Below are 57671 nucleotides of genomic sequence, written 5' to 3' on the forward strand. Positions count from 1 at the left end.
GGCGTTCGTCGCCCCGCTCGAAATCAACCCGCAGATCATCATGTGGGATCCCGAGACCTACCCGGCCGTCGAGACCATCGCCGACCTGAAGGCCGAAGGCGTCACGATCCGTTACTTCGAGACAGGCGCCTACATGCAGTTTCTGCTGTCTGACGGCCAAGTCGAAGAAAGCCAGCTCGACGGTTCGTACGATGGCGGCCCGTCGGTCTTCATCGCCGAGGGTGGCAAGATCGCTCAGCAGGGGTTCGCTTCCGCCGAACCGTACAACTACGAGAATGTCTTCGCCGATTGGGGCAAGCCCGTCAAGTTCGAGTTGATCCACGACGCCGGTTGGCAGACCTATGCCGCACCGCTCGCCGTGCTCGACTCCAAAAAGGACGAGTTGGCTGCTTGTATGGCAGCGTTCACACCGATCGTGCAGCAGTCCACGGTCGACTACATCAACGATCCGGCAACCACGAACATGCTGATCGTCAAGGCCGTCAACGAGTTCAACGACTTCTGGACCTACGACGAGGGGCTCGGCGCAGCGTCGGTCGAACTCCAGAAGGAACTCGGCCTCGTGGGCAACGGCCCCGACTCGACGCTCGGCAACTTCGACGAAGCTCGCCTCGCAGGCTTCATCGCCGTCGCTGGCCCGGTCTTCGGTAGCGAAGGGCTCACACCTGCGGACCTGATGACCAACGAGTACATCGACGAGTCCATCGGGCTCTGACCTGACTTGACCAAAGGCGGTCACACTGTGCCTGGCACAGTGTGACCGCCTTTGTCGCGTCTTACATCGGTAGCTGAAACGCTGCGATCTCGCCCAACGCATCACCGAACGCTTCGACGGCACCGTTGAACAGTCGTTCGCCCAATTCGGCGGTCGCCGGTGTCGGGTCGCCGATGTGGCCGTCCGGGCCGAAGTCGTTTGACAACCATCCGAAGGACACGGACCCCCCGAACTTGACGTGTTCATTGTCGGCCAGTTGATCCGGCACGTTCCGCGTGGCCACCGACATGTCGACGAGTTCCGGTGCGAGGTACAACATCAGCGACGTCTCATCGGTGCCACCGTGGATACCCATTCCGAGTTCGCCGACGGCAGAGTGACCGCCCTGATCCGGTGGAATCGACGGATGCGCCAGGAACGTCATGAGGCCATGGGCGAGCCGGAGCTCGCGGTTGGCAGCAGCAACGATTGCCGAGTTGCCGCCGTGGCCGTTCAGAAACACGAGCTTATGAGCCGGGGTCATGGCGATGCAGCGGCCGATGTCATCGAGTACCGACAGCAGCGTCGTCGCCGACAGCCAGATCGTTCCTGACGACCAGGCGTGCTCGTTCGACTTCGTGTACGCCAACGGCGGGAGCAACCAAACATCGTGTTCCTCGCCGACAGCCTCGACTGCAGCTGCAGAGACCCGATCAGCGATGACCAGGTCGGTGTTGAACGGCAGGTGAGGACCGTGCTGCTCCACGGCCCCGAGCGGTTGAACAATGATGCTGTTCTCGCTCAGTGCGTCGTTGAGTTGCGGTGCGCGAAGTTCGGCGAGTCGCCGTGAAACATATGCCACACCTCCAACGTTACGTCCCCAGCACCCATGTCAGGGAGAATGGCCGAATGGCTTCTGGGCAGTTCGATGCAATCGTCATCGGGGCAGGCCACAACGGCCTCGTCACCGCCGCCTACTTGCAACGTGGCGGGATGGAAACGCTGCTACTCGAAGCTCGACCCGCAGTTGGTGGCACGGCATCGAGTGAGGAGTTCGGCGGCGCGACCGTCAACATTTGCAACTGCGATCACCTCACCTTCCGCACCACGCCGGTCATCACGGAACTCGATCTCGCAGCCCACGGGCTCGACTACATCGACGTCGAGCCAGCGCAGCACAACATGGCCTGGACACCTGGCGGCACGTCGCCATCCTGGTCGCATCATCACGATCTCGACGAGACGCTTGAATCAATCGGTCGGAACTTCCCGAACGAGGTGGACGGTTACCGACGATATGTCGAGGCAGCGACGCCTGCCATTCAGATGATCTTCGAGGCAGCGACCGAACCACCGTCCGTCGTCGGGCTCACGAAACTCGCACTCCGCAAGAAGCTTGCCGGCTCGGCAACGCTGCTGCGGTGGTCGCGACGCAGCGCTGCCGATGTGTTGCGCTCGTTCTTTTCCGCCGATGCGATCACCGGCCCGGCCGCGCTGACCGGGCCGATGGTCTGGGGCATCTCACCAGAGTTCAAAGGGTCTGGGCTCGGTGCGCTCACTCACGCGATGCGTCACGTCGGAACGGTCGGGCGCCCGGTCGGCGGCAGTGGACGAGTGACCGAAACTCTGCGGATGTCGTTCGAGGCTGCCGGAGGAACACTGCAGACATCCAGCCCGGTTTCCGAGGTTCGGTGCTCAGGATCAGCAGCGGCTGGCGTCACCCTCGTCGACGGCACCGAGATCAACGCGCCGGTCGTGGTCTCGGCCTGCAACCCGCACGACACGTTCCTGAAGTGGCTCAAGAATCCACCGTCGGAAGCCGCTGACCTGATCCGTCGCTGGAAGGAAATCCCACACGACAAGGGATACGAGTCAAAGATCGACGCGATCCTCACTACTCCCCCGGTACTGAAGGATCACGACCGACAACTCGGCCCGACCACGGCCATCGGCCCGTCACTCGCCGATATCGACCGTGGCTACCAACTGATGCAGGACGGCAAGGTACTCGACCGACCCGGGATGCTGGTCAACGTCCCATCGCTGCTCGATCCGACCATGGCACCCGATGGCCGCCATGTGTTCAGTCTCGAAGCGCTCTTCACGCCGTACGACTTCAAGGACGCTGGGGGTAACGGATGGGCTCATCCCGAACGACGCGGACCGGAACCGCAGCGGTGGCTAGAGCTGTTCGCCGAACAGTGCGAGCCTGGCTTCCTCGATTCGATCGTCGACTGGCGAGCGATGACCCCAGCGATCTACGAGTCAGACTTCCACCTGCCGGCAGGTCACGCCACGAGTTTCGCAGGCGGTCCCCTGGCCGCGTTCCGCAATCCGAACCCTGAGCTCACCAAGTACGAAACTGCAATTTCCGGCCTCTACCTCACGGGTGCAGCAACCTTCCCTGGAGCCGGCGTCTGGGGAGCCAGCGGCCGCAACTGCGCCACCGTTGTCCTCAGCCAACACTCCTGACAGCCGTCACCTCTCTCCCCAACCCTTCCGAAATGTGGACTGTTTCTGCGCGCTGCGAAGGCGTTCTGATCCCAATTTCGGATTGCTCTGGCGGGACGTCCCAAATGGAGACCAAAATGCATCACTGAGTTGGTGAAATGGTCTCCATTTTGGGAGGTGGGTGACGGGACAGATTGATGGTGCACCGGGGAATAGGGGGAACGGGTGTACGGTTGGATTGACCATGAAGACATCCGGATCACTCAACTTGGGTCAGTATTTTGGGATTCCCGTCCGAGCCCACTGGAGCATGGCGTTGATCGCGGTGTTCTTTGGAGTCAACCTTGCGTCCTGGCTCGGTGTCATTTCTGGCATCACAGCGACCGCGGCCTTCTTCCTCTCGATCCTTCTCCACGAATTTGGCCATGCCCTCGTGGCCCGTCGCTTTGGCGTCAACACTGAATCGATCGACCTGTGGGCCCTTGGCGGCGTCGCACGGCTCGACCGCGAGTCGCCATCGCCGAAGGCCGATGGCCTCATCGCCGGCGCGGGCCCTGCAGTCAGCTTGGCGATCGGTGCGCTTGCGTTCGGCCTCGGCTACGTGTTGAGCTCAGACCTGCTGCTGTGGGTCGGCCTCGTCAACCTGGCGCTTGCTCTCTTCAACATGCTCCCGGGGGCGCCGCTTGACGGCGGCCGTGTACTGCGTGCATTCCGGTGGGCGCGCACCGGCAATAAGTATCTGGCAATGCGTGAAGCGGGCAATGCAGGCCGTGTGCTCGGATGGAGTATGGCCCTCATTGGGGTGGCGATGATGGTGCAGGGTCTGCCCGGCATATTCATCGCCGTCACTGGCGTGTTCATCGCCATGAACGCCAAGCAAGAGATCCTTGCCTCGTACATGGGCGAACAGCTGCAAGGTGTGAAGGTCCGCGACCTGACGTGGTTCGGCGTGGCACATGCCGGTTCGGACATGGATGCCGACTCGATGATCGACCAACGTCAGCGCCTCGGCGATGCCGGAGCAGTGGCGATCGACTCAAACGGCGACGGGCACCTCGACGGCCTCGTGCTCGAAGACCAATTGTGGGCCATCCCGACTGACCGCCGCGCAATGGTCATGCTCACGCAGTTGATGACGCCGTTCAGCACGCTGGCCAAGGCTGGCCCTGATGAGGAACTCAGTTCGGTACTCTCGCGCATCAACCCGCTCAGGCCGGTGGTGACCGTGTGGAGTGACGACAAATTGCTCGGCGTCGTGTCAGCCAAGAAATTGACTGAACGGCTCGCCATTGCTCAGCGGCAAGCCTTCGGAAACTAGGCGTCTTTGACGGACCAGTTGCGCTGAGCAACCGGGTCCTGCTCACTCCATGGGAAGTTGATCCACTCGTCGGTCCGCTTCCAGACGTAGTCGCATTTCACGACCGAGTGCGACTTTTCGTAAATGCAGGCGGTGCGGACTTCGCCAACCTTGCCTTCGCAGAACTCTTGGACCGACTTCAGCGTGTGGCCGGTGTCGGCGACGTCGTCAACCACGAGGATCTTGCCGTTCGACAGGTCGACGAAGTCAGGTGCCGGGGGAAGGATGCGGGGGACATCGAGGCGCTCGTCGACACCTGTGTAGAACTCGACGTTCATCGTGTAGACGTTCTTGATCGACAGTGCATATCCCATGGCACCCGCTGGCAGCAGCCCGCCACGAGCGATGCCCAGGATCATGTCGGGCTCGTACCCGTCGTCGGCAACCATCTGCGAGAGGGCTCGGGTGGCTACCCCGAGCATGTCCCAGGTCATGATTTCGCGTACTTCTGACATCAGCTCGCAAACTACACGCGGTGGCGCCGCTTGGCCTGATCTGTGACGATCAACCCGACGACGCCGGTCAAACCTTGGATATTGGCCGCAGAGAGAGAACCGGAATCAGGGCGTGCTGATCTGGATCGAGTCGGGCGCGATGAGGAACCACTCGGTCGCCTGCACTTCCGACTGACGACACGACGTACTGAACGTAGTCATCGAGTCGGGCTGGAAGATGTCGTCATAGGCCTCCGGGTTCCCGCCGAAGTTTTCACCGCCACCGCCGCCGGTGATGAGGTCACCATCGCGGATCTGTCGGCCGTCGGACAAGATGATGATGTCGAGGCCCGGATCGAACAATGTCCCGTCGGGCCAGGCAGCACGCTGCAGCCCTGCTGAGTTATCCGACCCGAGCGAGAGGAGGGGACAGTCGCCGTTGATCGACACGGTTTGCTCAAGGTAGGCGTCGAGAACTCCGATCGCCGGCTGTTGGAGAATCAGAGAGGTGATGCGGTCGTCGTCAGGCTCACGGGAACATCCGACGAGCACGATGCCGGCAACGACCGCCACAGCAGCCAACCGACGCATCACAGGCAGATATCGCCCGGGCGGACTGGCACTCGATTGAGTGGAGCGTCAATGCCGGCCTGTGCCAGAGCATCGCGAATTGCGGCGACAATCGCAGGCGTCGACGAAATACAGGGCGGCTCACCAACGCCCTTGGCGCCGAGTGGCGCGAGCGGGTCTGGTTGTTCAATCAGCGTGGCGACAACCGGCGGCATGTCGAGGAAGGTCGGTAGCAGGTAATCGGTGAAGTTGCCGTTGCGGATCACACCGTCGACTTGGATGATCTCTTCCATCACGGCCATGCCCAGGCCCTGGGCAATACCGCCTTCGATCTGGCCCATCACTGACAGCGGATTGAGTGCGACCCCGACGTCCTGCGCCGTGGCGATCTGGACGACCTTCACCAAACCCAGTTCCGGGTCGACGTCGACGACGGCACGGTGCGCGACGAATGCGAACGCCGTGTGGCAGTTGCCCTGGCCGTTCTCGTCGATCTCGCTGGTCTCGGGATGGCGATAAACGGCGGTCTCGTCGAACGACACGTCAGCGCAGGCCTCAGCGACATCGAATCGCCGACCGGTCGTCGGGTCAACAACGTCGGTGTGGTCGATGAACAGGTCCACCGCGGAGCAGCCATGAACAGCGGCAACGTGTTCGAAGATCAGCGAGCGTACGAGTTCGCAGGCAGCATTGACTGCGCCGCCGCTCATCCACGTCTGGCGAGACGCTGACGTTGAGCCGGCGGAACCGACCTGGGTGTCGATTTGATCAAGTTCGACTCGGTCGATGCCGAGTACTGAGCGAGCAATCTGCGGTGCCAATGTCACGAAGCCCTGACCGACCTCGGCCGTTGCGAACTTGAGGAACACCGTCGGTCCGTCGGGACCGCTTTCGATACGGCAGCGTGCGGTCGCATAGTCGTCAAACGATTCGGAGTACATCAGGTTCTTGATCGAAACGCCCCAACCAATCCCCCTGACGATGTCGCGGGCATCGGCAGTACGTCCGGCACCGCCAGGCAGTTTCATTGCGTCAACTGACCCGTCAGTGCGCGCGTGTCCACCGACGGGCTCGTCAGGGAGCGGCAACGCATCGGTCTCGCGCAGACACTCCTCGACAGGCGCCACGTTCAGCACAGGCTGACCGGTGATCAGAACGTCACCAGTGGTCATCGCGTTCAAAAGACGAATGTCGAGCGGACCGACACCGCAAGCTATGGCCAGCTTGTCCATCTGCGACTCGTAGGCGAAGCAGGCCTGTACGGCGCCGAAGCCACGCATTGCTCCACATGGCAAGTGGTTGGTTCGGACGGCCCAGCCGTCGACGACTGCGTTCGCACAGCGATACGGCCCCTGGGCCAGCGTTATCGCGTTGATCAGTACGGCCGACGAGGTCGAGGCGTAGGCGCCGCCGTCGAAGACCATCCGCGACTCGATCTTCACGATCGATCCGTCGGCATTGGCATGGTGGCGCATCCAGATCGTTGCAGGGTGCCGATGGACATGGCCGAGGAAGCTCTCGGCGCGGCTGTACGCCATGCGCACGGGCCGACCGAGACGGAGGGCGAGCAGGCTGCAGTGCACCTGCAGGCTGATGTCTTCGCGAGCACCAAACGCTCCCCCGACGCCACCGAGCACGAGCCGGACGTCTTCTTCTTTAAACCCGAGGCATGCCGCAATCTGCTTGCGATCTTCGTGCAGCCATTGAGTTGCTACGTGCATCTCAATGCCCTTACCGCCGGGATCGGGAATGGCCAAGGCGGCTTCGAGGCCGAGGAACGCCTGGTCTTGCATGCCGATCTCGTAGGTTCCTTCGACCACGATCTCACCGGTCGCATCAGTGTCGCCATGGACGATTCGTTGGTAGCGGATGACGTTGCCGTCAGGATGGATTGGATCGAACTGACCGTTGATCGCCAACTCTGGGTCGAGCAACGCTGGGAGGAGCTCGTACGTGACCTCGATGGCGTCGAGCGCCCGTCGAGCAACTTCTGGATCGTCGGCTGCAAGCGCTGCCACCGGCTCACCCACGTAGCGGACGACATCGCTTGCGAAGACCGGCTGGTCTTGAGAAATCAGCCCGTAGGTGAGCTGGCCGGGGACGTCCTCTGCCGTGACGATGGCCTGCACGCCGTCGATCTTCCAAGCGGCTGACAGGTCGATCGAGACGATGCGTGCGTGCGGATACGGCGAGCGCAGGGTTGCACCGAAAAGGCAACCGTCGGCTGAGATGTCCGACGAGAACTCGAAGGTCCCTTGCACCTTCGCAACGCCGTCCGGCCGCGTTGGCGACGTGCCGAGCGCGCCGTGACGAGGCCCCGTCGATGTGGGGCGATCAATAATGCTCATGAGCCGCTCCGGTCGGCCCGACGAGCGAGAGCAACTTGCTGGACAGCGTCGATGATCCGGCCGTAGCCGGTGCACCGGCAGATGTTGCCGGCCAACTCTTCGCGGATCTCCGTATCATCGGGGTCGGGTGTGCGTCCGAGGAGGTCGTGCACCGCCATGATCAAGCCCGGAGTGCAAAAGCCACACTGCACAGCACCAGCATCGACGAACGCCTGCTGCACGTCGCTGGGAGTCCCAACTGGCGCGACTCCTTCGATCGTGACGACCTGTTGGCCGACAGCACTCGCTGCCATGACGAGGCACGAACAGACCAGATGGCCGTCGACGAGGACGCTGCAGGAGCCACATTCGCCCTGCTCGCAGGCCCCTTTGGAACCCATGAGACCCAAGCGGTCGCGCAACACGTCCAGCAGGTTCTCGCCGAGCCAGGAGTCGCGCACCGGCCGTGCTTCTCCGTTGACGTGGAGGGTGAAGATCTCATTGCTCATGATGTTGCTCCTGCGCGGCGTGCGAGCCGTCGAGCGAGCACGCCCACGGCGTGTCGTCGGTAGTCGGCGGTCGATCGATGATCGGTGATTGGTTGGCTGGCCGCCGACACGAGGCGGCCGAACTCTGCTTGGTCGGCATCGGACGCGACCAAGGAATCCCAGTCGAGTCGCGCTGCAAGGAAGGACTCGGCCTCGGGGCATCGCAGGATCGTGGGTCCGACTGAACCAAGTGCAACTGCAACGGTGTGTCGTGCCCGATCGACCACGACACAGGTACTGGCCACCGCGATCACCATGGCGTTGCGCACCCCAACCTTGGCGTAACCCTGCCACCCGTCGACCACGGGAACGGTCACCCCGGTGATGATCTCGCCCGGCTCAAGTGCTGTTCGCTTGACGCCGACCATGAAGTCGTTGACGTCGACGTCGCGGGTCGAGCCGGCTGCCGCGAGGTGCACGACAGCGTTCAGTGCTGACAGCACAGGGAGTCCGTCGCCAGCCGGCGATGACGTTCCAAGATTGCCGCCCAAGGTCCCTGCATTGCGAATCTGAGGAGAACCCACGGTCCGTGATGCCTCGGCCAGCGCGGGAACGAGGGCTGCGATTGATGGATCCATCAGTTCCGTATACGTCACGCCCGCACCAACGGTCAGCGTGCCTGCGCCGGGGTCGTGTCGCCACGATCTCAGATCGGCGATGCGGTTGACCGAGATCACTGTTGCGCCCGGTCGATGGTGTCCGTCGTTGATTCCGACCATGGCATCGGTGCCACCGGCAAGGAGCATCGACTCGGGGTGGGCGGCGAGTGCAGTTGTTGCCTCGTCGACGGTGGTCGGGAAAAGGACCGGCATACAAAAGACTTTACAAACTGTTCAAACCAGATGTTGCGATGGCAGCCCCGGACTTCACCAGCCGTTCCCCGGGCGCAGCGCTCAGGCAGAGGGATCTAGGTATGAAGTGCGAGGGTGTGGCCGTCAGTCGATGACGATCTCGTCCAGGCCTGGCTCGGGGTCGGGGTACCGCGGATTGATCTCTTCGAGGTGATAACGCAAAATGCGCGCGATACAGACGTTGCGCACCCACTTGCGGTCAGCAGGGACGACATACCACGGCGCATCGTCGGTGGACGTCTTTTCGAGGGCGTCGGTGTACGCCTCCATGAACTCTGGCCAACGTGCGCGGTCATCGAGGTCACCGGCACGGAACTTCCAATTCTTGTCCCGCCGTTGGAGGCGTTCCTCGAAACGCTCCTTTTGCTCGTCACGCGAGACGTTGAGGAAGATCTTGATGATCGTCGTGCCCTCGTCTGCGAGCATCTGCTCGAAGTTGACGATGTGGCTGTAGCGCTTCTTCCACACCCTCTCGGGGGCGAAGCCCTTGACACGCACCACGAGGACGTCTTCGTAATGACTGCGGTTAAACACGCCAATCTTGCCGTCGGCCGGAGCGTGGTGATGAATTCGCCACAGGTAGTCGTGGGCAGTTTCCTCTTCAGTCGGCACGCCAAATGGATTGACATCGACGCCCGCCGGATTCAACCCACTGAAAATACTGCGAATGGTGCTGTCTTTGCCAGCTGCATCCATAGCTTGCAGCACGACGAGGACCGATGACGAACCGTCCGCAAACAGGCGCTTCTGGAGGTCGACCAGCTCGGCCATCTCATCAGCGAAGTCACGGTATGACTGCTCCTTTTCCCATCCGAAGGTCTCGCCGGTGTCGCGCTCATCGAGCCTGGCCGAACCCTGCCCGCCTGCGACGCGCAACGCGTGGAGCAATTCCTTTACGGACGGATCCTTCGTACCCATGCAGTCACTCTTGCACGGCACTTCGACCACTGCGAACCCGACCCGAACCCGACCCGAACCCGACCGAGCTACTCGCAGACGTATGGGCAGTGGCGACAGCCACTGACGCAGCAGTACTTTCGCGACTCCAAGAATGCAGCGGTGAAGACGCTGAAACCGCTCACAGGATCGATATAGGTGGGAATCGAGGACTCGACTGCTGCGTCGTGGCGCGCCAGGATCTCAGAGCGCTGAGGGTGTGTGGGGGCAACTCTTGATGCAGCTGGCACGCGCCAATTCGCTCGCACGTCCGGTGGTTCAGAAGTCACACCGAGCATTGTCGTGGACCGAACCGCCCGTTCAAACGCGCGGTTCCTGTCGCACACGGCAGCCCAATCTTGTTGTAGGGAGCAAGTTTCTCGTTTCCGCGTTGAACTTGTGGTGGACCTTGCGTCTAAGGTCCGCTCACGTGACGCCAGTCACGACTTTTGGACCACACAAAAATTGGGGGAAAACCTAATGACGACACGATCGAAACGCAGTGCCAAAAAACTGGGCACCGCAGCCATTCTGAGCTTCTCGCTCGTCGCCGCAGCATGCGGTGGCGGCAGCAGCGACAGCACGCCAGACGACACGCCAGATGCTACGGAGGCGCCTGACGCCACCACAGCGCCCGACGCCGAAGAGCCCGATGCTGCTCCCGCAAACACCGCCGACGCCGCCGTTGTCATCGACGAGAGCGACGTCGTCGAAGAAGACGCCGGCCCAGTCGCTGGCGGCACCTTGCGCTACGGCCTCGAAGCCGATGTGAACGGCATCAACCCGGCCACGTCGTCACTGTCGTCGCCTGGTCTGATGATGGGCAACGCTGTCTATGACACCCTTGCTGCGTTCACACCCGACGGCCAGTGGGTTCCCTACCTCGCCGAGTCGTTCACACCGAACGACGATTTCTCGCAGTGGCAGGTCAAGCTCCGCGAGGGCATCAGCTTCCACGACGGCACACCGCTCAACGCTGCAGCCGTCCAGACGAACTTCGAGACACAGCGCGGTGACCCGTTGGTCGGTCTCGCCGTCAAGCCGTTCTTCCCCGCAGAAAACGCAACGGAGCTCATCGACGACCTGACGATTCAGTTCAACCTTGCAGAGCCGAACGTCGTGTTCCCCGGTTCCCTTGCCGGTCAGCTCGGTATGGTCGCATCGCCGGCATGGCTCGCCGCAGCTCTCGTGGACCCGACGCTCAACCAGGAACCTGTCGGAACTGGCCCGTTCATCTTCGACAGCCGGTCCCAGGACTCGATCACCAAGTTTGTCCGCAATGACGCCTGGTGGGGTGGCGAGGTCTACCTCGACGCCATTGAGTTCATCCCGGTGACCGACCCCGACACCCGCAACGACTTGCTGTTCAACGGTGAACTCGACGCTCTGCAGACCACGAACCCCGCCTCAGTCGGCGACTTGCAGGCCGAAGACGGTTTCCAGAACGTCATCGACGAGAACGGTGAAGAATCGTTCGGTATGATCAATACGGCGGTTCCGCCGTTCGACGACGTTCGTGCCCGCGAAGCACTGACTCAGGCAACGCCACTGCAGAACTACCGTGACCTCATTGGTCTCGGTATCAGCCGTGCGGCCGACCAGAGCTTTGTGCCCGAAAGCAAGTACTACAACCCCGACGTCGTGCAACAGGGTGACAACCCAGAGCGCGCCCTCGAGTTGGTTGCCGAGTACTGCGCCGACAAGGGCACCGACGTCAACACGACGCTCGGCGAGACCACAACCTGCACCGATGGCAGGATCAACATCGAACTGCAGTGGAGTGGCCCGGCTGTGGTCCAGACCCGTATCGCCGAAATTCTCGACGAAGGCTGGAAGAACGCTGGATTCAACGTCACGTTCGACGAATTGCCCCAGGATGAGCACATTCTCCAGACGGCTATTGGCCAGTACAACGTGGTCACCTGGCGTCAGTTCGGTGCAACCGACCCGGCACAGGACAACGTGTGGTTGATGTGCCGCACCATCGGCGGCATCTCGCTGAACTGGCCGAAGTTCTGTGACGAGTCCCGTGACGCGCTCCTCCTCGAGGCTCAGGCCTCCCAAGACGACGCAACCCGCGTGGCGCTTTATCAGGAGCTGCAGCAGAAAATCAACGCAGACTTCACGTACATCTTCTTCCTCCACACCACCTGGGACAATGCCTTCGGCGAAAACGTCCGCGGCGTGTGTGATCGTCTGACGCCCGAAGGCGAGGCCACCCAGTGCGCGACCGGCGGCCGTACCTGGTTCAGCTCGGTGTACTTCGCCGCCTGATACGCGGTCACTGACGTCCTGTTCCACTCACGAGAAAGACACTGAGAAACCGATTCCATGAGATATTGGCTTCAACGGCTAGGAGTAGCGGTCGCGCTGCTCCTCGCCGTCAGTGCGCTGACATTCGGCGCCATGAATCTGTTGGGCGATCCGCTCTTCAACATTTTGGGGCCGACTTCGGCCAGCACCCTGCCTGAAGACCTCGAGATCATCGAGGCCGCGAAGGCCGAGTACAACCTCGACGACCCACTTCCCGTGCGTTACGTGAAGTGGGGGTCGGCGTTCGTCACCGGCGACTTCGGCGTGCAGTTCAGCGTCGACGGTCAGCCACCCGTGAGTGATCTCATCAAGGAACGACTGCCCCGCACGGTGATGCTGCTCATCATTGCTCAGACCATGGCGGTCATGATCGCCATCCCCTGGGCGCTGTTTGCAGCATCCCGTGCGGACAAGGCGGTCGACAAAGTGTCGACCGTTACGTCGTTCCTGTTCATCGCCATCCCAAACTTCGGTTTGGCGGTCATCCTCAAATACGTGTTCTCGTTGAAGTTCTCGATTTTCCCACTGATCTTCAACGCTGCCGACCCATTTTGGTCACGGGTTTGGCAATTGATCCTGCCGGCGATGGCACTCGCACTCCCGGTGGCTTCGGTGTACCAGCGACTGCTGCGTACCGACCTCATCACCACGTTGCAGGAGGACTACATCCTCACTGCCCGTTCTAAGGGCGTCTCCAAGCGCAACGTGCTGTTCAAGCACGCACTGCGCCCCTCGCTCTTTTCGTTCGTCACGATCTTCGGTATCAATACGGGCGCACTGCTCGGCGGTTCGCTGATCGTCGAACAGATTTTCATCATCCCCGGCTTGGGCAGCGCGATCGTCGAAGCAATTCTGCGTGAAGACTTCCCGGTTGTCTTGGCGATCGTCATGATCGTCACGTCCGCGTTCGTCGTGATCAACATTTTGGTCGACCTGCTCTATTCGCTGATTGACCCGAGAGTGAGGGCTGCATGAGCGACGGCACCATCCACAGCGCCGAGACTGCACAGGCCAACGCTGACGGCGCTGCCTCGAAGCGTCGCCTCGGCATCGGTTTTTGGATCGCGGCCGTCTGGCTGTTCATCGTGTTTTCTGCGGCGCTCTTCGCTCCGTGGCTTCCTTTCAAGAACCCAGACAACAACTTCATCGTGAGCGGTGAACGGCCCCCCTACGCCCCATCCACTACGCACCTCTTCGGGACCGATCAGGACGCCCGCGACCTCTTGGCTCGAACGGTGTTTGGTGCTCGAGTTTCGCTGACCGTTGGCCTCGTTGCCATCGGGATGGGCATGCTGTTCGGTGGCTTCATGGGAATCATGGCCGGCTACTTCCGAGGCTGGTGGGATCGCGTCATTTCGTTTGTCTTCATCATCTTCCTGTCGTTCCCGGCCCTGGTCCTCGCCATCTTGATCACCGCACTCCTCGAACGCAGCCTGCGGACGATCTCCATCACGCTGGGAATCTTGTCGATCGCCCCAGTCGGTCGTATTGCTCGTGCCACAACGATTTCGTTCGCTGATCGAGAGTTCGTGCTCGCTGCTCGAACACTCGGAGCCAAGAACGGCCGGATCATTGTCAGAGAACTGCTCCCGAACGTCCTCATTCCGATGTCGGCGCTCGCCCTGCTTGGCATGGCGGTTGCAGTCGTCGCCGAAGGCGGCCTGGCCTTCCTCGGTCTCTCTGTTGAGAAGGGCCCGACCTGGGGCAAGGTCATTTTGACTGGCGCCGGTTCACGTGACCTCCAAAAGGCCCCGTGGATAGCAATCATTCCGATCATCGTGCTGTTCTTGACGGTGCTTGCACTGAACTTCGCAGGCGACCGCATCCGGAGCTACTTCGACGTCCGGGAGACCGCACTGTGAACAAGGACAACCACATGCAGACTGATCGTCGAATCGAGTCAGGGGAACCACTCCTCGAACTCATCGACCTCAAGACCCACTTCAAAACCGAGCGCGGTCTCGTCCGCGCGGTCGATGGCGTCACGCTGTCGCTCAAGCGTGGCGAGTCGCTCGGCGTCGTTGGCGAGTCAGGCTCGGGCAAAACCGTCCTTGCTCGCTCGATCATGGGGTTGCTGCCTTCCACGGCGGTCAAGCACGGGTCGGTCAAGTTCGCCGGTCAAGACATCCTCGGATTCTCCGCCAAGCAGATGCGTCACCTCTGGGGCGCCGAGATGTCGATGGTGTTCCAGAACCCGCTGAACTCACTCAACCCGCTGATGAAAATCGGCAAGCAGATCACCGAACCACTCAAGCTCCACTTAGGGATGGACAAGGCAACGGCCACTGCAACCGCGCTCCAGCTGTTGCGCGACGTCCGCATTCCCGAGCCCGAGCGCCGCCTCAACCAGCTCCCACACGAACTATCCGGTGGCATGCGTCAGCGTGTGATGATCGCTATTGCGTTGGCATGCGGGCCAACCTTGCTGTTCGCTGACGAGCCAACTACTGCACTTGACGTCACCGTCCAGGCTCAGATCCTCGACCTGATTGGTGAGCAGCGGCGTGACCGCAACATGTCGGTCATCCTCGTCACTCACGACCTCGGTGTCGTGGCTGGCCACACCGACCAGATTGCTGTCATGTACGGCGGCAAACTGGTCGAGCATGCGCCAACCAAGACGCTCTTCGCCAACATGAAGATGCCGTACACGAAGTCGTTGATGCGCAGTATCCCGAAGCTGAGTGACCCGAGCCACACCCGGCTGGCAACGATTCACGGCCGCCCGCCGGACCTCGTCAACCCGCCATTGGGCTGCAACTTCGCGCCACGCTGCATGTATGCGCTGCCGAAGTGCCACGTCGAAGAGCCGCCGCTCACCCCAACCACTGACCCGAAGCACGTGTATGCGTGCTGGTACCCCGTTGGTTCCCCCGAGTTCGAGAAGCGAGACGCTGAATTGCAAGCAACCGGTTACAAGCCTGAAGACTTTTCGGCGGTGTCCTGATGGCAGGCACCGGCAAAGCACATCTACGAGACGGTGACAAGGTCCTCAGCATCGAAGACCTTGTTGTCGAGTTCAAGGTCAGCCGTGGCAACACGGTCAAGGCCGTGTCTGGCATCAGTTTCGACGTCTTGCGCGGCGAAACGCTCGGCATTGTCGGCGAATCCGGCTGTGGCAAAAGCACCACGGGCCGCGCCATCATGCAGATCCCGCCGCCGACCAGCGGGTCGATCATCTTCGAAGGCGCTGAGCTCACGGAGATGAGCAGCAGCGCCGTGCGCGAGGCCCGTACTCGCGTGCAGATGATCTTCCAGGACCCTGTGTCGTCGCTCAATCCGCGCCGTTCGGTTCGTGACAGCGTGCTCGAGCCGCTCGAGATCTGGAAGCGCGGCACGAAGGAAGAACGCAACAAGCTCGTCGATGAGATCCTCGAATCGGTCGGTATCGACCCGGCGCGTGCTGCCGAAAGCAAGCCGCACCAGTTCTCTGGCGGTCAGTGTCAGCGCATCTCCGTGGCCCGAGCCCTCGTGCTCGACCCCACACTGATCATCTGCGATGAGCCCGTCTCAGCCCTTGACGTGTCGGTGCAGGCGCAGGTTCTCAACCTGTTGGAAGACCTGAAAGAGAAGTTCGGCCTCACGCTGGTGTTCATTGCCCACGACCTTGCTGTCGTGAAGAACATCAGTGACCGAGTCGCTGTGATGTACCTCGGCAAACTGTGCGAAGTCGCCTCGAGTGACGATCTCTACGCCCGTCCGTCGCATCCGTACACGAACGTGCTGCTCGATTCGATCCCCGCACCCGACCCCGAGGCCGACCATTCCGTCGGCAAGATCGTCGGCGAGCCACCCTCACCGATCTCTCCCCCGTCGGGCTGTCGTTTCCATCCGCGTTGCGCCTACGCGACCGACATCTGTACCAGGGAAGAACCACAGCTGCGGGCAATGGGCGATGGACACTTCGTCGCCTGTCACCATCCGGTCGAAACTCCTGTCGAGATCAACTGAGACTGCAGTCAGGATCTGCTTCCGGCTGCTATCTTCCTGCCGTGTCCGCGCCCGCGAATCAGCTCCTCTCTGAGCGACTCATCGACGTCGGTGCCACGCTGTCCTGGTACCGCCACGGTTGCGGTGACCCGACCACCTGGTTGAACGTCGTCGGCCGCGGTGTCACGTCCACAGGCGAAATGATCCGAGCGACACGGACGCCTGATGGTCCGGGCACGCTCCGGATTGGTTGGAGCGATTCGCCAGACACCGACGTCGACGGGATTCCCGGGATTTCGCTGGCGGCCTATGGCCCGGGCGCAGCGTGGATGCTCAAGCAGGCGTCTCGGATGCTCGGCGTTGACGACCAGATCGATCATGAGCTCGAAAACGACCGTCAACCGGCTGTGGCCAAGGCTGCTCGCAACGGGCGCTCGGTCCGCATGGGTGCCAGCGGCGATCTCTATCACTCGCTCCTGCCGACCATCCTCGAACAGCGCATCACGATCGGCGAGGCACACAACCAGTGGCGCCAGCTCTGTTTCAACCTCAGTGAGCCGGCCCCAGGGCCGTTCACACGGCTCCTCCTGCCGCCCGAACCTGGCGTGCTTGCGCGGCAACCGAGCTGGTGGTTCCACCCGCTCGGCATCGAGCGCAAGCGGGCCGAGCCGTTGCAACGTGTCGCCCAACATGCCGCCAAGTTCTGGGACTGGGCAGTGCTGCCGGCGTCAGAGGCCCGAGCCAAGTTGCACCTGATCGACGGAGTCGGACAGTGGACCATCGGCAATGTGCTCGGACCGGCACTGGGGGACCCCGACGCTGTCGCTGTGGGCGACTATCACCTCAAGAACATGGTCGGCACCGTCCTCGCTAGTGAGGCCCGTGCCACTGACGAACGAATGCTCGAACTCCTGGAACCCTACGTGGGCCAACGTGGCCGAGTTGTCCGCCTGCTGCAGATGGACGGCGCAGCAGCGCCGAAGTTCGGCCCGAGGAAGCGCATTCTACCGATGCATGCCTGGTGACCCATGCGTGACGCCGAGCTGAATACGTCAACAATCGACCGCACCCGCGGCGGTTGGCTGGCCAACATCCTGAACGAGTTCTCAACGCCCCGCGCGACCTCGATTCGTGACGACTTCGCCGACAAGTCGTTCCGTCGCGCCATCGTCGTCGGCCTCATCGCGTACGTGGTGACGCGGCTCTGCCTCATTGCCGGTGCCGGAGTCCGCGCCGCACAGCGCGTCGTCGATGTCCGCAAAGACATCCAGATCGGCATCCTCAACGAGATCGAGCCGTCTGCCGGGTCGACGATCAGTAACGTGTTGACGTCGTGGGACGGCCGTTGGTATCTCGAAATCGTCCGCTTCGGCTATCCCAAGTCGATCCCTGCCGACATCACGTACAACCAACTCGAAGCTCGCGCGGCGTTCTTCCCCGTCTACCCGTGGTTGGTGCGTGTCGTCGATTTCGTCCTGCCCGGTGGCGATACGCTCGCCGCGCTCTTCACCAACTTTGTACTGGGTGCCATCTCGGTGGTCGTAGTCGGGCTCCTCGCTCGGCGCTTGTTCAGCAACGCTGTTGCGGCACGTTCGATGACCCTCTACACGGTGTTCCCCGGCAGCTTCGTCCTGTCGTTTGCCTACGCCGAGGCAACGTTCATCGTCCTCGCGGCACTGTGCCTGCTCTTTTTGATCGAAGAACGCTGGTTACTCGCAGGCATCGCCGCGGCGATCGGCACCGGCACCAGACCGAACGGCGTGGCGCTGGTCGCAGCGTGTGTCGTGGCGGCGGCGCTCGCAATCTGGCGTCGACGAGACTGGATGTCGCTCGTTCCGGTTGTCTTGTCGCCGCTCGGGTTCATTGGGTTCCAGCTCTATGTCGATGCCCAAGCCGGCGAACGTGGCGCCTGGTTCCGCGTGCAACGCGAGGCCTGGTCCGAGGGCACGAGCTTCGGAGCAACCGCAGTCGCGAATACCTTCGGCTTCGTCAAGAGCCCACTGAGTTCGCCTGCCGACGCCCTCACCGCGCTCTGCCTACTGGCGCTCGCCGGCATGCTCTACGCGCTGTGGAAGCGCCACCTCCCACTCCCCCTTGTTGCGTTCTGTGGCGTGATCATCGCCCTGATGCTGATTCCCGAAACCGTCACCGCCCGGCCCCGCTTCTTGTTCACCGCGTTCCCGCTGTTTATCGCTGTCGGTGCCTGGTGGCCAGAGCCAGTCGCTGATCGTGATCACCACCGAGCGAGCTGGGACCGAGCGGGCTGGGACATGGTGCTGGTGGCCGGTGGGGCCGGCCTCGCCACCCTCACCGGGCTGTACGGCGTCTTCGGAGCGATTCCGTAATGGGCACGTTGCGATGCCTCGTCGTGGTTCCCACACACAACGAAGCAACCAACATCGAAGAGATCCTCGCCCGTCTCCGCGAACATGTACCCGAGGCCGACGTACTCGTCATCGACGACGCATCCACCGACGCCACCCGCACGCTCGCTCGCGCAGCGCTGCGGCCAAACGACCGGATTGTCGAGCGCACAACGAAGAGCGGTTTGGGCAACGCGTATCTGCACGCCTTCCGCATCGGTCTCGACGAGGGTTACGACCTGCTGGTTCAGATCGATGCCGACATGTCCCACGACCCGATTGCACTGCCGACCATGCTCGCTGTGGCACAGCATGGCGTCGCGGTGGTCATTGGTTCGCGCTATATCCCAGGCGGTTCTGTCATCGGCTGGCCGCGCCGCCGACTCTGGCTGTCGCGCTGGGCCAACCGGTACACCGCCATTGCGCTTGGCCTCGCCATCAACGACGCCACAGCCGGGTACCGCGTCTATCGAGCCGACGCCCTCCGGTCGCTCGACCTGGCCGGAATCCAAGCGAGTGGCTACGGATTTCAGATCGAAATGACCTACCGGGCCGTTCGTTCCGGGATGAGCGTGGTCGAAATTCCGATCACCTTCCGAGATCGGGTGGCTGGCGAATCAAAGATGAGTCGCCGGATCGTCGTCGAGGCCTTCAAGCTCGTCACCTGGTGGGGCGTCAACGACCTGGTGACACTGCGACGACGCCGCAGGGCCTACCGGACGCTCGACCAGGCCACGCAGCCCGACAGCCAGTGAGCGCTACGATTGGCCGCTCCATGCGCGCCCCGTCCACGCTCTCGACGCCGATGGCTCGCTTTGCCGACGCGTTGCTGTCGGTCGACCTCCCAGCGCTGCCCGTTGCTCCCCGCCGCCAGACCGTTTCGTTCATTGATGAACGAGTGCAAACGATGCCGTCGGTCCCTCGATTCGGCGTCAAGGCCATCGGTGTTGGCGTCGATGTTCTTTCCAGGCTCTTTGGTGTCGACCGAGTCATCAGCCTCGTCACGAAGCTGCCGATTCCGCTCCTCGCCGAGTACCCCCGCCTGATCCGATCGTTGGCTTTCGCCTATATCTGGGAAACCTGGCCAGCAACGCAAACGGACGGCGCCCAATGACCGCGACCAACGAGTGGACCGCGACCAACGAGTGCGAGGTGCTGATCATTGGCTCCGGAGCAGGTGGCGCCACAACCGCCGCGATCCTTGCCGAAGCCGGCCACGACGTCCTCATCATCGAGGAGGGACCGTGGGTCGACCAGGGCGAAGTCGTGCCGTTCTCGCTCGAGCAGATGGATCGCCAGTACCGATCGGGTGGCGTCACGGTGGCGCTCGGTATTCCATCGATTGCCTACACCGAAGGCCGTTGCGCCGGTGGCGGCACCGAGGTCAACAGCGGGCTGTATCGCCGCCCACCCGAGCAAGCGATCGCGCGTTGGCAACGTGACTACGCGATCGACGACTTCGACGCTGGCGACTTGCTGTCGATCTGCGAAGAGGTCGAAGAGCAACTTTCCGTGCAGACCGTGCCTGGCGAACACACCAGAGCCAGTGAAATCTTACGCGACGGTGCAGCCGCACTTGGTTGGCAGCACGACGAGAGCCCACGCTGGATGTCGTATCCAGAAGGCGGGCGTGCCGTCGACGGTCAGCGCCAAAGCATGACGCGTACGTACCTGCCCAGAGCCTTCGCTGCAGGGGCCCGGATGCTCACCGAACACCGGCTCGATCGGCTCGTGATGTCCGGTGGCGCCGCGACAAGCGCTCAGTTGTCAGCGACTGCAACGGGTGTCGATCAACCAACCACGATCACGTTCAAGAGCGTCTTCGTCTGCGGTGGAGCCATCCAAACTCCGGCGATTTTGCAGCGCGCCGGCTTGCGCCATCGGGTCGGCCGCACGCTCGCGGTCCATCCCACCGTCAAGCTCGCGGCGCGGTTCGACGAGAACGTCAACACGCCTGACGACGTCCCAGTTTTCCAGGTCAAAGAGTTTGCCCCTGGCATCTCGTTCGGCGGCTCTGCAAGCCACCCCGGACTGGTCGCGCTGTCGTTGACCGACAACTGGCGGGAATTCGGAGCGGCAGTGACCGCCTGGCCCGAGTTGGCCATCTACTACGCCGCAATCACCAGCCAGGGCCGTGGCTGGGTGCAGGCGATCCCCGGCGTCCGAGACCCGATCGTCACGTATCGACTGACCAAACGCGATCGTGCGCTCCTGGGCCAAGGCCTGGCCCGCCTCGCACTCCTCATGCTTGAGGCCGGCGCTGACGAGGTGTACCCGTCGTTCAAGCACGCGCCACTCGTCCGCAACCGTGCCGACCTCGCCAAGATGACCGCTGCGTTCGCTGCCACGAGGGCCAGCGTTATGACCGTACATCTCTGCTCAACGGCACCAATGGGCGAGAACCACAAGCGGACCGCCACGAACAGCTTCGGCAAGGTCCACGGCGCGAGCAACGTGTGGGTCAACGATGCTGCACTGTTGCCTGACGCACCAGGTGTCAACCCGCAGGCCTCGGTGATGGCCATCGCCATCCGTAACGCACGGCGTTTTGCCGACGAACGAGCTGGATGACCCTTGCCGGATGTTCAATGACGGAGACACTTCGATGACCCAACAACTCGCCACTCCAGACGTCACCGTGATCACAGGAGCCGGCGGTTGGCTCGGCACGGGGCTCGTTGCGGCGTTCCTCTCTGACGACCACGAGTATCAGCGGGCAGGCCGACTTCGGCTGCTCGTTCGCGACCCTGCTGACGCAGTTACACTCGATGCAGCCAGTGATCGCGTCGAGGTCGTCGTGGGCGACATCAGCCGAGCCGATACAGCACTGGATCTGTTTCGTGGTCTTCACGATGTCGACTCGGTCGACGTGATCCATACCGCCGGCATCATCCATCCCAACAAGATGGCCGACTTCGATGCCGTCAACCATCAAGGCACCGAACACATTCTCCGAGCTGCCGAGAACGCAGGCATCAGACGCATGGTTCACGTCTCATCGAACAGCCCATTCGGCACCAACGCTGACGTCACCGACACCTTCGGCCACGATGAACCGTTCCACCCGTACTTCGGCTACGGGCGCTCCAAAATGGACGCCGAACTCCGAGTTCACGATGCTGTCGATCGTGGGCTGAACGTCGTGATGGTTCGGCCGCCGTGGTTCTACGGTCCGCACCAGCCAGCACGTCAGACCACGTTCTTCACGTTGGTTCGCACGGGCAGGTTCCCGGTGCTCGGTGGCGGCAACCAACGTCGGTCGATGGTCTTCATCGACAATCTCATCGAAGGCATCGTTCGAGCCGAGTTGACACCGACGGCGCCCGGCCTTGGGTGGTGGATTGCCGATGAGCGTGCGTACACCGTGTCCGAAATCGTCGAAACGGTTGGTTGCGCGCTCACCGCCGAGGGCTACGACGTCAAGGCGAACCGGCTGAAGCTGCCGAACGTCGTTGGCGACATCGCCGAACGGGTCGATGCGTTCTTCCAGCGGATCGACAAGTACAACCAACAGTTCCACGTACTTGGCGAGATGAACAAGACGATTGCTGTCGACATCAGCGCCGCGCAGCGCGACCTCGGCTACTCCCCCGACGTGTCGCTCTCTGACGGCATGCGACGCAGCATCCAGTGGTGTCGCGAGCAGGGCATCGAGCTGTGACCACGTATCTCGTCACCGGAGGGAGCGGCTACTTCGGGTCACTGATCGCGCAGCGTCTCCATGCGGCTGGCGAAACAGTTCGCGTGCTTGACATTAACGATGCTGACGACCGGCCTTGCGGCGTCGAGTTCGTCCAGGGCGATATCCGTGACATCAACGTGGTGCGCGAGGCCGTCGATGGCGTCGACGTCGTGTTGAACAATGTGGCGCAGGTGCCGCTTGCCCAAGACGAGCATCTGCTCCGATCGGTCAACGTTGACGGAACGGTCAACCTGCTCGAGGCAAGCGCTGCGAGCGGCGTCCGCAAGGTGGTACACACCTCCTCGAGCGCCGTGTTCGGGGTCCCCAAGACCAACCCCGTGCTGCCAACCACCGTGCCGTCGCCGATGGAGCCGTACGGCCACGCCAAGCTCGCAGCCGAGTGGGCCTGCCTGGTCGCAGCTCGCCAGGGCCTCGATGTGTCGATTGTTCGCCCGCGGACCATCCTCGGCCATGGCCGCCTCGGCATCTTCGGCATCCTGTTCGACTGGATTGCCGACGGGCACGACCCGATCGTGCTGGGCGACGGCACCAACCGCTACCAGTTTGTCCACAGCGATGATCTTGCCGATGTTTGTCTGCTGGCGGCCGACGCTGAATCGCCTGGTGTGTTCAATGTCGGTACCGATCGGTTCGGCACCATGCGCGAGACCCTCGCCAGCTTGTGCGCTCACGCCGGCACCGGCTCGCAGGTCCGTTCGCTGCCCGCCGCCCCGGCCAGCCTCGGCATGTCGCTCACTGCAAAGCTGGGGCTTGCCCCGTTTGCCCCGTACCACTGGTTGATGTACTCGAAGTCGATGTGGTTCGACCTGCAGCACCTCGAAACGCAGCTCGGGTGGACGCCGCAGTGGTCGACGGATGACATGTTTGCGCAGAGCTACGACTGGTTCCTTGAGCATCGTGCAGCGACGAGCAATGTCAACGCCTCGCATCATCGACGGACCTCGAAGCAAGGCGTGCTCGGGCTCGTGAAACGCATGTCGAGCGTACTTCCAGCGGCACGATGAGCGCAATCACACCAGCGAGCCCAGTGCAATGACACGGCTTGCGGAGTTGCTTCGCCAGCGGTCGACGGCGGTATCGGTTGCCGTGTTGGCCTGCTTGGCCTACGTACCGGCACTGACGGCTGCGCCCGGTCGGATGCCGACTGATTCAAAGCTGTACGTGTACCTGAACCCGGGTCGCTTCATCGCCGACACGACGACGTCGTTCGATCCGCGCCAGTTCGCCGGCTGGGTGCCGCATCAGCACATTGCCTATCTCTGGCCGACCGCTCCCTGGTTCTGGCTGTTCGAAAAGCTCGGAGCTCCCGACTGGATCGCCCACCGACTCTGGATCGGCACGCTTCTCCTCGTCGCCGGGCTCGGCGTGCGATGGGTCAGCCGAGTGCTCGGCCTGGCGCCCCTTGCCGCATTCGTTGCGGCGCTCGTCTACCAACTTTCTCCGTACGTGCTGCCGTACGTCTCTCGGACGTCGGTGTTGCTCCTCCCATGGGCAGGCCTCGGATGGATCGTCGGCCTCACCGTCTTGGCAGCACAGCGCGGACGATGGCGCTTCCCGGCAGCAATCGCACTGGTCGTCCTGACGGTCGGTGCCGTCAATGCCACCGCTTTGGCAATGATCATTCCTGCGCCCACATTGTGGCTCGCCCACGCCGTCTGGAATCGTTCGATTACTTGGCGACGGGCCCTCGCAACCGCCGGCAAGGTCGCTGTGCTGTCGACCGCCGTGTCGCTCTGGTGGATGGCGATGTTGATCATCCAAGGTCGGCGTGGCGGCGATGTCCTGGCCTATTCGGAGTCGCTGGAGTCAGTGTCGTTCACGTCAACGTCGACCGAAGTGCTGCGCGGGCTCGGCTACTGGTTGTTCTATCTGCGCGACTCGTTTGCCGCGGCAACCACCTCCTCACTCGATCATCTGATCTCCATCCCGGTCGTGATTGCCGGGCTCGGACTTGTGCTGCTGTGCCTGCTGGGTATTGTCGTGAGTGAGTGGGAGCATCGACGGTTTGCTGCACTCCTCGTTGGGGCTGGCCTCGTGTTGGCCGTTGGTGTTCACCCGATCGACGACACGTCGCCGCTGATGTCGGCGCTGCTCGGCGACCGCGAGAGTGGCGTAGCGTTGGCCTTGCGCAGCAGCACCCGGGCCGTTCCTGTCCTCATGCTCGGTATGGCATTGGGTGCAGCGTCGCTCGTGTCCGCTGTTCGAATGCTGCGATTCCGCGGCGGCCCAACCGTGTTCGGTGGGGCGCGTGCATCGGTGACGATCGCTGCTGTCATCGGCCTCCTCGCCGTCATCAACCTGCCGGCTCTCCGCAACGGTGGTTTCGTTGATCCGGCGCTCGAACGCGACGAACAACCACCCGCTTCGTGGCTCAATGCCTCGGCCGCACTCGACGCACTCCCCGATGGCTACCGAGTACTTCAGATTCCCGGTACCGAGTTCGGGGCATACCAGTGGGGCTACACGGTCGATCAGCCGCTGCCGGCGCTGACTGAGCGCCCGCTCCTCACGCGTGACCTTCTCCCGCTGGGTAGCCCGGCCGCAATGGACCTTGTCTTTGCACTCGACGATCGCGTGCAAGATGGCACGCTCGACCCCGATGCTGTGGCACCGATCGCCCGGCTGCTCGGCGTCGACACGATCTGGCTGACGAACGATGTGCAGTTCGATCGGTTCCGCCTGGCTCGGCCAGAGTTGGTCGCCGACCTCCTTGCACACGGTGGTGTCGACGGCGTTGGATACCCGGCATCATTTGGCAAACCAACAGTAATGTTGCCGCGAGTTCCGTACGTCGACGAGCAGTCGATCGGCGACTCTCGAGTCGGTACCGCCATTGCTCCGGTGCAGTTACTGGCGGTTGGTCATCCTGTCCCGACCGTTCGAGTCAAAGACGAGGTTGTGGTGGTATCGGGCAGCGGTGACGGCCTCGTCGATGCTGCCGGCGCGGGCTTGATCGATGGCGCCGAGTTAATTCGCTACAGCGCATCGCTCGACTCCAGCGAGGTGGCCGCGGCACTGAGTAATGGTGCGTCGCTGATCGTCACCGACTCGAACCGCGACCGTGCGCATCATTGGCGGGGCTCGCAGGATGTTCACGGCGCCACCGAGTTCGGCGGCCCTGAGGCCGATGTGCTGCGCTTCGAGCCGGCTGACCAACGGCTCCCCGTCTTCGACACCACCGAGGCGGCAACGCAGACCGTAGCGATCCAAGATGGCCCGGTTCGCGCAACTGCCAGCGCCTATGGCGAGCCGTTTGCGTATCTCCCTGAGCACCGGCCGGTGATGGCCATCGACGGCGATTTCTCCACGAGCTGGGTCGTTGCCGACCGCGCTCCAGCCATCGGAGAATTCATCCGGCTTGACGTGTCATCCGACTTCGACCACGTCACGCTTCGCCAGCCTGATTCGCCGCCGGGAACGCGCGTGATCACCGACGTCCGCATCGACGGCGTCGGCCAACCAGTCCTTGTTTCGCTTGACGGTCGTTCGCTCGCAGGCGCAGGACAGCGCATCGATGTGGACGGCGCTGCGGGTTCGACAGTCGACATCGTGATTACGGGCACAAGCGCCCCCCAGCCGCCCATCGCCGCAGCAATCGGTGCCGTTGGATTCGCCGAGATCGAACTCGGCCTCGCTCCGACAGTCGAAGTGATCCGAGTTCCGCACGACGCGACCGACGCGAATCCCAACAATCAGACCTCGTATGTGTTTTCGCGGCTTCGGGCCGATCCGCAAGATCGATTTCGGAGCGATCCGGAACCGACGCTCAATCGTCAGTTCGATCTGGCTGCCGACATGACATCGAACATCTCGGTGACACTGCGGGTGACGCCGAGTGCATCCGGCGAACTGCTCTCCGAACTGTTCGAGGAGCGAGGGCAGGCTTCTGATCACCTCGATGGCACCCTCACGGCGCGCGGCCACGCTGCTGCCGACGGTGATCTGGCAACTGCCTGGATCACTCCCTTCGACAATGTCGTCGGCCAGTCGCTCACCAATCTCGGTGACGGCTCATCAAGCAGCCTTCGCGTCACGCAATTGGTGGGCAATTTCTCCCCCGTCACCAAGCTACGGATCACCGACCGCGTGGGCGACCTCACCATCGTTGTCCCTGGGCCTGACGTCACCATCGAGTTGCCTCGCGCAGTCGACGTGACGCAAGCGACCGTGACGATTGTCGAGATCGACTCGAAGCAAACCATCGACCGCCGGTTCGGAGAGCCCGTCGTGCTGCCCGCAGCAATCAGTTCGATCGGCTTTGTCGGGAGCTTCATCGAGCGATCGTCGGCATTCGCCGCCAATGGGGAATGCCGCGATGATCTTCTCGAACTCGACGGACAGCCGCTGGGCGTGTCTGTTGCGTTCGACGTCGACACTGCACTCGCCGGTGACTCCATCACCGTCGAGGTGTGCGACGGATCACTCGATCTTGAACAGGGAACACATCGGCTCTCGACAGCTGCAGGCCACACCACTGGCATCGACGTCGATCGTGTTGTCCTGCGGCCAGCTCCACCCGAGACTGCTGCGAGCCCCGCCATCGATCCGACCCAAACGGTGTTGGTCGAAAGTGGTCGCCACGACCGCATCGTCGACGTTCCGGCATGCCCGAGAGGCTGCTGGGTCGTGCTCGGTGAGGGCTACAACGACGGTTGGACAGCGAGCACAGCCGGCGGCACGCTGGCGGGGCCCGAACTCGTCGACGGGAATGCAAACGGGTGGTGGATCGCCCCGACCAACGCGACCACAACCGTCGAGATCCAATGGACACCACAGCGCACCCTCTCGATTGCACTCTTCGCCTCGTTGTTTGCGGCGCTTGTCGCGATTGCGATTGTCGTGCTCGACCGTCGCCGTTCGAGCGATGTGGCGCTCACGGCAATCGGACCAGAGTTTGCGACGTGGAACCCTGACGCCCGACGATCGATCGGTAGTGTCGGCGCCATCGCCACGGTCGCCGCCGCACTTGTGGCCGGGTGGGTGTGGGCAATCCCCGCCGCCGCAGTCGCAGTTGTCGCTGTTGTTACGCGTCGGGTCCGAGTCTTGGCAATCGCCGGCTGGTTGATCGTGGCAGGGGTGTCGTTGACTGTCGTCTTTGTTGTGGGCGTCGAACGTCCCTTCCCGAACGCAGGCTGGCCCATCCGCTTCGAGTGGCTCCACGGCTGGACGTTGCTGGGCGTCATGCTGCTGATGTGCGCAGCGCTGGTCAATCGACGCTCGGCCAGGCCGGTCACTTCGAAGGCCACATCTGCAGCGACGCCAGCCGATGGGTGACCATCGTTATCACCCGGCGCTCGACGGCCTCCGTGCAGTCGCAGTCGTCTGTGTGGTGCTCTTTCATGCAGGCGCCACGTCGGGTTTGTCCGACCTCGCACCGGGCGGATTCATCGGCGTTTCGGTCTTCTTCACCCTGTCGGGTTACCTCGTCACGACCGTGCTGCTTCGAGAAATCGCCGACTCAGGCGATCTCGACGTCCGCCGGTTCTGGGCACGACGCTTCAGGCGATTGGCGCCGGCTTCACTCACCGTCGTGGTCGGCGCTGTCGTGCTCGCGCCCCTGTTCTGGGCTGGCTTTCGCTGGGTCGATGCGGCTGCGGGGGCATTCGGCTACACGAACTGGCATGTGATTGTTTCCGGCGAGGGGCAGTTGCTTCGGACCATCGTCGGCCCGCTTGGCCCGTTCTGGTCGCTGGCGGTCGAAGAACAGTTCTACGTACTTCTGACCGTCGCAGTGCTTGTCGCGGTCCGTACGAAACGACCGGTCAGAACGCTGTCGATCATGGTGTTCACAGGCTGGATCGGGTCACTCCTCGTTCAACTCTTCGTGTCCGGACCGCAGTTCCGGCTTGAGTTCGGGACCGACGCGCGCGGCACAGAGCTGCTCGCTGGCTGCGGCCTTGCGCTGCTGCTCCACGTTCACCCCGAGGCCCTTCAGCGATCCGCTGCTTGGCTCAGGCCCGCCGGCATCGCGGGCTTCGTTGCCATGCTCGCGCTGGCCTCAACAACCGACTACGACCCACCGTGGTTACTGCGGGGCGGCTACGCAGCCGTGTCGGTTGTCAGCGCTGTACTCGTGGCCTCCCTGTTGCTTCCCGGCCCGCTCACACGGCTCTTGGCCCGGGCACCATTTGTGGCCGTTGGCCAGATGAGCTACTCGTGGTACGTCATCCACTGGCCGGTCATCCTCATCATGTCCAGTGATCGCATCGGGATCGATGGCTGGCCACTGCTTGTTGTCAAGGTCCTTGCCTCATCGGTTGCGGCTGCCGTGCTGCATGTGGCAATCGAGCAGCCGCTCCGGGCCAAGCGGACCTCAATCGCTGAGTGACAGGCAGAGCGCCGACTGCGGCATCGGTGCCGACATGTCGAGCCGAATATCCACATCGTCGCGCACAACATCGCCGGGCAAAAAGAACGCTTCATTGCCGATCTGGGCGAAGAACAAATTCTCGATGGCGTCGACCGTGACCGTGTAGCGGCCGTCGCCAGCGTCGAGAGGTTCATCGATCATGACGACATCACCAGACGTGAAGATCGTGCGCGGCGTCGGTGAGTCGAGACCCTCCACCGACAGCTGCCAGTTGACTCCTGCTGCGAGCACACGGTCACCGTTCACCCCGTCACCGTTCACCCCGTCACCGTTCACCCCGTCACCGTTGAGGGCACCGGTTGCCTGGCGCACGCCATCGGGCCTGTCGAGTGCAACCCATCGGCCCTGTTCAGCAATCCAGACGCCGCTGCAGTCGCGCGTCACGCCCACGATGCCGTCGCGCGGCACCGGGGTCGCCTCGTCGATGATGACGAGGCTGTCGTGGCCACCGCCGAAGAAGGCGTCGTCAAGCGAATATCGCGCTTCGGTGAAGCCGACCGTCTTGTAGCCGATGTTCCAGATCGCCAGCGACGCGTTCACCCAGAGGCCCCACACTGCGAGTACAGCGACCCCACCCTGAACGACCTGCCGTCGTTCGATGTCAACGAGTAGCCACACCCCGATCGCCGCTGCAACGATGAGCGGCGGAAGCATGTCGATGAGATACCGGTTGGCGACGAACCCGATCAGGAACGTCGGCAGGGCCCCGAGGGAGGTTGCGACAACCACTGCCAGCCATAACCGGCCCCGACGTCGGACGAGCCAGGTTACGCCGATGACCGCAAAGACGACGAGCAGCAGGGCACTGACGGTGATCGATGCGGCGGGCGTCGTCGACTCGACCGGAAAGTCGGCATAGTCGGGAGCCAACGGGCCATACCTCATGCCGGGCACGAGCCGTTCGAATCGAATGGTGTCGGGCCGCAGGTATTGCGCCAAAGTCGTCGGCAGAAAGCGCAACGAAAAGAAGCTTCCACCCGTCCGCTCGAAAAATTCAGCACGGGCCGCGCTGGTCAACGACAACAACTGGCGGTCGCCCGGCACCGACATCAGTGTCCCAAACTTGGCGAGGTTTACCAGCATGTGGGCGACCACCGGCAACGCACCGACAACGACAGCCAACAGTGCAACGGGGCGTGCGGGGATGACACGACGTGCCCTCCAGACGAGCACCAGGCCGCACACGCCGAGGGCGAACGACACACCGAAGCCGATCGGCGCACGAGTCAATGTGGTGGCGAGCGCTGCACCACCTGCCAGCACGAGGGTCCGGCGGTCGGTGAATCCATCAGCTGCCCACTCCACAGTGAGCGTCACGGTCACGACGGCCAACGCAAGCGCCCACAATTCAGTCTCGTTGTAGACGCTGATCCAGCCGGACGCAAAGAGCGCCGGCGACCCCAGAACTGCCGCAACAAAAGCGACGCGAGGCCATGTCGCATCCGACAATGGGCAGACCGACCGACGCGCCACGATTGCGAGTCGATCGGCCCAGCGAGCAAGCACGACCAAGGCAATGAGCATCGAAACCCGAACGAGGCGACCGACGAAAAGGTCACCGAACAGCATCAGTGGCATCCGGATGATGGCGAGGAACGGCCCGTAGTAGAGGTACGTCGCACCGTCGATCAAGAAGCCCTCCGGGCCGGGGACAGCCGGGTCGACGGCGATCCGGCCACGCAGAAAGACACGTGCTTGCTCGTCGTAGAAGTCGGAGCTGAACCCGCCACGAGCAACGAGGTCCCAGGGCCGACCCGACGTAGAGATCAGCCAGAAAATGGCAACGGCGATGAAGGTGACCGTCCAGGTCTGCCGCCTGGCACGACGTTGGGCCGCACCGACGTCCGGCTCGTGCTCAACAGCCGCCGTGGTCACGGGGCCGGCGCGTCACGCACGTGCGGGGCGGCGACGAGCGACACGACAAACTGGTACGCAAACATCGTTGGCCAGATACGTGTAGCGAGGCGATCGACACCCGCCAGGGCGGAGCCGATCAGGCCACCGATACCGAGCACTTCGAGTGGGAGACCGGCATGGCGTTCAGCCTGTGTCGTGAGCCCAGCGTTGTCGAGGAGCCGACGGAAACTCCGGCGAGTAAAGAAGCGAAGATGGGTTCGATCGAGAATGCCGCGCTGGTCGTAGTCGAAGAGACCTGCCGCCGTGCGGCTGCGTGGGTACCAGTGCCCGAAGTTCGGCACGCTGGCGATGATCGTTCCACCCGGTCGCATTGCGCCGGCCAACTCAGTGATGAGTGATTCGGGCCGGGCGACGTGTTCGATGACGTCAGCCGCAATGACGACATCGAAGCCGGAGCCAACAGCGTCAGGGAGGCCGTTTTCAAGGTCCGCAACGTGGAATGCGTCGGTGCGCTCACGGACGCCGTCGGATTCGGCGATGTCGACTCCGGTCACATGATGGCCCTGTTGGCGCAGGATCGCGGCCACATGGCCGGGCCCGCATCCGACATCGAGGATGCGTAGTGGCTGATCACGGGCCGGAAGTTCTGCGATCAGATCGAGCACCTTGCCGTGGGAGCTTCCTGGCGACGGCTTGAACTGGTATTCCTCGGCGACCTGGGCCAAATCGCCTCGTCCGAAGCCGGCGCTGCCGAGCCGATGCCGAGTGGTGTCGACCATGATTTTGGCGGCGTAGGCCAGACCGTTGACGCGAGAGATCTCGTCGCCGTAGTACGTCGGAATCGGGACTTCGACGATCTTCTTGCCTGCTCCGAGGAGTTGTAAAATAATTTCGGTATCAAAGTCGAAGTCATTGCTATTTCCGACGAACGCCAGATCGGCAAGAACGCTCACCCGATAGGCCCGGTAGCCGGAGTGCCACTCGCTGAGCCCGGCGCCAGTCAGTGCGTTCTGGGCGGTTGTCAGAATGCGGTTGCCGACGAATTTGTAGAGCGGCATGCCGCCGCGTCGGGCGCCGCCGCGATCAAGCATGCGCGAACCGAACACCGCGTCAGCGTCGCCAGCCACGATTGGCTCGATCATCTCGGGCAGCTTCTCTGGGGCGTACTGCCCATCACCATGCAGCAGCACCACAACATCCCAGCCATGGTCAATCGCATATCGGTAGCCGGCCTTCTGGTTGCCGCCGTAGCCGAGGTTCTGGTCGTGCCGAACGATCGTCAGGGCAATGTCTGTGCCGCCTGCGGCGTACTCGCGCGCGACCTCGGTGGTGCGATCGGACGAGTGGTCGTCCATCACGAGGACTTCTGCCAACTGCGACCGCAACTCAGTCGGGATGCGATCGAGCACCCAACGCAGCGTGTCTTGGGCCTCGTAGGCCACCACCAGTACGCCAACTTTCACGGCTGCAAGAGTAGCGCCAGCGGGCGCGGGTGCTCGGCATGGCGCATCTACAATACGGATCCGTGACTGCTGGGCCCGAGAACAACGCTGTTGAGTTCGCCGAGGCGGTCGATCCCACGCCGCTCGAGCGGCAACAACTCGCCATCGGCGACTCGTCAAGGCACACGTTCTGGCACTGGGTTCGCTTCGATGTGGTCGCCAGCGTGTCGATTCGGGCAGGCGTCGACACCGTGGTCGACATCGGAGCCGGATCCGGAATGCTCGGCGACTGGCTACGAGAGCGCCACCCGAGCATCGACTACCGATTTCAAGAGCTGTCGCTCACCCTCGATGCCGCGCTTGCCGACCAATTCGGCGCCGAGGCCCGCCACTCCCCCGATGCACCGATTCGCGGTGCCGTGGTCACCATGCTCGACGTCATCGAACACATCGAAGATTCTGGTTCCTTTCTGCGAGCAGTCTTGGACCGGATGGAGTCCGGTGGCAGCCTCGTTGTCACAGTGCCAGCGCTGCAGTGGGCATTCTCCTCATGGGACACCGAACTCGGGCATTACCGCCGCTACTCAAAAAGGTCGTTGCGAACGGAACTGGAAGCTGCGGGCTTCGTCGTCGACGAGGTCGGCTATCTGTTTCCCGAAATGTTGCCGCTCCTGCCGATTCGTAAGCTCCGGCGGGCACAGCGCGAGAGTGCCGACTTCCCTGAGTTGAGCCCCTGGCTGAACCGTGTTGGCTACCTGATCAGCTCGACCACGGCGCGACTCAGCCGGGTGTGGCCTGGTGGAACGTCCGCCGTCGCTGTCGCGCATCGGCCCAAGGATCGATGATGACCACCTGTTGGGTGGTCAGCCCGATGCTGCGTGACACGGAGTCGTTCATCCGGTTGCGTACCGACGTCGCCACGGCCTGTGCGCAGCGCTCTGAAACGATTCGGTATCTCGTCATCGACGATTCTGCCGGTACCGACACCGACGTCGCCCGACTGAGCGAGTTCACAGATGTCGAGGTTCTGACACCGGCGTTCAACCTCGGTCATCAGCGAGCCATCGTGTTCGGTCTGCGGGAGCTCGCCCCACGGCTCGCTCCCGATGACCTGGTCGTCACCATGGACTCCGACGGCGAAGACCAGCCAGCCGACGTTCCCCGGCTGCTCGGAGCACTCGACGACGGCCCGGTTGCCTTGGCGCTCGCTGAGCGAACCACTCGCTCCGAAGGCCTCCGCTTCCGTGTCATGTACCTGTTTTTCCGTGCTGCATTTCGCGTCCTCACGGGCACCACGGTCAAGTCGGGAAACTTCGCAGCGCAACGCGCCGACTCGCTGAAGGCAACGATTCATCACCCGAGCTTCGACCTCTGCTATTCATCGACCTTGCTGGAACTGAAGCGGGCAACGACGTTGGTGCCGTGCGCCCGAGGAAGTCGCTACGCCGGCGAGTCTCGAATGAACACCTATTCGTTGATAGCGCACGGTGTGCGGATGCTCCTTCCGATGGCCGAACGGATTGCTGTGCGCATGATGATCGTTGCGGTCCTCAGCGGTGCCGCACTGCTGATTGGACTGCTGAGCGGCGCATGCGGACTCCTCGACGGCATCGACGCCAATGTGCGACTCGCGCTCCTCGGTGCGAAGGCGATGGTTTTCGTGGCCAGCTTCACGGCATTCGTCGTGCTGTTCTCGAGCTTTGCTCGGCCCACCGGTCCCCGCCGTGTCTGAGTCCTCTGGCCAGCGACCCCGGCTCGACCAGCTGATTCGTACCGGACTGGTCGCAACGATTGTCCTGCCGATCATCATCGCGGTCATCCGCTCGCTCCGCACCGGCTGGTTCCCGATCGGTGACAACGCACTGCTGTTCCTTCGAACTCGTGATGTGTGGACCGAACATCACCCACTGCTCGGATCGTGGACCTCTGCCTCGCTGAGCCTCGGCGAGAATGTCAACAATCCCGGCTCGATATACGACTGGCTGATCGCTCCGTGGGCCCATCTGATGTCGCCGGGCCCGGCGGCGGCGGTCGGCGTGGCAACGATCAACATCGCCTGCGTGATCGGCATCTCGGTCGTTGCGCGGCGAGTGGGTGGGTGGGGTTTCGAGCGTGTGATGCTCATCGTGACCGCTGTACTCACCTGGTCGATGGGTAGCGAGATGTTGATCGACATCTGGCAGGCCAACGCCTTGATTCTGCCGTTCGTGCTGTTTCTCCTGATGATGCTCGGCCTCTCCGCCGGCGACAGAGCGCTCATTCCGTGGACACTGGGTGTCGGCACGCTCCTGGTGCAGACGCACGTCAGCTACGCCTACATTTTCTTCTTCCTCATCGTCGGCACGGCCGCTGCCTGGGTGCTCCACAACCGTGCTGCCGATGCCGATGCCGGTGCCGTCGCTGCGCTCAAGCAGGGCCTTCGTTCCCGCACGACGTTCGCGGGCATCGGCGTCATTGCTGTCCTGTGGGCACAGCCGCTCATCGAGCAGCTCTTCGTTGACGGGAAGGGCAACCTCGCTCGATTGATCAGCAATTCAGGTGGTGGCGACCTCAGTCTTGGCCCCACCGATGCTGTTCGAATTGTTTCAGCCGTCGGAGTCCTGCCTCCATGGTGGGGACGCAGCGGCTACGCGGAGACCGTACGCGTGACCCCACTCATCGATGACAAGCTATTGATCCCCGGGCTGCCGTCGCTCCCCCTCGCTGTGCTGACCGTCGTCGCGCTCTTGGTCGCGATCGTCGGGTTGACGGTGCTCAGTCGACGTGCGGGGCTCCATCGGCAAGCCGCCGCGGGAACGTTGGTGCTGGTTGCCGTCGTTGGCATGCTCATGTCGTTGAGCATCCTGACGATCGGGCAGGTCGGGCTCTCACCACATCATGTCCGGTGGATCTGGCCCATGTTGGCCGTCGTACACGGCGTCCTCGCTTGGTTGGCCGTGACGAATATCCACGCCAGAAAACCGGAGATCTCATGGTCGTGGGCCACGCCGCTCGCTGCCGGCCTCGTACTGGCAACGGGTGTGGCGAACCTGCCGTTCCATGCACAACGGTCAGGACCGGTTGCCGCGTACGATCGAATGCCCGTCATGCGCGAGGTCCGTCCGGGGCTCGATCAGTTTGCGCTGGACGTCGCTGAGCGCACACCCGTGTTGTTCGACGTGTCGAACCTTGTCGTGTTCGAGCCGTACAGCGCCACGATGATGATGTGGCTGCAAGAACGCGACGTTGAGTTCCGCGTCAACGACGATGTACTTGCCCGCCAGCTCGGCCCGAGCCGCGTTGCCAGTGGCACCGAGTCGGTCCGAGTGTTCCAGCTCCAAGGCGCCCCGGCCATCACGTACAACGGCCCCGCGTGTCCGATTGCCGTTGTCAGCGCACTGTCTGACAACGACGAAGTGCGTGCCGCTGCGACGCTCGCTGAAGTAGTAGCTGCATCCGGTGCTGATCGGGTCGACGTCCTTGACGGACTCATCGACACGCCCAGCTTCGTGTCACAAGCAGACTCCGACAACCTCGGTACCTGGGCCTTCACCAGTTACGGACTTTTCGCCGACGGGCTCCCCTGCACCGACTGACATTCTCCAGACGCAGAGGTGACGACGCTGGCGAGGAGGTGGACAAGTGTGAGGGGGCTCTTGGGCTTGCGTATTAGGCCATAAGGATGGCGTAAGTCGCCAGAAGGGGGCCGGCTCCGCGGGGATCGCCGGTGAGCGATGCTTCCATCTTGTTCATCACGTAGCTGAAGCTGAGATTCAGGTCCATATCGATGATCGCCAAGGACCCGCCCCAACCACCCCAGTAGCACGTGTGCGGGTTTGGCAGCGGCAGCATCGGGCCGGGCAGACCGAAGCCCATCCCGAGGCGAAGATCAGTACCCAGCAGCACCTTGTCCATCCCTTCGGCTTGCACATCGAAGATCCGCTCGAGCCCCTCCGGGGAAATAATCTGCTGGCCACCTGCGACGCCACCGTTTGCGGTGAGCGTGTGGATCGCTGCGACAGAACGAGCGTTGCCGTGGCCGCCAGCGGCCGGCACCTCTGCCCGCCGCCACGGAATCGTCGAGGAGAATGCGGCGTCCATTGCTGGATTGCTGAACGTGCGCGCAGCGATCGACGACGGGTCAATCTCGGGAGCGTTCGGATCGTCGCCGAGTCCGAAGGGTGGTGCGATGACGTGGGCGACACGCGAGTCGTGTTCGGCGCTCGTGCCGATATGGAAGTCGGCACCGAGCGGTCCGGCGATTTCGTCGGCGAAGAACTGTCCGAGTGATCGGCCCGTGACCCGCTTGACGATTTCGCCGAGCAGATAGCCCTGACTCAACGCGTGGTAACCCGATCCTGAGCCGGGTTCCCACCACGGGGCCTGGGCCGCGTGGAGCCCAACGAGTTTGTCGTGGTCGAGCAAATCGCTCATTTCAAGTGCCACATCCCAGCCGGACAGCCCAGCGGTGTGGCCCATAATGTGGCGGGTGGCGACCTGGTCCTTACCCCCGGCAGCGAACTCAGGCCAGTAGGTAGCGACGGGCGCATACAGGTCGAGTTCTCCCCGGTCAGCCAACAACAGACAACACAGGAACGACATCGTCTTGGTGGTCGACCAGACGTTGACGATTGTGTCTTCGGCCCACGGGCGCTCGCCGTTGTCGTATGTAGCCGTGCCGCCCCAGAGGTCAAAGACCACCTCACCGTTGACGGTTGCGCAGACCGAGGCGCCGACCTCGCCGTGACGTTCCCAGTTGGCTGCGAACGCGTCACGGACGGACTCGAATCCGGGGGCGACTGTTCCGTGGATCTCAATGCTCATGTTTCGACCGTAGTGATGAAGTGCGCTGTCGGCCGACCTGGATGCAGGCCTGACGTGCCGTATTTGATCGAACGCTGCGCCGTGTGGGGCAACCGAGGACGAGGTAAAAAGAGACACGACAACGCCGTCCGCTCTTGTCTCGCTTGCGCCACTACCCCTGTTGACGCACGAGGAACACGGCAACGGCCCGATCGCGCACGTCGTTTATCGAGTACGGGCTCGTGTCGCCGTCGTGGAACGCGATGCGCTCGGCACCATCGGGGATTTCAACTGCCTCAGCGCCGGCACGTACATAGACCAGCGGCAGCGTGTCGATCTCCTCAGGTGTCGCAACACGGTCCCGACCCAACTGGCGGGCGAGGCTCGGGTCATCGACAGCGAGGTCGACGCCGTCGTGAAGGAGCTGCGTCATAATCGGCTGCGTATACGGCTCACCAAAGCCAATCCCATCCGGGTCAAAGAGCACCGACTGCGGGGCATCTGAACGTTCGAAGTAGTCGTCGAGCTGACTCCGCACGTTGGTGATCGACCCTGTTGCCTCGCGGAAAATCAGCGGGCCTGACTGGCTGACATACGTCGGCAAGGTCAACACGAGCGCCACCACACCGAGCCCGCCCAGCCCCTCGAGGCCGAGACGGCACCAACGTTGCGGAACCGCGGCGAGCGCCGCAAGCAGCACGGTATAGGTCAGGAAAATCCCGATCACCCAGATCCAACGGACCTTGTGGGGTGAGATACCGAGAATGTCGATCGGAGTAATCACCAGCGTCACGAACGCAACGGCGGACGCCATCATCAGTGTTCGGAAAGCGGCCACCACTTCGCGGTTCTCGACGCCTCGCATCTGACGCCAGGCCACCGCAACGACGGCAGCAACGACGGTCAGCCCAATCACCGACACACCGAGCGAAGCAAGACCGGGTGTTTGCAGTACGAGTCCTTTCGGTCCTTCGACCCAGGCTGAGCCGGGGATCGAGTCGTCGTATCCGGGTCGGCCCCACCACGGCGGAAGTGCCACGACCGCACTCATCATTCGGAGGGCCAGCGGAACCCCGGTGCGCACGCTTTCAAACCCGGTGTCTTGTCCCCCACCAGTCCCTGCGAGAAACAGTCGAGTCAGGTTGCCGCGGCCCGATCCAAAGAACTGTTCGACCAGGATCTGGCTCCACAGCACGACAAAGACACCGACCGACAACAGTGCAGGGCGGCGCACTTCGTCGAAGGCTCCGTCACCGGCCGCGCGTCGTTCCCAGAGAATCGACACGACGGCGAAGGCAACCATGGTCGGTGCAATGAAGAGATAGCTCAGGTGGGTCTGCATCACAAACGATGCGACACCGACGGTGAGCGGGAGGAGCGAGACGCGACCAGCAACGACCGCCCACACGCAACACAGCAACAGCCAAAACGGCAGGAACAGCACGTTCGGCTGCCACGGGTCGTAGAGCAACTCGCTGCCCATCGTCCACACCATGATCGCGGTGATCGCCTGGGCGCTGACCGCTGCAGTGGCACCACCGACACGGCTTGTCACGAAGCCGACCAACCAGACAACACCGATATTCAGCAGGGCAATGGCGACCGCGATGCCGGCTGATCGGCCGAGCAACCGGAGTGGGATCGCCACGACATCGAACAAGAGCGGACCCAGGTGGTTGACATCAATCCCTGTACTGATCGATGCAGAGGAAAGCGTTCCGAGCAATGGGTGGTGGCGGGTGAACACATCACCCGCGCGAAGTTCGATGAGCGAGTTGTCGTTGACCGGCTCGTAGCCACCGGCAAGACCACGGGCTGCGCTGAAGGCAATAACCAACGACGTCGCGCCAGCAAGCAACTGCCAACCGAATCGCCGGATCTGACCAGCGAGGCGACGCATCTCGCTCACTGTGAGACGCCAGCTGGGCCGATGAACACCGCTGCGTTCTGGTCGAGGCTGAGCAACAGACTGCTCGCTTCGAGTGCCGCGCCAGAGATTCGGCTGTCGATCCGTACGCCGAACAGATTGTTGTCGACAAGCGGCACCAAGTCGTCGAGCCCAGTGGCGATGAGATCAGTGATCAGCTCGGTTCGCAGCGTCGCGAACTCTGCGAGCTCATCCGGAGTGCGGGGTTCGACGGCGGCAATCTCTGTGACCCGGTCGTCGGCGCGCCAGACGTCGACGAAACTACCGGTTGCCCAGATGATTTCAGCGTCTGCTTGGTCGGCCCTGAGGACCCGCTGGCCCGTCATCGGGACGCGCCACGCCTCGTACACCCCGACGTCGAAGCCCCGTCGTTCGAGTTCGTTGACGAGCCCAAAACCCTGGCTGCCAAATGAGTGCGCATCTGTCCAGAAGACCACGTATGTGTCATTCAGATCGAGGGCGTCGGCCGTTGGCTCGACGACCGCTCCGAGGGTTTCGCCGAGGTACTCCTCGGCATGGTCGGTCCCGATGGCCGCTACAGAGGTCGCGACCGTGCACACGGCGATGACTCCGGCTGCCCCCAACAGCGCACGGCGCCCTCTGACCAAACCAGTGGCGTTGAACCAAAGAACCGCGGTCCACACCGTGGCGACGACAACAAGCAGCATGATCGCCCAGGCCCACAGGGTCAGGTAGAACCAGGTGGTCCCAAAGATCCGCGCCATCGAGAACCAACTGAGCACCAGCACGGCGCCGGTCACGGCGTGGAGATGGAGCAGTGCTTGCACGTCTGTACACGCAGCCAGTTCACGAGCGGCCAACTGACGGGCGCCAACAACCGCGGTGATCCACATCGACAACACGAGTGCGCCGGGGATCCACGGCGCACCGTTGAGTTGGCCAAGGTCAACGAAGCCGCCGCTTCCGGTGAACATGGTGCCGGCCGCACGGAACACATTGAGATGTTGCAACAACAACTCGAAGCCCTGAACGAAACCGATTGCTTCCTCGGGCGGATTGCCGAAGTGATCGAGGAGGCGCGTGATGTTGCCTGGCGTTCGACGGACTTGGTCGGCAATGGGTGGAAGCGACAGCATGGCGAACACCGCAGCGGTGATCAGCAGTGCACGAGGTGGACCGTCAGCCTCACCGGCGCGTCGCTCGCAGATCCATCGAACTGCCACAAGGGCCGCTGCCCCAGCACCGAGGCCACCCGCCATCACCAGGTAGGGGATGTGTGTCTGAGCAGCGAAGCTGGCAGCGACGGCAAGCGGGATCAGCATGGCGTGATCGCCCGAAACGACCGACCAGGTGGCCAGCAGGATGACGACCCACGCGATCAACGGCAGGTACGGGTTCCACGGCTGGGTGAGCACCGAGAGCCCATAGCCACGGATGAGAAGTGCCACGACCAGCGCCACCACGATCACGCCCATTCGCCCGGCTCGACGGTGTCCAATCCATACCGCGAGCCCGATCCACAACGTCTGCAAGAGTGCCGTCGAAGCTTCCATCGCCCATGCCGAGCTGCCGAACATCCGGTATCCCGGCGCAAGCAGCCAGAAGCTGAACGGGCCAGGGTGGCTGCCCTGGTCGGGGAACTCGCCGATTCGGCCGGGCAGGCCAATCAGCGGGGTCTGCCGCGATCCGACATCGCGGATACGGAACTCGGTCATCGCCAAGTCGAGTACGGGGTACCACGGGCGTTGCGCCAGAGCGATCACCGCAACGAGCATCGGGACAGCAAGCCCCAAGGAGACCAGCATGATGAGGCTGGCGTTGCCTCCAGCGAACTGCCGGGCGCGTGCGGCGAACGAGCTCACCGTCAGTTGCGGCCGGTGAGCCGCTTGAATCGGTCGCCCATACCCCAGCGGGTCACCAGCAGCATCGACTCGATGATGATCCGTCCTGACATCTTCGACTTGCCTCGGGTGCGGTCACGGAAAATTATGGGCGTTTCCACGACGCTGGCTCCTTCACGCGTCATCCGGCGGACGAGTTCGGTCAGGAATGCGTAGCCCTCGGCCGACGTGGAGGTGGGGTCGATCTTGGCTAGCGATGTGGCCCGGTATGCCCGGTAGCCGCTTGTGCAGTCCCGAGCGGCGACGCCGAGGATCGAGCGAGTGTAGGCGTTACCCCAGCGCGACAGCAACTGGCGACGGACCGGCCAGTCGGTTGTGCCGCCACCGATGACGTAGCGAGAGCCGATCACGATGTCAGCACCGTCGGTAATCAGCCGAACGAAATCGGGAATCCGACTGGGGTCGTGCGAAAAGTCGGCATCCATCGAAATGATGATGTCGTAGCTGCCGCCGAGCACTTCGTTGAATCCCGCTCGGTACGCACTCCCGAGACCGGCTTTGCCCGGGCGGTGCATGACGTCGATCCGACCGAGTTCTTCGGCCAAACGATCGGCAACCAACCCAGTTCCATCGGGGCTGTTGTCGTCGACGACAAGGATGTCGGTGTCGGGCGAGGCCTCACGAACGGCGCGCAGAAACGGCTCGATGTTCTCTGCTTCGTTGTAAGTCGGAAGCACCAGGACGCTACGCATAACGGCTGCAATCTACTGCGCAGTCTCGGCGAGCACGCGCAAGATGCCCAGCGCCGATGCATCCCATGTCATGGAACGAACCCTCGCCTCGGCCGCTGATGCAAGCTGGTTGCGGAGATCGTGGTCGGCGACCAGTCGAGCAATCGCATCACCGAGGTCTGGTGGCTCAGCGAGAATGCCCGTCACTCCATCGACCACGCTGCTGCGGTGGCCACGGATGTTTGTTGCCACCGAAGCGGTGCCACAACCTGCTCCCTCAGTGAGGCTCAGGCCCCAACCTTCGGCGAGCGAAGCACTGACAACGAGCCAAGAACGACGGTAGAGGTCGACCAGATCTGCCTGATCAACGCGCCCGGTGAACTGAATCCATGCCCCAGCGCTGAGGTCATTCACCTTGGCTTCGAGTGCTGCGCGAGACGGCCCATCACCGACGATCGTCAACGTCAGACCCGGCGTCGCAGCCCGCGCGATGACGGCAGCGTCGATCAGTAAGCCAAGCCTCTTGACCGGTGCGAGCCGGCACACGGCGACGAGTGAAGGATGTTCGCTCTTGCGCCCGCCGGGAGAGAACCGTGCATCGGTCCCGTTGGGAACCGCTGTCACGAGTTCCGGCCGAAAGCCAATTTCGAGCAGTTCTTCACGGGTGGCATCAGACGGCGTCACCGTCGGGCTGCGTCGGTAGAACGGTGGCGCCAAGCGCGTTTCGAGCGCTCGGCCACACGCCGCAAGCGGGCCTGGCAGCATCTGATCCCACATCGGTCCGTGGACGTGGTGCAAGAAAGTGATCCTTGGCTTGCGACACCAGATCGGCGAAAACCAGGGCACGCCGTTCCAGATCTCGACGAGCGCGTCGTACGGCCCCATCCGGTGCAACATCTCGGCGGCGATAGCCCGAGGGAAGACGGTGTACCTGCTCCCCCGTCGAATCACGTCGTACCCATTACGGCGGCTCACAGCCGGCTGACCAACGGCTGCCGACGTGCGATGCAGGACGTCGAAACCGGCCGCGGCCCAACGCGACATGAACTCGTCGGCGTGCACTTCAGACCCGCCACCATCAGGGTCGTCGAGGTCACGCCACGCCAATGTGTGGATCCGACGGATGCCTCGCTCATGAAGCCGGCCGGCGATCTCACCAAGTTCGCGAAGCTCGTCAACAGACACGGCAGGGACGATAGGCCCATTACTGCAGGGCCGTGTGGATACCATCGGGTCGCTTGCTGGACGTAACCGACCATTCCGAAGACGACTTCGATTCCGACCCGACCGATGTCGGTCAGGTCGATCTCAACGCGGCCGAATCTGGGCCGGACGAATCCGTTCCGTTCGTCCTTGGCGGTCGTCCCCATCGATCGCTCAAGGGCACGCTCTCGCTGCTGGCGCTCTTCGCGTTCACGATGCTGCCGGTCCGAGGCCTGTATCGCGGCACTGGCTCGTCGTTGGAAGAAGGCTTCATGCTCGTCTTCCCCAGGCTCGTTCAGCAGGGGAAGGTACCGAATGTCGACTTCTTGCACCTGTACGGTCCTGGCTCTCTCGAGGTGCTCGCCGGCTGGTACTGGGTGTTCGGGTACACGCTGGAGGCGCAGCGCACGTTTGGGCTGCTGCAGCACCTCCTGATCATCTTCGGGCTCTACACATTGACTCGGGCGTGGGGCCGGATAGCAGCAGTCGGCGCCGGTATTGTGGCGGCGCTCCTGATTATGACGCCGATTGGACTGTCGGCGTTGGCCTGGCACGGCGCTGTCGGCATGGCTCTGTGGGCTGTCGTCTTCGCGGTGAGGGCGCGCACGACGGCTGCACGCTCTGACTGGGTGATTGCCGGCCTGATCGGCGGGTTCGCGCTGTCCTTCCGACCCGACATGGCCATCGCCATCTCGGTTGCACTCGCCGGTGCGGCATGGGCACAACGGCGACGGGCTGCTGTGCCGCTGATCGGTGCTGGCATCGTCGGGCTCATCCCAATGTGGATTCACCTGTTCGTTGCTGGGCCGGGCCCCGTGATCGAGGGCTTAATCATCGACCCGGTGTTCAATCTCCGCGCCGGCCGCGAGCTCCCAACCCCGCCATCGTTCGACCGGATCGACGGCGCACTGCAGGCCATCGCCGAGGGTGACCCTCCCTGGTGGGGCCTACCGGCACTCGCCCCCAACCACCAGCTCTTCTTCTGGTTCTTCGCCGTCTTCGCAATCGCCATTGCTGTGCCAGTCGTCGCCTGGCGAAACATCGGCAGTCGCAACCCGCAGCAGCGTGGTGTGCTCGTCGCAGCAGGCCTCCTCGGTCTCGGCATGCTCCCTCAGGCGCTGCAGCGCCCCGACTCCACACACCTGGCTTGGGTGGCTGTTGTCTCGTGGCCGCTGTTAGTGGTCGTCATTGTCGACCTGATACGGAACCGTGCGCCTCGTTCGGATGTGAAATCGCACGTTGCACCGCTTACTGCTGTTGCGTCGTTGCTTGCACTGCTGTTTGTGGTGGCGCCGTTCTACACGTATCGCACGTATTTGCTCCATACCCGGGTGACTGTCGGCAACCTGCCACTGCCGTTTCTTGTCGAGCGAGAGGGACGTCGGTTCTGGTTCTCTGACCCAATCGTCACCAACGCGTTCAACGACCTGATCCCCGAACTCGATGCCATCAGCAACCCCGGCGATTCCTTGATCGTCGGCACCGCCGACCTGAGCCGCACGGTCTACAACGACGTGTCGATCTACTTCCTGTTTCCCGAACTGGAACCGGGCACGTACTTCATCGAGATGGACCCCGGCCTCGCTGATGCCGAGGGGTCTGGGCTGGCCGAAGACATTGCTGAAGCCGACTTTCTCGTGCTGACCAATGTGTGGTCGGGATGGGCCGAACCGAACGAATCGGTGACCCGACAGAGCCAAGAACACAACCAGGCCGTTGCCGACAACTTCTGTCTTCGCTCACAGTTCGAAGACAACTTGGTGTTGCTCTTCGAGCGCTGCGAGGGCGGAGGAGGGATCAGCGGCGCCGACGTCCTCGGCACCTATCCGACGATCCCGGTTCCCGAGCCCACTGCAGTTGGCTGAGCACTGCACTGCCGTTCTGGCCCTGGCGTCGAGCGCGTTCGAGCGTCAGCTATCGAGCTTGCGCCACACGAAATCGGGCGCGAACTTCAGCAAGCCGAACACGCCACGTAGCTTGGCGGGCGCCCACACGACGCTCGAACCCTTTTTGAGCCCGTTGGCGACGGCTTTGGCGACGACCGACGCATCGATGGTGAACGGGGCCTCTTCCATCCCCTCGGTCATCGACGAGCGAACGAAGCCCGGCCGCACGGTCATCACATTCGCTCCGCTGCCGTGCAGTGCATGGCCCAGGCCGGTGGCGAATGCGTCCTGGCCGGCCTTCGTCGAGCCGTACACGAAGTTCGAGGCACGGGTCCGGACGCCCGCCACGCTCGAGAGCACCACGAGTGTGCCGTGACCCTGCTTGCGGAGTTGCGCTGCCACAGCCAACCCCGAACTGACGGCACCGGCATAATTGACTGTTGCCAGTTGGGCAGCGGCAACCGGATCGCCGCCGACGTCGAGGCCGAGTTGGCCGAATGCCTGAACGACGACGTCGAGGTCGCCGTGTTCAGCTGCGACGGCCTCGATCATCGGAGCGTGTGCTGCGTGGTCGGTTGCATCGAAGGTCACCGTGGCGACATTGACGTGGTCGGCGAAGCCGGTGGTGTCAGCCGAGGCAGCGTCACGGCACGCGAGCACGACGGTTTTGAGGGCCGGCGACGACAGTTCGCCGACGATTGCACGAGCAATGTCGCTGTTGCCACCGAGGACGAGGATGGTCTGAGGTTGGTTGATCGCGTTGTTCATGGTTCGCCTTTCTAGCGGTTCAGGTCTGGCAGTTCAGATCGCGGTGTGCGTGCCAGGTCAGAGTAAGTCGAGGCGGCGGGCCAAATCGCTGGCCCATCGGCTGTTTGGATCGACGTTGCGCCGAATGGCTTTCCACTCATCGAGACGCGGGTATCCGGCGCGCACCACTGCAGGAGTGAGCTGCGCGTCTTTGGCGAGGTAGTGCCGCCCGCCGACGGCGAGGATCATCTCGTCGAGCTCGTTGAGGAGTGCGTCAAGGCCGTCGACGCCCGAAGGGACGTCGATCGTGAGCGTCCAGCCGGAGGTCGGAAAGCTCAAGTAGCCACCGCTGCCGGGGCCGAACCGTTTGAGCACGTTGACAAAGCTGGCGTGCCCGTGTGCTGCGACTTTCTCAACGATGGTCCGCAGGGTGTCGATGGCGTTGTCGGGCACGACGAACTGGTACTGAATGAAGCCGTTGCGGCCGTAGAGCCGGTTCCACCAGCCCACCATGTCGAGCGGATGGAAGAACCCCGTGAGCGTCTCAGTGTGATGCTGGAGCTTCGGTGTCTTGCGATACCACAACTCGTTGAACGCTTTGATGGTGAGCTTGTTGAAGACGTTCGGTAAACCTGATGGGATGTCAGCCAACGTCGGTGGCGAATACGCCAGCGGATCCGTTGCTTGCTTCGGGTTCATCGCGCGGAGTTCGTCGAGCGAGGCGTGGTTGGCAGATGCCAGGAGTGCACGACCGAGGCTTGAGCCCGTGGCACACAGGTCGATCCAGGCAACCGAGTACTGGTACAGATGGTCGCTCGCGATCATCTTGTCGATCAGCGTGTCAAAGTCGGGCACTCGCTCGTTGGTCACAACACAGTGACGGGTTTCGATCGCGATCAACGAAAAGGTCGCATCGAGGATGATGCCGGTGAGGCCCATGCCGCCAACCGTTGCCCAGAACAGGTCGGCGTGTTCCCCCGTTGGGCGCAGCGATCGCTGGGTGCCATCGGCGAGGAGCATGGTCAATTGCTGGACGTGTGAGCCAAACGAACCGTCGACGTGATGGTTTTTCCCGTGGATGTCAGCAGCGATTGCCCCGCCGACCGTCACGAACCTTGTGCCGGGGGTGACGGGCACAAACCAGCCGAGCGGAATGATCTCGCGGAGCAACGTGTCGAGGCTGATGCCTGCGCCGACTCGTACGGAACCTCGTGCGCTGTCGACTGCGATCTCGCCATCGGAGATCCGAACGACGACGCCACCGCCATTTTGCGCCGGGTCGCCATATGACCGACCCATACCGCGAGCGATAATGCCGCGGCCCGAGTGGTCGAGTTGGTCCAAGACACCGGTTTGGGTCAGCTCATCGGCACTGATGTCGACCAACGAAGCCACCGACGGCGACGTTCGGCCCCAGCCGGTAAGTGCGAGTTGTTCGGAATTCACGAAGCGCCAATGTTATCGGTGGTCAGTAGGGCCATTCGGGCACATCACGACCGAAGCGGCCCAACACCTTGCCCACCCCGAGCGACAGCACGACTTTGAGCCCGAGATTCTTGGCGAACCATGGGAGTTGGGCCAGTTGACGCAGCGAGTTCTTTACTCGGCCACGGACGCCGGACAGGTCAGCGCGATAGATCGTCATCGACCGAGAGCGGCCGACATACCGCCAACGTGGCCCGAAGGCGAGGTGACGGAGGATTGCCATCGTCACGCCAATCGAAGAGAACGAGTCGTGGATGAGCATGGTGCCGCCGTCAGCGACCTTGTCGCCCCACGACCGGATGTCGGCAAGCGCCGGGCCATACCGGTGCGCACCGTCGACATAGAGCACCTCGATGCTGCCCTGAACGTCATGCAGTGCGTCGTCGGAGAACGAACGGAGATGAGTGACACGATCGGTGACCCCCGCAGCGGCCAGGTTGGCGTTGAACTGGTCGTGATCGCTCGCTGCTTCGTCGACAAAGCCGTCGATCTCCTGTGGGCCGCGATCGTTACCAGCATGCGGGTCGATGGCAATCACGTCGACCGACGGATCAGCCCCCGATGCCAACACAATGGTCGAACGGCCCTGGAAGCTACCGATCTCGACGATCCGTCCGCCCGCCGGGCAGTTGACTGCCGAGTCATACAAGGTGGCCGCTTGGCCAGGAGTCATCCAGCCTTCGACGTCGGCAACGAGTGCCATGACGTCAGTGAGCGGTGGTCGGGTCGGTTCGGACATGGGACAAGGATGGGTTCAGGCGGTGTAGACCGCAACCCCGTAGACGATGATCCAAGCCAGCCCGAGGAACTGCAGGACGCGGTCTTTTGCGAACACTTCTTCGGGGGCGCCGCCACCGCCCTGTTCGAGCACGAGGAGATACCGGAAGAGCGCCGTCAGCATCGGCACGATCGAGAGCTCATAAAATGGAAAGTCGAATGATGAACCAGACATCGCTGCACTGGCTTCACTGGTCTCAAACGCCCAGACGCAGTAGCTCAGCAGCGCTGACCCACAGCTCACCGACAGCAGAATGCGGAGGTAGCCAACCGAGTAGGAATCGAGTGTCGCCCTCGTGCCAGCGCCCTTGCCCATCTCGTTGAGTTCGGCGTAGCGCTTACCGACAACGATGAAAAGTGAGCCAAAGGTGATGCACAGAACGAACCAACGCGACATCGGTACGTCAACAGCGACGGCACCAGCTGCGGCCCGCAGGACAAAGCCGGATGCCACGGCGACAAGGTCGACCACCGGAATTCGCTTGAGGCCGAGGTTGTAGGCGAAGTTGACAACGAGGTACAGGCCGACAATCGCCACTGTCTGCCACCGCCCGGTGAGCGCGGCAACGCCGAGCGCAGCACCCGGGATCGCAACGCACGCCACCCGCGCCACGTTGAGCGGGACATCGCCGGCAGCGATGGGGCGTAGCCGCTTCTTCGGATGCTTCCGATCGGCTTCGACATCGATCAGATCATTGAGGAAGTACACACCTGCTGACGCAAGGCAGAACGACACAAATGCGAGCACCGTCAGGCCGAACGGTCGGCCCTGATTCAGTACGCCCGCTGCACCGGGTGCGGCGAAAACGAGAACATTCTTCAACCACTGTTTGGGCCGCGTTGTGCGGATGATGCCCGAGATCACGGCACGACGGTAGCGGCCCGGAGTACTACTCCCCGATGATCCCCTGCCCATCATCTCTCCACCGGCGACAGGCGGCCGGGATCCGGCGAGTCGCACCGCGTCGAAAATCTAGCGTCTGACGGCGCGAAGCCAGGCGGGTGAGCCCGATCCAACGTAGACGGCGGTGTCGGAGTCGAGCAGGAGTTCTCGGTCGCCTGTCGAGTCGCCATACGCCGTGACATGCACATTTGCTCGGCCGCCGTGGTGCTCGTCGAGCCACTCGCTGAGGCGACGGACCTTTTCGGGTCCGCGACAGTTCGGCCCGAGCAACTCGCCGGTGAACGTGTCGCCATCGGTTTCGAGTCGAACGGCCAGCACATCGTGCGCTCCGAGGAGTGCAGCGAGCGGCCGAAGATACACCTCAAAGCTAGCCGACACGAGAACGATCTGGTCGCCAGCTGCTGCATGGCGACTCATTGCTGACCACTTGTCAGGGCGCAAACCCGTTGCAAACACCTCAGCGGCGAATACGTCAGCGAGTTGCTGCACTTCGTTGACATTGCGGCCGGCGAAGGCCGCATGGGCACCGAGCGCCTTCAAACGATCTCGATCTCGGCGAACAACTGCCGGGATGGTCTGGCGAGCCCCGCGTGCGAGCTGCGTGGCAACCAGTCGAACGCCGGCGACCTTGCGGATGAACGGAACGACGCAGTCGCGCCGCGTCAACGTTCCATCGACGTCGAACGCAGCAATTCGGAGCATGGTCAGGTCCTTACGAGTGACGTGCGGGGATGGCGTCGAGCGCTTCCCAGAACGCCGGCCAACTCTTGGACACGACCGACGGGTCGTTGACTTCGATGCCATCGACGACGAGGCCGAGTACACCGAAGGCCATACCGAGACGGTGGTCGTGGTGTGTGTCGAGCACGGCACCGTGCAACATGTCGGTCGGCACGATCAGTAGCCCGTCGTCTTCGACGACCACCTGTGCGCCCGTCTTGTTCAGTTCCGCTGCGAGGTCGCCGAGGCGATCGCTCTCTTTCTCGCGGATGAAGCCGACACCGGTGATTCTGGTCGGCGTGACTGCTTGCGTGGCGACGACCGCCATCGTCGGCACCAGGTCCGAGATATCGGCCATGTTGATGTCGATACCGCGCAGCGGCGTATCGCGACGCCGCATAACGACCATGTCGCCGGCACTCACGGTCGCCGTGCACCCCATCGAAACGAGGACGTCGATGAACTTCGCATCACCCTGTAGAGCGTCATAACCGAGCCCCTTGACGCTCACTGCGCCACCAGCGACTGCCGCCGCGGCAAGCGCATAGCTGGCCGATGAGGCATCGGGTTCGACCGTGTAGTCGGTGCCGAAGTAGCAGCTCTCGCCGACGTGAATGGTGCGTTCCGAGACGTCGACGTCATCGACACCGAATGCCGCCATGACCGAGCGGGTGATATCGACGTACGGCCGCGACACCAGTTCGGTTGACAGCCCGAGGCGCATTCCCCGACGGATGTACGGGGCGACCATCATCAGGGCCGACACGTATTGACTCGAAACGTTGCCTGGCATCATCACGGCGTCGGCACCGCCAAGCGGGCCTGACACAGTGACCGGCAGGTGTCCCCATTCCTCACCGGGCTCGATACGCGCGCCAAGCGCTGCAAGCGAGTTGTGGAGCGGTGCCATGGGGCGGGCTCGTAGCGGCGGGGCACCGTCGATCACGTACGGACCGGCTCCCAGCGCCGCCAGCGCAGTGATGAAGCGGGAGGTGGTTCCGGCAAGACGGGTCTGGAGGCTGATCGGGCCGTCGGGAAGCACCCCGGCGTTACCGGTGATCGTTGCAACGAGCCGCTGATCGCGTTCGGTGACGTCGATAACCACGCCGAGTCGTTCGAGGCAGTCGAGCATGGCGGAGGTGTCGTCGCCAGGAGCAATACCAACAATTTCGCTTTCGCCTTCGGCGAGTGCAGCGCAGATCAGCGCACGGTTGGCAATGCTCTTCGAGGGCGGCACAACAACGTCGGCGATGACTGGCCCGTCGGCACGACGAACCCTCCGTCGGTCGGGGACCTCAAGCGTCATGACAGGGCCTGCACAGAGGGCCGAAACCCGCGAGCGATAAGGCCGCCACGGAAGATCTCGGATTTGGTGCTGTCGATCAACACGACCGCAACGCCACGGTTGCTCTCGGCCACATGGACCACCTCGAAGTTGGCAATGTTGACGCTGAGTTCGGCAGCGAGAGTGAACAGCTCGGCTGCCGAACCCGCACGGTCAGGAATCGGGACCCGCACTTCGGCGAGGTCTTCGGGATGCACCACGCGAGTCGGCAGGTTCGTTCGAGCGTCACGTGCTGCTTGCAACGTGGACCGCAGTGTTTCGTGGTCGTCTGTGGCGATCAGGTCGCGTACGTTGCTCAGTCCGGCGATGAGTTCGCTGAGCGCTGACGTGATTGCGGTCTTGTTCTCGGCACAGATGTCGATCCAGATGCCCGGCTGACCGCTGGCCACACGCGTCATGTCACGGAAACCGCCAGCAGCGAGCCGCAACAGTGCGGCATGTTCTTCAGAACGTGTGCTGGCCAGACCCATCAACGTGGCGGCCGCGAGGTGCGGCACGTGGCTCACAACTGCAACAAGCTCATCGTGGCGCTCAGGGCTCAGTGCAACAACGTCGGCACCGAGCGAAGAAATGATACCGTTGACCTGGGCAAACGTGGCGTCGTCGCTGCCCTCGAGTGGGGTAAGGACCCACACCGCGCTGTTGAAAAGGTCGGCCTGCGCTGCATCGATGCCATCGAATTCGCTGCCTGCCATTGGATGCCCACCGATGAATCGGGGGTCGTTGACCGATCGACATACCGGGGTCTTGACGCTGCCGACATCGGTGACCGTGCCCGTGGTCTCGGCGAGGGCTCGCTTGACCTCTTCGGTCGTCGAGCGGACAGGCACGGCAACGAAGGTGATCTCGGCGCCGACGTCGAGGCCTGAAGCGTCGATGATTCCACGATCGAGGGCTGTCGATACCGTTGGTTCGCGGGTGTCGTCGCCCGACACTCTCCATCCGGCGCTCTTCAGTGCGAGAGCAATCGAGCCGCCAATCAAACCGAGTCCGATCACATTGGCCCGTTGCTGCACGGGGCTCGAGGTCATAAAGGGGAATCGTACTGCGACGTCGAATCCGCAGCTGGTCGAGTTGTTGATGCGATCGTCTCGATCATCTCGCGACGCTCGGCAGCAGTGAGTTCACGCCAGTCCCCCGGCTTCAGCGATGTGTCGCTCAGCGGCCCGATCCGGGTACGAACGAGACGCGTCACCGTGTGACCGACGGCCTCGCACATCCGACGGACCTGTCGGTTGCGACCCTCGTGGATCGTGAGACGAAGCGTGCCTGGTTGGGGCTGCGACACTCTGGCTGGGGCCGTGACACCGTCTTCGAGTTCGACGCCGTCACGCAAGGTTCGAATACCTCCCGGCGAGACAGTTCCGCCGTCGACCTGTGCAAGGTATTCCTTCTCGACACCATGTGACGGGTGAGCAATACGATTGGCGAGGTCGCCGTCATTGGTCAACAGCAAGAGCCCTTCGGTGTCGGCATCAAGCCGACCCACCGAGAAGACGCGCGGCTCTTGCGGAACGAGCTCGATGACCGTCGGGCGACCGTGTGTGTCTTTACTCGTCGTGACGACGCCACGCGGCTTGTTGAGGAGGTAATAGACGAGACCGGGGCGCACCCCGATCGGCGCACCATCGACTTCGACGGTGTCGTTGTCAGGGTCGACTCGGCGACCGAGGATCGCGACCTCGCCGTTGACCGTGACGCGCTCTTCGGCAATGAGTTCCTCACAGACACGACGACTTCCCCAGCCGGTCGACGCCAGCACCTTCTGAAGCCGCGTGCCCTGGTGGAGATGAGAGTTCTTTTCGGCCAGCTGTTCCCAGAGGGGCGGCTCGAACCCGGCGTCGTCAGTCACTGCGCATCGGCCCCTTCGTGGGCATCTTCAGGAGCGTCGTCGGCGATGGGGTCGGCTGCGTGCAGCACCGCAGTCGGAGCGACCTCGATCTGCGGAGTGACTCGCAGACCGTGTTCGAGGAGTTCGATGACGTCCGCACCGGGAATGAACTCGGCAATGGCCGGCAAGTTATCGAGCGAATCGAGGCCGAGTTTCTCCAGAAAGACGTCCGTCGTACCGAACAATATTGCCTGGCCAGGTCCGTCATCTCGGCCGATCTCTTCGATATAACCGCGCGCCGCCAACGTCCGAATGACGCCGTCGGGATCAACACCGCGAATGGCACCGACCTGGGCCCGCGAAATCGGCTGCTTATACGCAACGATGGCAAGTGTTTCCAACGCCGCGCCGGAGAGTCGAGCGCGTTGGTCGTGGAGCAGGAAGCGCTCGACGTACGGCGTGAGATCCGCCGCTGTCTGGTAACGGAATCCACCGGCGACTCGGACCAGTTCGAACCCGTTCTCGGCCCCTCGATAGGTCGCCGCGATTTCTTCACACCACTGATCGACGAGTGTGGCCGGCTGCTCGATGAGCTGGGCCAGCATTTCCGGAGGCACCGGGTCGTGAGCAACGAGGATGATGGCTTCGATCGCTCGTTTGAACGCAGCGATCTGATCCTCGACCGGCACGAGAATCTCGTCGGGGAGGCTGTTCTCAGTTTCGGGCGTGCTGGTTTCGGGATACGGGGCCGCTGGGGCGTCCGGGTCTGGTGGGTGAAGTTCGGTCATGTCAGCCCTCGTAGGCGTCGATCAGGATGGTGTTGGTGTCGAAGTCGTCGCCCATCGTCCAGACGACGTCGATGTCGCCGAACCGCTCGGACTGATTGAGTTCGATGGCACCTTGCTTGAACAACTCGAGCAACGCGAGAAACCGGACGATCACGTCGATCCGGTCAGCGAACTGAGCGGTGAGCTGACGGAACGAGATGCGGCCGGCCCGCGGGAGTTCGTCGATCAGTTCCGACACTGCATCAGCCACCGTGATCTTGATCGGATCAACATGAAACAGATCGACGATCGGCTTCGGCCGCGGCGTGAGCGCCTTAATTGCAGCGTTCTGGAACCGCTTGAGGCTGGTGCCTTCGAGCATGTCAGGCACGACGTCGGCGAAGCGTTCGTCCGGACCAATAACACGCGGAAACGTCTTGTCGGCTTCTTCAGCGAGTCGATCGAAGACCGATGCCACGTCTTTGAACGTCTTTGCTTCGAGCAGGCGCGCCAGCAGCATGTCGCGTTCTTCCCACAGTGCGAACTCCTCATCGAGGTCGCCATCGCTCATGTTTGGGAGCAGACGGCGGGCCTTCAGGTCGACAAGCGTCGCCGCGATCAGCAGGAAACTGGTCGCCACATCGAGATCAAGGACCTGCATGCGGTCAAGTTCGCGAAGAAAAGCGTCGACAATCGTCGAGAGATTGATCTCGTAGATGTCAACCTGCTCTTTAAGAATCAGCTGCAACAGCAGATCGAACGGCCCCTCATAGACCGGTGTTGCAACGTCTACCATCTGAACAAACGATACAGAAGGCACAGGGCGACCAGCGGTATCGTCTGCGACGTGACCGACATCGATCCGACGACTGCTCCGACGACTGCTCCGACGACTGCTTCGACGACTGCTCCGAAGCCACGCGTGTTGTCGTGTATTCAGCCCACCGGCGATCTCCATCTCGGCAACTACCTCGGAGCGTTGCGCAACTGGGTCAACGGTCAACACAGTTCTGATGCGTTCCACGGAGTCGTCGATCTGCATGCCCTCACGGTGACTGACACACCTGGCCAAGTCGGTGCTGCGACCCTGCGGACCGCTGCGATGTTGTTCGCCATCGGCCTTGACCCTGAAGTGGCGACCGTCTTCGCCCAGAGCCACGTGCCCGAACACAATCAGCTCGGCTGGGTCATGGAGTGCACCGTCAGCTACGGCGAGCTGTCCCGTATGACCCAGTTCAAAGACAAGTCGGCCAGGCGCGAGCAAGACTTCATCAGCGGTGGGCTCTTCACCTATCCGGCGCTCCAGGCCGCCGACATTCTCCTGTACGACACCAATCACGTACCAGTCGGGGAGGACCAGCGCCAGCACATCGAGATCACCCGCGACGCTGCGGTGCGATTCAACCACCGTTTCGGCGACACCTTCGTGATTCCTGAGGCAGTGACGCCCAAGGCAGGCGCACGCGTGATGAGCCTGCAAGACCCAGGGTCAAAGATGTCGAAGTCCGACGACTCCGACGCCGGCTGTGTGTATCTCGTCGACGACGCCAATGCCGTGATGAAAAAGTTCAAGCGTGCGGTCACCGACTCCGACACCGGCGCCGATGCCGTGCGATTCGACCGCGAAAATAAGCCTGGCGTGAGCAACCTGCTCGAAATTCACGCTGCCGTCACCGATCGCACACCCGAGGCAGTTGCCGACGAGTACGAGCAGTACGGCGCCTTGAAAGTCGCCACCGGTGAAGCGGTCCTCGCTGTCCTCGACCCGATTCGAGTCCGATACGCCGAACTGATGGAAGACCGCGGCGAGCTCGCTCGGCTGCTGCGGGTCGGTGCAGGCCGAGCACGCGAAGTAGCAGCAGCAACCGTCGAACGTGCATACGCCAACATCGGCATGCTGCCTGCGTGAACATGTGCTGCGCCTGAACGAACTCGACCGACGGGTCATCGCTCTCGCACTTCCTGCCCTCGGAACCCTTGCTGCCGAGCCGCTGTATCGACTCGTCGACACCGCGGTCGTCGGCCGGCTTGGCACCGACCAGCTCGGTGGGCTGGCCATTGCAATTTCTGTGCTCTCGCTCGTTATCGCAAGCAGCAACTTCATCACCTACGGCACCACGGAGCGCGTCGCTCGTCGGCTGGGCGCAGGGAATCCCGCCGACGCTGCGAATGTCGGGGTGCAGGCACTGTGGCTGGCCGGCACAGTCGGCGTGCTCGCAGTGCCGGTCCTGATCGGCTTCGCCCATCCGTTGACGGCTGCGCTCGGTGCCGACGGCGAAGTCGCCGTTTTTGCTGTGGAGTACCTCCGCATCGCCGCGCTCAGCGTGCCGTTCGTCGTGGTTTCACTTGCGGCCCAAGGTGTGCAACGCGGGTCATCCGACTACCGAACCCCGCTCGTGATCCTCGTCTGTTCGAACATTGTCAACGTGGTGGTCGAGTTGGTTCTCGTCTTCAGGTTCGACATGGGCATTGCTGGCGCCGCATGGTCGACCGTGGTTGCCCAGATCGGTGCCGGCGTGGTCTTCCTCGTCGTGATTCGTCGACGCCTCGTCGACGCCACGCAGTGGAGGCCCAACTGGGCCGAGATGACACCGCTCCTGACCGCTGGGCGTCATCTGCTGCTTCGTGTCGCCTCGATCCTCGGCGTGTTCACCGGTGCAACGGCGATTGCTGCGCGCATCGATGCACCGACGCTGGCCGCCCACCAGATCGTCGTGACCATGTTTCTCTTCCTCGCCCTGGTCCTCGACGGCCTCGCGGTGCCGGCGCAGACACTCATCGCCGAGGAGTTGGGTCGAGACACCGGCGCCGCTGGCACCACCGCCGCGCTCGATCTGGCGAGGCGGGTCATTCGCTTGTCATTGTTCGTTGCGGTTGGGCTCACTGGGCTGGTTATGGCCTCTGCCCCGCTGGTCGCTCGCGCCTTCAGTAACGATGATGCCGTCATCAGCCGCGCAACGAGCGGCCTGTTCCTACTTGGCGCACTGCTGCTGCCCGCTGCTGTGGCATTCGCGTGCGACGGCATCCTGATCGGTGCCGGCGACTACCGCTTTATTGGCCGTGCGGCCTTCGCGTTCCTGTTATCCGTGCTGCCGATCGCCGTGCTCGTCCTCGCAACGAGGTCACTCGGCATCGTTGGGATCTGGCTCGGCCTGTTCGGCTGGGTGTGCCTCCGAGCAGGAGTGAACCGTCAGCGCGTTGAACGAATTTTGCAACCAGCCGCCACGTAGCGCTCAGGCATGGTCGGAGCGATTCAGGCTCTTGATCGCCGGACCGCAGCCAGCAATCAGTTCGATCGTTGCGACCTCAGAGCCGACGTTGGCCGCCATCTCGGCGCCGATTGCTTCATGGTCGTGATATGCGGCCAAGCGTTTGCCACGCGGGCCGATAAGGGTGCCCACAACTCGGCCGAACGTGCCAAGTCGGCACTCGATCTTGCCCACGTCGTGGAGCAACGCGCCGGCGATTTCGGGCACGGTTGCATCGGGCCGATCCTCGACGAAGCGTTGAGCTACCGCGATGCTGTGGCGGCGATCTTGATTGCTGAGCTGCACCCAGAGCGACCGCTCCCCCTTGGTCAAGTGATCATCTGCCCAGATCTCGTTGGCAACCGATGGTGGGGTTCCGGGCAACGACGAGACGAAGCGAGCAATCAGGTGCCACCACTTGACCGGGTTCAGCAGCATCGACGCCATCAGTGCAGTGTGGCCCGGGGATGGCTCGACCGATACACGTCCCACAGACGTTCCTGGCTGACCCGCGTGTACACCTGGGTCGTCGAGATCGATGCATGACCGAGCATCTCCTGCACCACGCGCAGATCCGCTCCGTGATCGAGGAGGTGGGTGGCGCACGAGTGGCGCAAGATGTGCGGCGAAAGTTGATCAGTGATACCGGCCCGCTGGCCGTACTTTTTAACGACCAACCAGGCCGCTTGTCGAGTCAGCCGACCACCGCGAGTGTTGAGGAAGACCGCCTCTGCGTCGCCCCGACGTTTCCACTGTGTTGGGATGAGACGGGCCCGGCCTGACGTGGAAAACCATTCGTCACAGGCGCGTGCTGCGCTCCCCCCAAATGGCACGATCCGTTCTTTGGCACCTTTGCCATAGAGGCGGACCAGGCGATCGTCGAGGTTGATATCACCAATCGAGAGCCCGACCGCCTCAGAGATCCGGGCACCGGTGGCGTAAAGCAACTCGAGAAGAGCACGATCGCGATGGTCGGCTGGCGCGGTGCCGATCACTGCGTCGAGCAGGCTGGTGACTTGCGCTTCGTCGAGTGGCTTTGGAATACCGGATGGGACGCGCACGCCTTCGAGGTCGGCGGCCGGATCGTCTGGACGTTCCCCCTCGATCGCCAGATACCGGTGCAGCATGCGGATCGCTGCAAGCTGGCGTGCAATCGAAGACGTCGCCGCTTCAGATGCACGACGTCCGGCGACAAACTCGACGAGTTCGCCATGGGCAACATCGAGCACCGTCTGTTCACGGCTGCGCAGCCATGTCCAGTACGCAGCGAGATCACGCCGATAGGCCGCCAACGTGTTCGGTGAGCGGCCCTTTTCGGCAACCATCCACGACAGGAACTCCTCGACCTCAATCGGGAGTTCGACACGCGC

At 62.8% G+C, this 57671-nt stretch carries 49 protein-coding genes and 1 pseudogene (1 of these 50 running past the window's edge); 23 read left to right on the forward strand and 27 right to left on the reverse strand.

The window, feature by feature from the left end; all coding sequences use genetic code 11:
* Positions 1–715 (forward strand): annotated as a pseudogene (locus tag ACH2EI_RS17595) (ABC transporter substrate-binding protein); the annotation flags it as partial.
* 61 nt (positions 716–776) lie between these two features.
* On the opposite strand, the gene ACH2EI_RS17600 reads toward ACH2EI_RS17595, so the two are convergent.
* Positions 777–1556, reverse strand: a complete 780-nt coding sequence (locus ACH2EI_RS17600) for a creatininase family protein (protein WP_395154009.1) — start codon at positions 1554–1556, stop codon at positions 777–779.
* Between the two features lie 47 nt (positions 1557–1603).
* On the opposite strand from ACH2EI_RS17600, the gene ACH2EI_RS17605 reads away from it, so the two are divergent.
* Positions 1604–3166, forward strand: a complete 1563-nt coding sequence (locus ACH2EI_RS17605) for a phytoene desaturase family protein (protein WP_395154008.1) — start codon at positions 1604–1606, stop codon at positions 3164–3166.
* A 223-nt stretch (positions 3167–3389) separates the two neighbouring features.
* On the forward strand, positions 3390–4463 hold the full coding sequence (locus ACH2EI_RS17610) for a site-2 protease family protein (RefSeq protein ID WP_395154007.1): 1074 nt from the start codon (positions 3390–3392) through the stop codon (positions 4461–4463).
* Here ACH2EI_RS17610 and ACH2EI_RS17615 read toward each other — a convergent pair.
* From ACH2EI_RS17615 to ACH2EI_RS17645, 7 genes are all read right to left on the reverse strand, one after another.
* Positions 4460–4957: a phosphoribosyltransferase gene (locus tag ACH2EI_RS17615; protein ID WP_395154006.1), complete on the reverse strand. Its 498-nt coding sequence runs from the start codon at positions 4955–4957 to the stop codon at positions 4460–4462. The two genes, ACH2EI_RS17610 and ACH2EI_RS17615, sit on opposite strands and share 4 nt — an antisense overlap.
* Positions 4958–5062: 105 nt before the next feature.
* Positions 5063–5518, reverse strand: coding sequence for a hypothetical protein (locus ACH2EI_RS17620; protein WP_395160996.1), 456 nt, complete (start codon positions 5516–5518; stop codon positions 5063–5065).
* An 8-nt stretch (positions 5519–5526) separates the two neighbouring features.
* Entirely contained in the window at positions 5527–7854 is a 2328-nt protein-coding gene (pucD, locus tag ACH2EI_RS17625; RefSeq protein ID WP_395154004.1) for a xanthine dehydrogenase subunit D, read from the reverse strand.
* Positions 7851–8342, reverse strand: coding sequence for a (2Fe-2S)-binding protein (locus ACH2EI_RS17630; protein WP_395154003.1), 492 nt, complete (start codon positions 8340–8342; stop codon positions 7851–7853). The genes pucD and ACH2EI_RS17630 overlap by 4 nt, the downstream gene beginning before the upstream one ends.
* Positions 8339–9193, reverse strand: a complete 855-nt coding sequence (locus ACH2EI_RS17635) for an FAD binding domain-containing protein (RefSeq protein WP_395160998.1) — start codon at positions 9191–9193, stop codon at positions 8339–8341. The genes ACH2EI_RS17630 and ACH2EI_RS17635 overlap by 4 nt, the downstream gene beginning before the upstream one ends.
* 123 nt (positions 9194–9316) lie before the next feature.
* A complete protein-coding gene (locus ACH2EI_RS17640; protein ID WP_395154001.1) occupies positions 9317–10150 on the reverse strand; it encodes a PPK2 family polyphosphate kinase in 834 nt (277 codons plus the stop codon).
* 68 nt (positions 10151–10218) lie between these two features.
* Positions 10219–10467 (reverse strand): DUF5522 domain-containing protein, encoded by a 249-nt coding sequence (locus ACH2EI_RS17645; protein ID WP_395154000.1) that lies wholly within the window; start codon positions 10465–10467, stop codon positions 10219–10221.
* Between the two features lie 181 nt (positions 10468–10648).
* On the opposite strand from ACH2EI_RS17645, the gene ACH2EI_RS17650 reads away from it, so the two are divergent.
* Genes ACH2EI_RS17650 through ACH2EI_RS17715 form a run of 14 tightly spaced genes read left to right on the forward strand, consistent with a single transcriptional unit; the run spans position 10649 to position 28805 of the window.
* Positions 10649–12442 (forward strand): ABC transporter substrate-binding protein, encoded by a 1794-nt coding sequence (locus tag ACH2EI_RS17650; protein ID WP_395161000.1) that lies wholly within the window; start codon positions 10649–10651, stop codon positions 12440–12442.
* Positions 12443–12499: 57 nt separating this feature from the next.
* Positions 12500–13456, forward strand: a complete 957-nt coding sequence (locus ACH2EI_RS17655; protein WP_395153998.1) for an ABC transporter permease — start codon at positions 12500–12502, stop codon at positions 13454–13456.
* Entirely contained in the window at positions 13453–14343 is an 891-nt protein-coding gene (locus tag ACH2EI_RS17660) for an ABC transporter permease (protein ID WP_395153997.1), read from the forward strand. Before ACH2EI_RS17655 ends, ACH2EI_RS17660 begins: the two co-directional genes overlap by 4 nt.
* A gap of 14 nt (positions 14344–14357) precedes the next feature.
* Positions 14358–15428: an ABC transporter ATP-binding protein gene (locus ACH2EI_RS17665; protein WP_395153996.1), complete on the forward strand. Its 1071-nt coding sequence runs from the start codon at positions 14358–14360 to the stop codon at positions 15426–15428.
* The gene (locus ACH2EI_RS17670) at positions 15428–16432 is read left to right on the forward strand and encodes an ABC transporter ATP-binding protein (protein ID WP_395161002.1); all 1005 of its coding nucleotides are present in this window, start codon (positions 15428–15430) and stop codon (positions 16430–16432) included. Before ACH2EI_RS17665 ends, ACH2EI_RS17670 begins: the two co-directional genes overlap by 1 nt.
* A gap of 41 nt (positions 16433–16473) precedes the next feature.
* Complete coding sequence (locus ACH2EI_RS17675) at positions 16474–17436, forward strand: DNA-3-methyladenine glycosylase family protein (RefSeq protein ID WP_395161004.1); 963 nt, start codon at positions 16474–16476, stop codon at positions 17434–17436.
* Positions 17437–17439: 3 nt separating this feature from the next.
* The gene (locus tag ACH2EI_RS17680) at positions 17440–18756 is read left to right on the forward strand and encodes a glycosyltransferase family 39 protein (protein ID WP_395153993.1); all 1317 of its coding nucleotides are present in this window, start codon (positions 17440–17442) and stop codon (positions 18754–18756) included.
* Positions 18756–19529: a polyprenol monophosphomannose synthase gene (locus ACH2EI_RS17685; protein WP_395161006.1), complete on the forward strand. Its 774-nt coding sequence runs from the start codon at positions 18756–18758 to the stop codon at positions 19527–19529. The genes ACH2EI_RS17680 and ACH2EI_RS17685 overlap by 1 nt, the downstream gene beginning before the upstream one ends.
* Positions 19530–19549: 20 nt before the next feature.
* Positions 19550–19888: a hypothetical protein gene (locus tag ACH2EI_RS17690; protein ID WP_395153991.1), complete on the forward strand. Its 339-nt coding sequence runs from the start codon at positions 19550–19552 to the stop codon at positions 19886–19888.
* The gene (locus ACH2EI_RS17695; protein ID WP_395153990.1) at positions 19885–21345 is read left to right on the forward strand and encodes a GMC family oxidoreductase N-terminal domain-containing protein; all 1461 of its coding nucleotides are present in this window, start codon (positions 19885–19887) and stop codon (positions 21343–21345) included. The genes ACH2EI_RS17690 and ACH2EI_RS17695 overlap by 4 nt, the downstream gene beginning before the upstream one ends.
* 10 nt (positions 21346–21355) lie before the next feature.
* A complete protein-coding gene (locus ACH2EI_RS17700) occupies positions 21356–22435 on the forward strand; it encodes an NAD-dependent epimerase/dehydratase family protein (RefSeq protein ID WP_395161008.1) in 1080 nt (359 codons plus the stop codon).
* Positions 22432–23481 (forward strand): NAD-dependent epimerase/dehydratase family protein, encoded by a 1050-nt coding sequence (locus ACH2EI_RS17705; protein WP_395153988.1) that lies wholly within the window; start codon positions 22432–22434, stop codon positions 23479–23481. Before ACH2EI_RS17700 ends, ACH2EI_RS17705 begins: the two co-directional genes overlap by 4 nt.
* Before the next feature lie 28 nt (positions 23482–23509).
* Positions 23510–27751, forward strand: coding sequence for an alpha-(1->3)-arabinofuranosyltransferase family protein (locus ACH2EI_RS17710; protein ID WP_395161010.1), 4242 nt, complete (start codon positions 23510–23512; stop codon positions 27749–27751).
* Complete coding sequence (locus tag ACH2EI_RS17715; protein ID WP_395153986.1) at positions 27744–28805, forward strand: acyltransferase family protein; 1062 nt, start codon at positions 27744–27746, stop codon at positions 28803–28805. The genes ACH2EI_RS17710 and ACH2EI_RS17715 overlap by 8 nt, the downstream gene beginning before the upstream one ends.
* On the opposite strand, the gene ACH2EI_RS17720 is transcribed toward ACH2EI_RS17715, so the two are convergent.
* The gene (locus ACH2EI_RS17720) at positions 28791–30722 is read right to left on the reverse strand and encodes a hypothetical protein (RefSeq protein ID WP_395161012.1); all 1932 of its coding nucleotides are present in this window, start codon (positions 30720–30722) and stop codon (positions 28791–28793) included. The genes ACH2EI_RS17715 and ACH2EI_RS17720 overlap by 15 nt on opposite strands.
* Complete coding sequence (locus ACH2EI_RS17725; RefSeq protein ID WP_395154403.1) at positions 30719–32167, reverse strand: methyltransferase domain-containing protein; 1449 nt, start codon at positions 32165–32167, stop codon at positions 30719–30721. Before ACH2EI_RS17725 ends, ACH2EI_RS17720 begins: the two co-directional genes overlap by 4 nt.
* A gap of 62 nt (positions 32168–32229) precedes the next feature.
* Between ACH2EI_RS17725 and ACH2EI_RS17730 the strand changes: the two genes are divergently transcribed.
* From ACH2EI_RS17730 to ACH2EI_RS17740, 3 genes are read left to right on the forward strand one after another with little or no spacing between them, the layout of a single operon-like run.
* On the forward strand, positions 32230–32991 hold the full coding sequence (locus ACH2EI_RS17730; RefSeq protein WP_395154402.1) for a class I SAM-dependent methyltransferase: 762 nt from the start codon (positions 32230–32232) through the stop codon (positions 32989–32991).
* 26 nt (positions 32992–33017) lie between these two features.
* On the forward strand, positions 33018–33878 hold the full coding sequence (locus ACH2EI_RS17735; protein WP_395154401.1) for a glycosyltransferase: 861 nt from the start codon (positions 33018–33020) through the stop codon (positions 33876–33878).
* Positions 33871–35721 (forward strand): hypothetical protein, encoded by a 1851-nt coding sequence (locus ACH2EI_RS17740; protein ID WP_395154400.1) that lies wholly within the window; start codon positions 33871–33873, stop codon positions 35719–35721. Before ACH2EI_RS17735 ends, ACH2EI_RS17740 begins: the two co-directional genes overlap by 8 nt.
* Before the next feature lie 73 nt (positions 35722–35794).
* Here ACH2EI_RS17740 and ACH2EI_RS17745 read toward each other — a convergent pair whose 3' ends face one another.
* The 5 genes from ACH2EI_RS17745 to ACH2EI_RS17765 all read right to left on the reverse strand — a co-directional run bounded on the left by ACH2EI_RS17745 (position 35795) and on the right by ACH2EI_RS17765 (position 42573).
* Complete coding sequence (locus ACH2EI_RS17745) at positions 35795–36949, reverse strand: serine hydrolase domain-containing protein (protein ID WP_395154399.1); 1155 nt, start codon at positions 36947–36949, stop codon at positions 35795–35797.
* 151 nt (positions 36950–37100) lie between these two features.
* On the reverse strand, positions 37101–38828 hold the full coding sequence (locus ACH2EI_RS17750) for a hypothetical protein (RefSeq protein ID WP_395154398.1): 1728 nt from the start codon (positions 38826–38828) through the stop codon (positions 37101–37103).
* Positions 38829–38833: 5 nt separating this feature from the next.
* Positions 38834–40678: a hypothetical protein gene (locus ACH2EI_RS17755; protein ID WP_395154397.1), complete on the reverse strand. Its 1845-nt coding sequence runs from the start codon at positions 40676–40678 to the stop codon at positions 38834–38836.
* 2 nt (positions 40679–40680) lie between these two features.
* Positions 40681–41409 (reverse strand): polyprenol monophosphomannose synthase, encoded by a 729-nt coding sequence (locus ACH2EI_RS17760; protein ID WP_395154396.1) that lies wholly within the window; start codon positions 41407–41409, stop codon positions 40681–40683.
* Between the two features lie 12 nt (positions 41410–41421).
* Entirely contained in the window at positions 41422–42573 is a 1152-nt protein-coding gene (locus ACH2EI_RS17765) for a glycosyltransferase family 4 protein (protein ID WP_395154395.1), read from the reverse strand.
* Positions 42574–42626: 53 nt separating this feature from the next.
* Here ACH2EI_RS17765 and ACH2EI_RS17770 point away from each other — a divergent pair, with 53 nt between their 5' ends.
* Positions 42627–44456, forward strand: a complete 1830-nt coding sequence (locus ACH2EI_RS17770) for a hypothetical protein (RefSeq protein WP_395154394.1) — start codon at positions 42627–42629, stop codon at positions 44454–44456.
* Positions 44457–44501: 45 nt separating this feature from the next.
* On the opposite strand, the gene ACH2EI_RS17775 is transcribed toward ACH2EI_RS17770, so the two are convergent.
* The 10 genes from ACH2EI_RS17775 to ACH2EI_RS17820 form a co-directional block, all read right to left on the reverse strand.
* Positions 44502–45245, reverse strand: a complete 744-nt coding sequence (locus ACH2EI_RS17775) for an SDR family NAD(P)-dependent oxidoreductase (RefSeq protein ID WP_395154393.1) — start codon at positions 45243–45245, stop codon at positions 44502–44504.
* A 57-nt stretch (positions 45246–45302) separates the two neighbouring features.
* Positions 45303–46670, reverse strand: coding sequence for an FAD-binding protein (locus tag ACH2EI_RS17780; RefSeq protein ID WP_395154392.1), 1368 nt, complete (start codon positions 46668–46670; stop codon positions 45303–45305).
* 22 nt (positions 46671–46692) lie between these two features.
* The gene (locus ACH2EI_RS17785; RefSeq protein WP_395154391.1) at positions 46693–47448 is read right to left on the reverse strand and encodes a class I SAM-dependent methyltransferase; all 756 of its coding nucleotides are present in this window, start codon (positions 47446–47448) and stop codon (positions 46693–46695) included.
* Positions 47449–47463: 15 nt separating this feature from the next.
* Positions 47464–48351 carry a decaprenyl-phosphate phosphoribosyltransferase gene (locus ACH2EI_RS17790; protein WP_395154390.1) on the reverse strand — a complete coding sequence of 296 codons (888 nt, stop codon included), beginning with the start codon at positions 48349–48351 and terminating at the stop codon, positions 47464–47466.
* Between the two features lie 108 nt (positions 48352–48459).
* On the reverse strand, positions 48460–49092 hold the full coding sequence (locus tag ACH2EI_RS17795; protein ID WP_395154389.1) for an HAD-IB family hydrolase: 633 nt from the start codon (positions 49090–49092) through the stop codon (positions 48460–48462).
* Between the two features lie 10 nt (positions 49093–49102).
* A complete protein-coding gene (gene aroA, locus ACH2EI_RS17800) occupies positions 49103–50416 on the reverse strand; it encodes a 3-phosphoshikimate 1-carboxyvinyltransferase (RefSeq protein WP_395154388.1) in 1314 nt (437 codons plus the stop codon).
* Entirely contained in the window at positions 50413–51486 is a 1074-nt protein-coding gene (locus tag ACH2EI_RS17805; RefSeq protein ID WP_395154387.1) for a prephenate dehydrogenase, read from the reverse strand. The genes aroA and ACH2EI_RS17805 overlap by 4 nt, the downstream gene beginning before the upstream one ends.
* On the reverse strand, positions 51483–52307 hold the full coding sequence (locus ACH2EI_RS17810) for a pseudouridine synthase (protein WP_395154386.1): 825 nt from the start codon (positions 52305–52307) through the stop codon (positions 51483–51485). Before ACH2EI_RS17810 ends, ACH2EI_RS17805 begins: the two co-directional genes overlap by 4 nt.
* Positions 52304–53074, reverse strand: a complete 771-nt coding sequence (gene scpB / locus ACH2EI_RS17815; RefSeq protein WP_395154385.1) for an SMC-Scp complex subunit ScpB — start codon at positions 53072–53074, stop codon at positions 52304–52306. The genes ACH2EI_RS17810 and scpB overlap by 4 nt, the downstream gene beginning before the upstream one ends.
* A 1-nt stretch (position 53075) precedes the next feature.
* On the reverse strand, positions 53076–53849 hold the full coding sequence (locus tag ACH2EI_RS17820; protein WP_395154384.1) for a segregation and condensation protein A: 774 nt from the start codon (positions 53847–53849) through the stop codon (positions 53076–53078).
* Between the two features lie 60 nt (positions 53850–53909).
* Here ACH2EI_RS17820 and trpS point away from each other — a divergent pair, with 60 nt between their 5' ends.
* Together trpS and ACH2EI_RS17830 are read left to right on the forward strand one after the other, a co-directional pair.
* On the forward strand, positions 53910–54962 hold the full coding sequence (gene trpS / locus ACH2EI_RS17825) for a tryptophan--tRNA ligase (RefSeq protein ID WP_395161014.1): 1053 nt from the start codon (positions 53910–53912) through the stop codon (positions 54960–54962).
* A gap of 4 nt (positions 54963–54966) precedes the next feature.
* Complete coding sequence (locus ACH2EI_RS17830) at positions 54967–56283, forward strand: MATE family efflux transporter (protein ID WP_395154382.1); 1317 nt, start codon at positions 54967–54969, stop codon at positions 56281–56283.
* 3 nt (positions 56284–56286) lie between these two features.
* On the opposite strand, the gene ACH2EI_RS17835 is transcribed toward ACH2EI_RS17830, so the two are convergent.
* Together ACH2EI_RS17835 and ACH2EI_RS17840 are read right to left on the reverse strand one after the other, a co-directional pair.
* Positions 56287–56748, reverse strand: coding sequence for a hypothetical protein (locus ACH2EI_RS17835; RefSeq protein WP_395154381.1), 462 nt, complete (start codon positions 56746–56748; stop codon positions 56287–56289).
* Positions 56748–57671: the 3' portion of a site-specific tyrosine recombinase gene (locus ACH2EI_RS17840; RefSeq protein ID WP_395154380.1), read on the reverse strand. The gene runs 3 nt beyond the window's last position; only the last 924 of its 927 coding nucleotides appear in the window; the start codon falls outside the window, past its right edge — the gene reads right to left on this strand; its stop codon occupies positions 56748–56750. The genes ACH2EI_RS17835 and ACH2EI_RS17840 overlap by 1 nt, the downstream gene beginning before the upstream one ends.

Source organism: Ilumatobacter sp., from assembly GCF_041688325.1.
Taxonomy (GTDB): Bacteria; Actinomycetota; Acidimicrobiia; order Acidimicrobiales; family Ilumatobacteraceae; genus Ilumatobacter_A.

Coding starts and splice junctions, on each gene's coding strand:
- ACH2EI_RS17650 (WP_395161000.1), top strand. CDS start 10,649: ATGACGACACGATCGAAACGCAGTGCCAAAAAACTGGGCACCGCAGCC.
- ACH2EI_RS17760 (WP_395154396.1), bottom strand. CDS start 41,409: ATGCGTAGCGTCCTGGTGCTTCCGACTTACAACGAAGCAGAGAACATC.
- scpB (WP_395154385.1), bottom strand. CDS start 53,074: ATGACCGAACTTCACCCACCAGACCCGGACGCCCCAGCGGCCCCGTAT.
- ACH2EI_RS17775 (WP_395154393.1), bottom strand. CDS start 45,245: ATGAACAACGCGATCAACCAACCTCAGACCATCCTCGTCCTCGGTGGC.
- ACH2EI_RS17635 (WP_395160998.1), bottom strand. CDS start 9,193: ATGCCGGTCCTTTTCCCGACCACCGTCGACGAGGCAACAACTGCACTC.
- ACH2EI_RS17615 (WP_395154006.1), bottom strand. CDS start 4,957: ATGTCAGAAGTACGCGAAATCATGACCTGGGACATGCTCGGGGTAGCC.
- ACH2EI_RS17695 (WP_395153990.1), top strand. CDS start 19,885: ATGACCGCGACCAACGAGTGGACCGCGACCAACGAGTGCGAGGTGCTG.
- ACH2EI_RS17665 (WP_395153996.1), top strand. CDS start 14,358: ATGCAGACTGATCGTCGAATCGAGTCAGGGGAACCACTCCTCGAACTC.
- ACH2EI_RS17640 (WP_395154001.1), bottom strand. CDS start 10,150: ATGGGTACGAAGGATCCGTCCGTAAAGGAATTGCTCCACGCGTTGCGC.
- ACH2EI_RS17660 (WP_395153997.1), top strand. CDS start 13,453: ATGAGCGACGGCACCATCCACAGCGCCGAGACTGCACAGGCCAACGCT.
- ACH2EI_RS17610 (WP_395154007.1), top strand. CDS start 3,390: ATGAAGACATCCGGATCACTCAACTTGGGTCAGTATTTTGGGATTCCC.
- pucD (WP_395154004.1), bottom strand. CDS start 7,854: ATGAGCATTATTGATCGCCCCACATCGACGGGGCCTCGTCACGGCGCG.
- ACH2EI_RS17710 (WP_395161010.1), top strand. CDS start 23,510: ATGACACGGCTTGCGGAGTTGCTTCGCCAGCGGTCGACGGCGGTATCG.
- ACH2EI_RS17680 (WP_395153993.1), top strand. CDS start 17,440: ATGCGTGACGCCGAGCTGAATACGTCAACAATCGACCGCACCCGCGGC.
- ACH2EI_RS17670 (WP_395161002.1), top strand. CDS start 15,428: ATGGCAGGCACCGGCAAAGCACATCTACGAGACGGTGACAAGGTCCTC.
- aroA (WP_395154388.1), bottom strand. CDS start 50,416: ATGACGCTTGAGGTCCCCGACCGACGGAGGGTTCGTCGTGCCGACGGG.
- ACH2EI_RS17655 (WP_395153998.1), top strand. CDS start 12,500: ATGAGATATTGGCTTCAACGGCTAGGAGTAGCGGTCGCGCTGCTCCTC.
- ACH2EI_RS17685 (WP_395161006.1), top strand. CDS start 18,756: ATGGGCACGTTGCGATGCCTCGTCGTGGTTCCCACACACAACGAAGCA.
- ACH2EI_RS17605 (WP_395154008.1), top strand. CDS start 1,604: ATGGCTTCTGGGCAGTTCGATGCAATCGTCATCGGGGCAGGCCACAAC.
- ACH2EI_RS17805 (WP_395154387.1), bottom strand. CDS start 51,486: ATGACCTCGAGCCCCGTGCAGCAACGGGCCAATGTGATCGGACTCGGT.
- ACH2EI_RS17745 (WP_395154399.1), bottom strand. CDS start 36,949: ATGAGCATTGAGATCCACGGAACAGTCGCCCCCGGATTCGAGTCCGTC.
- ACH2EI_RS17630 (WP_395154003.1), bottom strand. CDS start 8,342: ATGAGCAATGAGATCTTCACCCTCCACGTCAACGGAGAAGCACGGCCG.
- ACH2EI_RS17835 (WP_395154381.1), bottom strand. CDS start 56,748: ATGGCGTCGATGCTGCTGAACCCGGTCAAGTGGTGGCACCTGATTGCT.
- ACH2EI_RS17750 (WP_395154398.1), bottom strand. CDS start 38,828: ATGCGTCGCCTCGCTGGTCAGATCCGGCGATTCGGTTGGCAGTTGCTT.
- ACH2EI_RS17820 (WP_395154384.1), bottom strand. CDS start 53,849: ATGGTAGACGTTGCAACACCGGTCTATGAGGGGCCGTTCGATCTGCTG.
- ACH2EI_RS17785 (WP_395154391.1), bottom strand. CDS start 47,448: ATGTCCGAACCGACCCGACCACCGCTCACTGACGTCATGGCACTCGTT.
- ACH2EI_RS17700 (WP_395161008.1), top strand. CDS start 21,356: ATGTTCAATGACGGAGACACTTCGATGACCCAACAACTCGCCACTCCA.
- ACH2EI_RS17735 (WP_395154401.1), top strand. CDS start 33,018: ATGCTGCGTGACACGGAGTCGTTCATCCGGTTGCGTACCGACGTCGCC.
- ACH2EI_RS17645 (WP_395154000.1), bottom strand. CDS start 10,467: ATGCTCGGTGTGACTTCTGAACCACCGGACGTGCGAGCGAATTGGCGC.
- ACH2EI_RS17795 (WP_395154389.1), bottom strand. CDS start 49,092: ATGCTCCGAATTGCTGCGTTCGACGTCGATGGAACGTTGACGCGGCGC.
- ACH2EI_RS17690 (WP_395153991.1), top strand. CDS start 19,550: ATGCGCGCCCCGTCCACGCTCTCGACGCCGATGGCTCGCTTTGCCGAC.
- ACH2EI_RS17715 (WP_395153986.1), top strand. CDS start 27,744: ATGGGTGACCATCGTTATCACCCGGCGCTCGACGGCCTCCGTGCAGTC.